General features: G+C 70.7%; 45 protein-coding genes, 1 pseudogene and 1 riboswitch (1 of these 47 running past the window's edge). Of the genes and pseudogenes, 25 read left to right on the top strand and 21 right to left on the bottom strand.

Translation table 11 applies throughout. The features are described from left to right. Window positions 1-263: 263 nt before the first annotated feature. The 5 genes from AOK01_RS22620 to AOK01_RS22640 all read left to right on the top strand — a co-directional run bounded on the left by AOK01_RS22620 (window position 264) and on the right by AOK01_RS22640 (window position 4,792). Window positions 264-788 (top strand): DUF1453 family protein, encoded by a 525-nt coding sequence (locus tag AOK01_RS22620; RefSeq protein ID WP_055514557.1) that lies wholly within the window; start codon window positions 264-266, stop codon window positions 786-788. Then, window positions 785-1,936: a sensor histidine kinase gene (locus tag AOK01_RS22625; protein WP_055514559.1), complete on the top strand. Its 1,152-nt coding sequence runs from the start codon at window positions 785-787 to the stop codon at window positions 1,934-1,936. Before AOK01_RS22620 ends, AOK01_RS22625 begins: the two co-directional genes overlap by 4 nt. After that, window positions 1,933-2,610 carry a response regulator gene (locus AOK01_RS22630; RefSeq protein ID WP_055514561.1) on the top strand — a complete coding sequence of 226 codons (678 nt, stop codon included), beginning with the start codon at window positions 1,933-1,935 and terminating at the stop codon, window positions 2,608-2,610. The genes AOK01_RS22625 and AOK01_RS22630 overlap by 4 nt, the downstream gene beginning before the upstream one ends. Window positions 2,611-2,714: 104 nt before the next feature. After that, entirely contained in the window at window positions 2,715-3,203 is a 489-nt protein-coding gene (locus AOK01_RS22635) for a DUF485 domain-containing protein (protein ID WP_055514563.1), read from the top strand. Beyond that, the gene (locus AOK01_RS22640) at window positions 3,200-4,792 is read left to right on the top strand and encodes a solute symporter family protein (RefSeq protein WP_055514564.1); all 1,593 of its coding nucleotides are present in this window, start codon (window positions 3,200-3,202) and stop codon (window positions 4,790-4,792) included. Before AOK01_RS22635 ends, AOK01_RS22640 begins: the two co-directional genes overlap by 4 nt. Window positions 4,793-4,820: 28 nt before the next feature. Here AOK01_RS22640 and AOK01_RS22645 read toward each other — a convergent pair whose 3' ends face one another. From AOK01_RS22645 to AOK01_RS22695, 11 genes are all read right to left on the bottom strand, one after another. After that, a complete protein-coding gene (locus tag AOK01_RS22645) occupies window positions 4,821-5,501 on the bottom strand; it encodes a response regulator (protein ID WP_055514567.1) in 681 nt (226 codons plus the stop codon). Beyond that, a complete protein-coding gene (locus AOK01_RS22650; protein ID WP_055514569.1) occupies window positions 5,498-7,195 on the bottom strand; it encodes a sensor histidine kinase in 1,698 nt (565 codons plus the stop codon). Before AOK01_RS22650 ends, AOK01_RS22645 begins: the two co-directional genes overlap by 4 nt. 72 nt (window positions 7,196-7,267) lie before the next feature. After that, complete coding sequence (locus AOK01_RS22655) at window positions 7,268-8,218, bottom strand: ferredoxin family protein (protein ID WP_055514571.1); 951 nt, start codon at window positions 8,216-8,218, stop codon at window positions 7,268-7,270. Between the two features lie 52 nt (window positions 8,219-8,270). After that, window positions 8,271-9,530, bottom strand: a complete 1,260-nt coding sequence (locus AOK01_RS22660; RefSeq protein WP_055514636.1) for a citrate synthase — start codon at window positions 9,528-9,530, stop codon at window positions 8,271-8,273. A gap of 246 nt (window positions 9,531-9,776) precedes the next feature. Continuing rightward, window positions 9,777-10,940 carry a citrate synthase/methylcitrate synthase gene (locus AOK01_RS22665; protein WP_055514573.1) on the bottom strand — a complete coding sequence of 388 codons (1,164 nt, stop codon included), beginning with the start codon at window positions 10,938-10,940 and terminating at the stop codon, window positions 9,777-9,779. A 133-nt stretch (window positions 10,941-11,073) separates the two neighbouring features. Next, window positions 11,074-12,321, bottom strand: coding sequence for an ABC transporter permease (locus tag AOK01_RS22670; RefSeq protein ID WP_055514638.1), 1,248 nt, complete (start codon window positions 12,319-12,321; stop codon window positions 11,074-11,076). Then, complete coding sequence (locus tag AOK01_RS22675) at window positions 12,321-13,007, bottom strand: ABC transporter ATP-binding protein (RefSeq protein WP_055514575.1); 687 nt, start codon at window positions 13,005-13,007, stop codon at window positions 12,321-12,323. Before AOK01_RS22675 ends, AOK01_RS22670 begins: the two co-directional genes overlap by 1 nt. After that, window positions 13,004-14,446 (bottom strand): peptidoglycan-binding protein, encoded by a 1,443-nt coding sequence (locus tag AOK01_RS22680; RefSeq protein ID WP_245702369.1) that lies wholly within the window; start codon window positions 14,444-14,446, stop codon window positions 13,004-13,006. The genes AOK01_RS22675 and AOK01_RS22680 overlap by 4 nt, the downstream gene beginning before the upstream one ends. A 42-nt stretch (window positions 14,447-14,488) precedes the next feature. Further along, window positions 14,489-15,349 carry a hypothetical protein gene (locus AOK01_RS22685; RefSeq protein ID WP_157871439.1) on the bottom strand — a complete coding sequence of 287 codons (861 nt, stop codon included), beginning with the start codon at window positions 15,347-15,349 and terminating at the stop codon, window positions 14,489-14,491. A 200-nt stretch (window positions 15,350-15,549) separates the two neighbouring features. Further along, complete coding sequence (locus AOK01_RS22690; protein ID WP_157871441.1) at window positions 15,550-15,906, bottom strand: hypothetical protein; 357 nt, start codon at window positions 15,904-15,906, stop codon at window positions 15,550-15,552. 97 nt (window positions 15,907-16,003) lie between these two features. Further along, window positions 16,004-16,615 (bottom strand): helix-turn-helix domain-containing protein, encoded by a 612-nt coding sequence (locus AOK01_RS22695; protein WP_055514581.1) that lies wholly within the window; start codon window positions 16,613-16,615, stop codon window positions 16,004-16,006. Between the two features lie 431 nt (window positions 16,616-17,046). On the opposite strand from AOK01_RS22695, the gene AOK01_RS22700 reads away from it, so the two are divergent. Continuing rightward, a complete protein-coding gene (locus AOK01_RS22700) occupies window positions 17,047-21,099 on the top strand; it encodes an nSTAND1 domain-containing NTPase (protein ID WP_055514583.1) in 4,053 nt (1,350 codons plus the stop codon). A 191-nt stretch (window positions 21,100-21,290) separates the two neighbouring features. Here the strand turns inward: AOK01_RS22700 and AOK01_RS22705 are convergent, their stop codons facing one another. Further along, a complete protein-coding gene (locus AOK01_RS22705; protein WP_055514585.1) occupies window positions 21,291-22,121 on the bottom strand; it encodes a 2OG-Fe(II)-dependent halogenase WelO5 family protein in 831 nt (276 codons plus the stop codon). 203 nt (window positions 22,122-22,324) lie between these two features. Between AOK01_RS22705 and AOK01_RS22710 the strand changes: the two genes are divergently transcribed. The 5 genes from AOK01_RS22710 (at window position 22,325) to AOK01_RS22730 (ending at window position 29,164) form a co-directional block, all read left to right on the top strand. Then, entirely contained in the window at window positions 22,325-23,491 is a 1,167-nt protein-coding gene (locus AOK01_RS22710) for a pyridoxal phosphate-dependent aminotransferase (RefSeq protein WP_055514641.1), read from the top strand. Between the two features lie 40 nt (window positions 23,492-23,531). Beyond that, window positions 23,532-24,245, top strand: coding sequence for an AzlC family ABC transporter permease (locus AOK01_RS22715; protein ID WP_055514587.1), 714 nt, complete (start codon window positions 23,532-23,534; stop codon window positions 24,243-24,245). After that, window positions 24,242-24,556 carry an AzlD domain-containing protein gene (locus AOK01_RS22720; RefSeq protein ID WP_055514589.1) on the top strand — a complete coding sequence of 105 codons (315 nt, stop codon included), beginning with the start codon at window positions 24,242-24,244 and terminating at the stop codon, window positions 24,554-24,556. Before AOK01_RS22715 ends, AOK01_RS22720 begins: the two co-directional genes overlap by 4 nt. Before the next feature lie 192 nt (window positions 24,557-24,748). Next, window positions 24,749-25,744, top strand: a complete 996-nt coding sequence (locus AOK01_RS22725; protein ID WP_055514591.1) for an alpha/beta fold hydrolase — start codon at window positions 24,749-24,751, stop codon at window positions 25,742-25,744. 273 nt (window positions 25,745-26,017) lie between these two features. Next, window positions 26,018-29,164 carry an ATP-binding protein gene (locus AOK01_RS22730; RefSeq protein ID WP_079103671.1) on the top strand — a complete coding sequence of 1,049 codons (3,147 nt, stop codon included), beginning with the start codon at window positions 26,018-26,020 and terminating at the stop codon, window positions 29,162-29,164. A gap of 25 nt (window positions 29,165-29,189) precedes the next feature. Here AOK01_RS22730 and argJ read toward each other — a convergent pair whose 3' ends face one another. The 5 genes and pseudogenes from argJ to AOK01_RS22750 all read right to left on the bottom strand — a co-directional run bounded on the left by argJ (window position 29,190) and on the right by AOK01_RS22750 (window position 35,672). Further along, window positions 29,190-30,347 carry a bifunctional glutamate N-acetyltransferase/amino-acid acetyltransferase ArgJ gene (gene argJ, locus AOK01_RS22735; RefSeq protein ID WP_055514595.1) on the bottom strand — a complete coding sequence of 386 codons (1,158 nt, stop codon included), beginning with the start codon at window positions 30,345-30,347 and terminating at the stop codon, window positions 29,190-29,192. Between the two features lie 97 nt (window positions 30,348-30,444). Next, window positions 30,445-31,422, bottom strand: a complete 978-nt coding sequence (gene cs1 / locus AOK01_RS41530) for a clavaminate synthase Cs1 (protein ID WP_079103673.1) — start codon at window positions 31,420-31,422, stop codon at window positions 30,445-30,447. Between the two features lie 81 nt (window positions 31,423-31,503). Then, window positions 31,504-32,466, bottom strand: a pseudogene (speB, locus tag AOK01_RS22740) (agmatinase); the annotation flags it as partial. Next, window positions 32,450-33,994, bottom strand: a complete 1,545-nt coding sequence (locus AOK01_RS22745) for an asparagine synthase-related protein (protein WP_055514597.1) — start codon at window positions 33,992-33,994, stop codon at window positions 32,450-32,452. The pseudogene speB and the gene AOK01_RS22745, both read right to left, overlap by 17 nt. A gap of 4 nt (window positions 33,995-33,998) precedes the next feature. Further along, window positions 33,999-35,672 (bottom strand): thiamine pyrophosphate-binding protein, encoded by a 1,674-nt coding sequence (locus tag AOK01_RS22750; RefSeq protein ID WP_055514600.1) that lies wholly within the window; start codon window positions 35,670-35,672, stop codon window positions 33,999-34,001. A 268-nt stretch (window positions 35,673-35,940) separates the two neighbouring features. Between AOK01_RS22750 and AOK01_RS22755 the strand changes: the two genes are divergently transcribed. Further along, on the top strand, window positions 35,941-36,921 hold the full coding sequence (locus tag AOK01_RS22755) for an aldo/keto reductase (protein ID WP_055514602.1): 981 nt from the start codon (window positions 35,941-35,943) through the stop codon (window positions 36,919-36,921). Window positions 36,922-37,079: 158 nt separating this feature from the next. On the opposite strand, the gene AOK01_RS22760 is transcribed toward AOK01_RS22755, so the two are convergent. Further along, window positions 37,080-38,450 carry an aminotransferase family protein gene (locus AOK01_RS22760; RefSeq protein ID WP_055514604.1) on the bottom strand — a complete coding sequence of 457 codons (1,371 nt, stop codon included), beginning with the start codon at window positions 38,448-38,450 and terminating at the stop codon, window positions 37,080-37,082. Between the two features lie 195 nt (window positions 38,451-38,645). Here AOK01_RS22760 and AOK01_RS22765 point away from each other — a divergent pair, with 195 nt between their 5' ends. From AOK01_RS22765 to AOK01_RS22780, 4 genes are read left to right on the top strand one after another with little or no spacing between them, the layout of a single operon-like run. Then, window positions 38,646-39,830 (top strand): LLM class flavin-dependent oxidoreductase, encoded by a 1,185-nt coding sequence (locus tag AOK01_RS22765; protein WP_055514607.1) that lies wholly within the window; start codon window positions 38,646-38,648, stop codon window positions 39,828-39,830. A 55-nt stretch (window positions 39,831-39,885) separates the two neighbouring features. Next, entirely contained in the window at window positions 39,886-40,356 is a 471-nt protein-coding gene (locus AOK01_RS22770) for a nuclear transport factor 2 family protein (protein ID WP_055514609.1), read from the top strand. 28 nt (window positions 40,357-40,384) lie between these two features. Further along, on the top strand, window positions 40,385-41,584 hold the full coding sequence (locus tag AOK01_RS22775) for a PLP-dependent aminotransferase family protein (RefSeq protein ID WP_055514611.1): 1,200 nt from the start codon (window positions 40,385-40,387) through the stop codon (window positions 41,582-41,584). Continuing rightward, complete coding sequence (locus AOK01_RS22780) at window positions 41,581-42,081, top strand: flavin reductase family protein (protein WP_107099891.1); 501 nt, start codon at window positions 41,581-41,583, stop codon at window positions 42,079-42,081. Before AOK01_RS22775 ends, AOK01_RS22780 begins: the two co-directional genes overlap by 4 nt. 100 nt (window positions 42,082-42,181) lie before the next feature. Here the strand turns inward: AOK01_RS22780 and AOK01_RS22785 are convergent, their stop codons facing one another. Further along, window positions 42,182-43,195: a threonine ammonia-lyase gene (locus AOK01_RS22785; protein ID WP_055514612.1), complete on the bottom strand. Its 1,014-nt coding sequence runs from the start codon at window positions 43,193-43,195 to the stop codon at window positions 42,182-42,184. A gap of 195 nt (window positions 43,196-43,390) precedes the next feature. Between AOK01_RS22785 and AOK01_RS22790 the strand changes: the two genes are divergently transcribed. Both AOK01_RS22790 and AOK01_RS22795 read left to right on the top strand, forming a co-directional pair. Then, on the top strand, window positions 43,391-43,771 hold the full coding sequence (locus AOK01_RS22790) for a RidA family protein (RefSeq protein ID WP_055514614.1): 381 nt from the start codon (window positions 43,391-43,393) through the stop codon (window positions 43,769-43,771). A 281-nt stretch (window positions 43,772-44,052) separates the two neighbouring features. After that, complete coding sequence (locus tag AOK01_RS22795) at window positions 44,053-45,165, top strand: CobW family GTP-binding protein (protein ID WP_055514616.1); 1,113 nt, start codon at window positions 44,053-44,055, stop codon at window positions 45,163-45,165. On the opposite strand, the gene AOK01_RS22800 is transcribed toward AOK01_RS22795, so the two are convergent. Continuing rightward, window positions 45,162-47,621 carry a DNA gyrase/topoisomerase IV subunit A gene (locus AOK01_RS22800; RefSeq protein ID WP_055514618.1) on the bottom strand — a complete coding sequence of 820 codons (2,460 nt, stop codon included), beginning with the start codon at window positions 47,619-47,621 and terminating at the stop codon, window positions 45,162-45,164. The two genes, AOK01_RS22795 and AOK01_RS22800, sit on opposite strands and share 4 nt — an antisense overlap. A 517-nt stretch (window positions 47,622-48,138) precedes the next feature. Between AOK01_RS22800 and AOK01_RS22805 the strand changes: the two genes are divergently transcribed. The 4 genes from AOK01_RS22805 (at window position 48,139) to AOK01_RS22820 (ending at window position 53,167) form a co-directional block, all read left to right on the top strand. After that, a complete protein-coding gene (locus AOK01_RS22805; RefSeq protein ID WP_055514620.1) occupies window positions 48,139-49,494 on the top strand; it encodes a M16 family metallopeptidase in 1,356 nt (451 codons plus the stop codon). Further along, window positions 49,491-50,879, top strand: a complete 1,389-nt coding sequence (locus AOK01_RS22810) for a M16 family metallopeptidase (RefSeq protein ID WP_055514622.1) — start codon at window positions 49,491-49,493, stop codon at window positions 50,877-50,879. Before AOK01_RS22805 ends, AOK01_RS22810 begins: the two co-directional genes overlap by 4 nt. 327 nt (window positions 50,880-51,206) lie before the next feature. Continuing rightward, window positions 51,207-51,367, top strand: a riboswitch (cyclic di-AMP (ydaO/yuaA leader). A gap of 12 nt (window positions 51,368-51,379) precedes the next feature. Continuing rightward, window positions 51,380-52,168 (top strand): M23 family metallopeptidase, encoded by a 789-nt coding sequence (locus AOK01_RS22815; RefSeq protein ID WP_055514625.1) that lies wholly within the window; start codon window positions 51,380-51,382, stop codon window positions 52,166-52,168. Window positions 52,169-52,474: 306 nt separating this feature from the next. Beyond that, on the top strand, window positions 52,475-53,167 hold the full coding sequence (locus tag AOK01_RS22820) for a GntR family transcriptional regulator (protein WP_055514627.1): 693 nt from the start codon (window positions 52,475-52,477) through the stop codon (window positions 53,165-53,167). Between the two features lie 248 nt (window positions 53,168-53,415). Here AOK01_RS22820 and AOK01_RS22825 read toward each other — a convergent pair whose 3' ends face one another. Then, window positions 53,416-53,697 carry an HPr family phosphocarrier protein gene (locus AOK01_RS22825; protein ID WP_055514629.1) on the bottom strand — a complete coding sequence of 94 codons (282 nt, stop codon included), beginning with the start codon at window positions 53,695-53,697 and terminating at the stop codon, window positions 53,416-53,418. A 206-nt stretch (window positions 53,698-53,903) separates the two neighbouring features. Here AOK01_RS22825 and AOK01_RS22830 point away from each other — a divergent pair, with 206 nt between their 5' ends. The 3 genes in view from AOK01_RS22830 to AOK01_RS22840 are tightly spaced (at most 41 nt apart) and all read left to right on the top strand, a layout consistent with a single transcriptional unit that may run on beyond the window. Further along, on the top strand, window positions 53,904-56,894 hold the full coding sequence (locus AOK01_RS22830) for a bifunctional acetate--CoA ligase family protein/GNAT family N-acetyltransferase (protein WP_055514631.1): 2,991 nt from the start codon (window positions 53,904-53,906) through the stop codon (window positions 56,892-56,894). Between the two features lie 41 nt (window positions 56,895-56,935). Continuing rightward, complete coding sequence (locus AOK01_RS22835) at window positions 56,936-57,523, top strand: DUF5998 family protein (RefSeq protein ID WP_055514645.1); 588 nt, start codon at window positions 56,936-56,938, stop codon at window positions 57,521-57,523. Further along, window positions 57,523-57,671, top strand: partial view of an alkaline phosphatase family protein gene (locus AOK01_RS22840; protein ID WP_055514633.1) — the 5' portion only. It continues 1,039 nt past the right edge of the window; only the first 149 of its 1,188 coding nucleotides appear in the window; the start codon lies at window positions 57,523-57,525; its stop codon lies beyond the right edge, outside the window. The genes AOK01_RS22835 and AOK01_RS22840 overlap by 1 nt, the downstream gene beginning before the upstream one ends.

Here is a 57,671-nt window from a genome sequence, read left to right on the forward strand (position 1 = left end):
GCAGCGGCCTCGCCCCATCGGGCAGCTGATCGTTCCTTGAGGGCGTATGTGCGGGGGTGAGGGCGTGCGTGCGGGCGGGAGGATGCGGGTCGTGAGGGATCACGCGGGGATCGTCTCCACCCGTGGGTGGAGAGCAGTCGTCTCCCGGATCCACCCATGATCCACCCTGGCTCCGATCTGCCGGCCGGTCCGTTTCCGTAGCGTCGAAGGTGTCGACAGCGCCCGCTGCCGACACCTTCCTTTCTTCGTTCACGGAGGCCGCGATGTCCGGGTTTGTCGATGCCCTGGCGATTCTCGCCGTTGTCATCCTGGTGGTCGCCCGCCAGTTCCGCACCCGGCGGATGGCGGAGGACAGGCGTTGGTGGGTCGTGCCCGTGGTGCTGTTCTTTCTCGCCGTGCGCGAGCCCGGTCTGATCGACCCCGGCCATCGGACGGCATCGGCCGTCCTGCTCGGCGCCGAACTTCTCATCGCCCTGGCCACCGGCCTCGGCTGGGCGTGGACCACACGCGTCTGGGCAACGCAGGACGGAGCGGTGTGGAGCAGGGGCAGCAAGGCCGGCGTGCTGGTCTGGATCACCGGCATAGCCCTGCGGGCGGCCCTGATCGGCCTCGGCGCCGCGTTCGGTCTCCACCAGGACACCTCCGCCCTGCTCCTCGGGCTCGCTCTGACACTGCTCGCCCGTTCCGGCATCCTGGCCTGGCGGGCGCAGGGACTGCATCCGGTGAGCGGACAGGGCGCGGCATACGGTGAAGACGTGCCCCAGCCCGCGTGGAAGGAGCGTGTGTGACGGAGAACGTCTGGCAGCGCTGGCCCTCCCGCGAGGCACTCTCCCGAGCGGGAGTGCCCAGGCCCCGGCGCGCACTGGACGCGGGCGCGCGGGTCCTCGTCGGCGGGGTCCTCCTGTGGACGACCTTCGCCGACAGTGACCTGCACGGCTGGAGCGTCGCGGCTGCCGTCCTGGGCGTCCTCGTGGGCGGATTCGGGATCTGGGGATTCAGGAGGACCACGCTCGATCACCGGCTCCTGCCCTCACTGGGGCTGCTCGTGCTGCCGTTCGCCGCCGCGATGGTGGCCCACAGCGCGGATCTGCGAGTGCTGGCCCTCGTCCTGTGGTGCGTGTGCGGCATCACCGCCATGGAGCGGTTGCCCCTCGTGGCCGCCCTGCCCGCCACCTCCGTGGCGCTCGGGGCGTACGCGGTCGTGGATCACGACGGCCGGCCGGCCACCGTGGCCACGACCGGAGGGATAGCCCTGCTCGGCTATGTGCTCCGGCTGGATGCCGAGGCCCGTGGCAACGCCCAGCGACTGCTCGCCCAGGAGCGTGCGGCGCGTGCGGCCGAAGCGGAGTCGGCTGCGCTGGCGGAGCGGGCCCGGATCGCGCGGGAGATCCACGACGTGCTGGCGCACAGCCTCTCGGCCCAGCTCGTGCATCTGGAGGCGGCCCGGCTGCTGATCGAGAGAGGTGCGGAGCGGGACCAGGTCCTCGACCGGGTCGTGGCCGCACGCGGGATGGCCCGGGAGGGACTCGCCGAGACCCGGCAGGCGCTCTCCGCGCTGCGCGGTGAGATGTCCCCGTTGGAGGAGTTCCTGAGCGAGCTCGTCGCCGAATCCGTCGGTGCCGAGGTCACTGTCACGGGTGAACGGCGGCCACTGCCGGCCGAGGTGTCCCAGGCGGCCCGCAGGGTCGCTCAGGAGGCCCTGACGAACGTCCGCAAGCACGCGCCGGGCGCCAAGGTCCGCATACGGATGGACTACGGCCCACACGAAGTGACGCTGAACGTACGGGATTCGGGGGCGCCGCCGGGGGAGTTCGCACACACCGGCGCCGGATACGGTCTGCTCGGGATGCGGGAGCGCGCCGAGCTGCTGGGCGGCTCGCTGGAAGCCGGACCGTACGAGGAGGGGTTCATGGTGACGCTGAAGGTGCCTGTATGACGGGGGACGACGGAGCACCGGCCCGTGTCGTGGTGGCGGACGACCAGACCGTGGTGCGCGAGGGCATCGTGATGCTGCTCGGCCTGCTGCCGGGAATCGAGGTCGTCGGCGCGGCCGCCGACGGCAACGAGGCCGTGCGACTGGTGGCCGAGCTCGACCCTGACGTGGTGCTGATGGACCTGCGCATGCCCCGCTGCGACGGAGCCGAGGCGACCAGACGCATCAGGTCCGCGTACCCGCGGACACAGGTCGTCGTGCTCACCACGTACGCGGACGACGAGTCGCTGTTTCCCGCGCTGAGGGCGGGCGCCCGCGGCTATCTCACCAAGGACGCGGGAGGCGAGGAGATCGTACGAGCCGTGCGGAGCGTGCTCTCCGGGGACGCCGGGCTCTCGCCGGCCATCCAGCGACGGCTGCTGGAGCGTCTGTCGGAGCCGGAGCCCACCGTGCCCGCGCAGGAGGCTTCGGACGGGCTCACCGCGCGGGAGGCGGAGGTGCTGGCGCTGATCGCCGACGGCCTGACCAACCAGGAGATCGCCCGCAAACTGCATGTGTCCACGGCCACGGTGAAGACCCACATCAACAACCTCTTCGCCAAGACGGGGCTCAAGGACCGTGCGCAGGCCGTCCGTTACGCCTTTACGAGGGGACTTGTGCGCCCACCAGGGGGGTGAGTCACCTGATGGGGTGAAGTGCGGGGAGAGAAGAGTCAGGGATCTTCCCGTTCTGTCCATCCTTGGGCGCGCGGCCGAAACGGGCCGCGGACAAGGAGAGTCCGGTGGAGAAGCACGACGGTCCCGACCCCGCAAGGGTCCGGATCGACGACCCCTGGTACGACGCGCTCGCCTCCGGGTGGGGCGAGTTGGACGGCACGGGCGCGCCCGCTCCTGTCGTGCCGCCCGCGCGCGGAAGGCAGGAGGACCGGGGCACCCGTGCCGCCGACATCTATCTGGAGGTGCAGCGCAGTGCTGCCTTCCAGGAGGTGCGCAGTCGGTATCGGAGGTTCGTGATCCCGGCCGCCGCCGTCTTCCTCACCTGGTACGTGGCCTATGTCGTGACGGCGACCACGGCGCCGGCCTTCATGGCGCGGCCCGTCGCCGGGGCGGTGAACGTGGCGATGGTCGCGGGGCTCGGACAGTTCCTCACGACGTTCCTCCTCACCTGGGCCTACGCGCGGCACGCACGGCTGCGCCGAGATCGCGCCGCGCTCGATCTGCGCTGGGACACACAGGAGCTGACGCGCGCTGTCGCCGGTGGTGAGAGGTGACCGGGAACCATCAGACGCTGGCCCTGCTGCTGTTCAGCGTGTTCGTGGCGATCACTCTGGGGATGACGACCTGGGTGAGCCGTCATCGGCATGGTTCGGCGGAGGAGTTCTATGCGGGCGGTCGGCTCTTCTCGCCGATGGAGAATGGTTTTGCCATCGCGGGCGACTACATGTCGGCCGCCTCCTTCCTCGGTATCTCGGGGCTGATCGCGCTCTTCGGCTACGACGGGCTGCTCTACTCGGTGGGCTTTCTCGTCGCCTGGCTCGTCGTGCTGTTCCTGGTCGCCGAACTGGTCCGCAACTGCGGGCGGTTCACGCTCGCCGACGTCGTCGCCTCCCGCATGCGCGAGCGGCCGGTGCGGATCGCCGCGGGAACCTCCTCGGTGACCGTGTCCGTCCTGTATCTGGTGGCGCAGATGGTGGGGGCGGGCAGCCTGGTCGCGCTGCTGCTGGGAGGCACGAGCGAGGCGGCGCGGACCTGGACGGTCATCGGGGTCGGCGCGCTCATGGTCGTCTATGTGTCGTTCGGAGGGATGCGGGCCACCACGTGGATCCAGATCGTCAAGGCGGTGCTGCTCATGGGCGGAGCGATCGCGTTGACCGTGCTCGTCCTGATGCGGTTCCACGGGGACTTCAACCAGTTGCTGCGTACGGCGGCGGAGCGGAGTGGGCACGGGAATGCGTTCCTCGCGCCGGGGCTGAAGTACGGCGGGGACTGGACGGCACGCCTCGACTTCATGAGTTTGGGCCTCGCACTGGTGCTCGGCACGGCCGGGCTGCCGCACATCCTGTCGCGCTTCTACACGGTGCCGACCGCGAGGGCCGCCCGTCGCTCGGTCGTCTGGTCGATCGGCCTGATCGGCGGGTTCTACCTGATGACGATCGTGCTGGGGTTCGGGGCGGCGGCGATCATCGGCCCGGATGCCGTACGGGGGTCGAACGCGGCCGGGAACACGGCGGTTCCGCTGCTGGCCCTTGATCTGGGCGGCGGCGCGGGTTCCACCGGAGGAACGGTTCTCTTCGCGGTCGTCGCCGCGATCGCCTTCGCCACGATCCTCGCGGTGGTCGCAGGCATCACGCTCGCCTCCTCGGCGTCCGTGGCCCACGACCTGTACGCGTCGCTGCGCGGACGGCATGCGAAACCGCGCAGCGAGGTGGCCGTGGCGCGGACCGCCGCGGTCGGCATCGGGGTCGTGGCCATCGCGCTGGGCCTGCTCGCGCGCGACCTCAATGTGGCGTTCCTCGTGGGGCTGGCCTTCGCGGTCGCCGCGTCGGCGAATCTGCCCGTCCTGCTGTACTCGCTGTTCTGGCGGAACTTCACGACGCGCGGCGCGGTGTGGTCCGTGTACGGGGGCCTGGTGCCGGCGTTGGTGCTCGTGGTGCTGTCGCCCGTGGTGTCGGGCAGTCCCGCCTCGCTGTTCCCGGGCGTGGACCTCCAGTACTTCCCGCTGGAGAACCCGGGCCTGGTGTCCATCCCGCTGGGTTTCCTCGCGGGCTGGCTCGGCACGGTCACCTCGCCCCAGCCGCCGGACCAGGCCAGGCACGCGGAGACCGAGGTGCGGGCGCTCACGGGAGCGGGGGCGGTCTGAGGCGGTCGGTCCCGGGCGGGTGGTGTTCTCAGGTTCGGGTCGCCCAGACATAGCGGTGTTCGGGGCGGCCCGCGTCGCCGTACTTCAGGCTCAGCGTGGCCCGTCCTGTGCGTTCCAGGAGCTTCAGGTAGCGTTGGGCGGTCTGCCGGCTGAGGCCGGTCCGGTCGGCGATCTCCTGGGCGGACAGGGGGCTTTCCGAGTTCACCAGAGCCCGGCGTACGGCCTCCGCGGTGGTGGGAGAGTGCCCTTTGGGCAGATCCGGTTCGGTGCCCGCCGACAGGGCCCCGAAGATCCGGTCGACCTCGGCCTGTTCGGCCTCGCCGCCGCCGTCGAGGGTGCGGCGCAGCTGGGCGTAGGCATCGAGTTTCGCGCGCAGCCCGGCGAAGGCGAACGGTTTCACCAGGTACTGGAGGGCGCCGTGCCGCATCGCGGCCTGGACCGTGGTGATGTCACGGGCCGCCGTCACCATGATCACGTCGGTCTGGTGGCCACGTCGCCGCATCTCCTGGACGACCGCGAGACCCGTCTCGTCGGGCAGGTAGTGGTCGAGCAGCACAAGATCCAGCTGGGGCAGTGCTTCCAGCTGCCGCAGTGCATCCGCCGCCGAGTGGGCCTCGCCCGCGACGTGGAAACCCGCGACCTTCTCCACATAGGCGGCGTTGATCCGGGCGACCCGGACGTCGTCGTCCACGACCAGTACCTCGATCATCGCGGCTCCTCCTCGGCGGTCGTGGTGGCTCTCTCCGGTGCCGGCACCGGAGCGGGTGCGGGCACCGGCTCGGCTGTGAGCCCCGGTTCCGCCAGCGCCTCCGGCAGTACGATCGTGAATTCCGCGCCCCCGCCCTGCGCCTCGGCGACCCGCGCGCTGCCACCCTGCCGTTCGGCGAGCCGACGTACCAGCGAGAGGCCGATACCGCGCTTGCGGTGGGCCGGCGGTTCCTTGGTGGACCAGCCCTCCGTGAAGATCAGCTCACGTTGCCCGACGGGAATCCCCGGCCCGGTGTCCCGCACCTTGAGTACAGCCGTACGCCCTTGCGCGCGCAATTCGACCTCCACGCGTGCGTGGAGGGTGCCCGCGACGGCGTCGAGCGCGTTGTCGACGAGGTTCCCGACGATCGTGACCAGTCCCCGGGCGTCGACCAGCCGGTCCGGGAGCAGCGTCCTGTCGGAGATCTTCATGGCCACGGCCCGTTCCGCCGCGACGGTGGCCTTGCCCACCAGGAGGGCGGCGAGCAGCGGGTCGTGGATCTTCTCGGTGACCTGTTCCGCGGTGGCCCTGTGGTCGCCGACCACCTCGCCGACGAACTCCACGGCATCGTCGAACATCTCCAGTTCCAGCAGGCCGAGCAGGGTGTGCATCCGGTTGGCGTGCTCGTGGTCCTGGGCGCGCAGGGCGTCGATAAGACCGCGGGTGGAGTCGAGTTCACGGCCCAGCTGCTCCAGTTCCGTGCGGTCCCGCAGCGTGGCGACGGCGCCCCCGTCGTCGGTCGGCATGCGGTTGGCGACCAGGACCCGCTGTCCGCGGACTGTGAGCAGATCGGTTCCGTCGACGGTTCCGGCCAGCACATCGGTCGTACGTCCCTCGCCGAGCGCCGTGCCGAGAGGCTGCCCCACGGCTTCGTCGCCGATGCCCAGCAGCCGGCGCGCCTCGTCGTTGAGCAGCCGGATCCTGCCTTCGTGGTCCAGCGCGACGACGCCCTCCCTGATGCCGTGCAGCATGGCCTCGCGTTCCGCCAGGAGCCCGGCGATGTCGGAGAAGGCCAGGTCACGGGTCTGGCGCTGCACCCGCCGTGAGATGAGATAGGCGGCCAGCGCGCCGACGGCCAGCGCCCCGCCCGCGTAGGCGAAGAGCCCGGGGATCGCGTGGATCAGGCGGGCCCGCACGCTGTCGTACTCGATGCCGACCGAGACCGCGCCGACGATGTCGCCGCCCGCGTCGCGCAGCGGCACCTTGCCGCGTGCCGAGCGGCCCAGCGTGCCGTTGTCGATCTCCATGACCTCCCGGCCGGCCAGTGCCTGCCGGGGGTCAGTGGAGACGCGCTCCCCGATCTCGGCGGGGTGGGTGTGCGACCAGCGCACGCCGCGCATGTCCATGATCACGACGTACTCGGCCCCGCTCGCCCTGCGGACCCGCTCCGCCTCCGCCTGGACCGGCCCGTCCGCCGAGGGGCGCGTCGACGTCAGCTCCTCGGCGAGCTGTGGCCGCGCCGCCGCGGTCTGCGCGATGGCGAGCGCGCGGCGCATCGCCTGGTCGTCCAGCTGGTCACTGAGCGGCGCGAGGAACAGACCCGTCGCGAGTACGGCGACCCCGGCGGCGATCGCCACCTGCATCAGCAGCACCTGCGAGAACATCCGCCTCGGCATACCGAGGCGGAGCCGGCGGGCAGGGGCAGTGGGGCTCATACCCATGACGGTACGGGGAGCGGCGCGCGGGGCTGTAGGGGGTGTGGCGTGGATCTCGTTCGGAAGGCCTGGTCAGCGGGTCGCCGGGCGCATGGCGGCGGTAGGTGACAGCTCGCGTACCGCCGTCACGTCCATCCGGGCCGGGGAACCGAGAGCGGAGCCGCAGCTCTCCGCCCGGGGCGGCGACGAGGCACCCTGGGCGACCGTGACGAGCCAGTGGCGGCCGTCCGTGTGGGCGATCGTCACCTCCCACCGAGGTGCCTCGCCCTCGGTGCGGACCACGCTCAGCGCGCCCGCCGCGTCGACGCACGCCGCCGTGCGCACCGCCAGCTCGGCGGCCTGGCCGGGGCGGTCCCAGGCGGAGCCGCCACGGCATCCCTCGGTGACGACACGCCCTTCCCGTACGCCCTGGAGGACCTCCTTGACGGCGTGGGCCTCGGCACGCCCGTACGCGTAGCCGAACGGCAGCACAAGAAGAGTGGGCGAGAAGCGGTGGCCCCCCAGGTGCGTGACCTCCCACGCGCCCCGCACTCCGGAGGCGGCGAGTTCGGCGGCGAGGGGGCGGCCGAGCAGGGCGCAGCACCGGTCGCGCTTGCCGTTGGTGCACACGAGGGCGAGCGGATCCCCGGTGTGGGGGCGGCCGTCGAGCGTGGTGTCGAAGGTGGCGGGCAGGCCCCTGCCCAGCTCGGCGAAATCAAGTGTGAGCAGTTGCTCGGGGTCTGACGTGGTGGCGTTGCGCAGCCATACGTTTCCCGGAGTGGTGTGGGCCGCGTACACCTGCCGCTCGGCGACCGTGTGGCAGTCCGCGTGGCGCCCCGGGCGGCGTATCAGAGCGATGCGGACGCCGGTGCCCTCGGCTGCCTGCTCCAGGGCGCGGCCCAGCATGGGATCCAGGTGGCTGGAGGTCAGCGCGTCGGCCCCCCAGGGACCGGGCTGTTCGACCAGCAGCCACGTCCTCGCCGTGGCGGCGGTCCCCGCGAGGGGCTCCGCCAGGTCTCGGGAGACCTTCGCGCACGTACTCACAGAGGTGAGCCTAACCTGACCTGATCCTTGGTGGCCTCTGGGACGGGTGGTGTCACTGCTCCGGAAGTGGCTGAGGTGGCCGTTCGCCGACGTAGTGCCCGCTCGGGCGCATCCGCAGGGGGGCCTCGCCGTACTCCTCCAGGATGTGGGCGATCCAGCCGGCCGTGCGGGCCACGGCGAAGATCGTCTCGCCCGCCGAGGCGTGCATGCCGGACGAGGCCGTGAGGACGGCGAGGGCCAGGTCGACGTTGGCGTGCAGTGGGACGTGGCGGGCCGTTGTGGCCACGACGTCGCGAGCCGCCGCCAGGGCGGGAGCGGCGTCGGGGATCTCCTCCAGGAGAGCGAACAGCGCCCGCGCGCGCGGGTCCTCACCGGGGTAGAGGCGGTGACCGAGGCCAGGGACGCGACGTCCGGCGCGGAGTTCGTCGGAGATCACCGGGGCCGCCGTGCCGCGGTCGAGGACGTCGAGGAGCATCCGGTGGGCCAGGCCGCTGGCCGCTCCGTGGAGGGGGCCTTCGAGGACGCCGAGGCCCGCCGAGACGGCGGCGTACGCGTGGGCGCGGGCCGAGGCGGCCACCCGGACCGCCAGCGTGGACGCGGCCAGGTCGTGGTCGACGAGCAGCCCGAGGGCCGTGTCCAGGGCGTGCAGGGCTGCCGTCGAGGCTTCGCGTCCGCTGAGCCGGGCCCACAGGCGGTGTGCCAGCGGACCGTCGTCGCGATGATCGTGGCGCTGGGGCGGCAGGGCGGCGACGAGCGTCGGGATCAGGGTGCGGGCCGTGCCGAGAACGGCCTCTTCGGAGAGGTCGAAGCGCAGCGGATCTGCGGTCGCCGCCGCGACGGCGGCCACCCGGAGCCGGTCGGTGGGGCCCGTGTGCTCGGGCAGCGAGTCGACGGCGCGGCGGGCCACCGCGACGGATGCCTCGGGTGCCGTGAAGGTGGCGCCGGGGCGCAGGACGCCGGTCCAGAGCCACTCCGCGACCTCTTCGTAGGAGTGGCGCGCGGCGAGCTCGGTGGCGTCGACGCCTCGGAAGTAGTAGCGGTCCCGGTCGATCAAGGTGATCCGGGTGCGGACGGAGAGCGTGCCGCCGGCCGGTGAACTCCCGGCCGGCTCACGCCTGTTGCGGCGCGCGAGGGCTTCCACCTCCTTGGGGTCGAAGGTGCTGCCCCGGCCACCCGGGTTGCTCCGGCTGCTGAGCCGGCCGCGGCTCACGTACGCGTACACCGTCTCCGGTTTCACGCCGAGCAGCTCGGCGGCCTCTCTGGTGCTGATCCGCCGTCCTTCTTGCGCGGGGGCCTCTTCTTGCTCCCTCATGGGCGTCACCGTGATCACCGTATCTGCGAGTTTCATATTGATTGGATCAATATTAACAAGAGTCGGAGTCAAGCATGGACAGTCCCCAAGCAAGTCCAGGGAAGCAAGCATGTCGATCAACCCGACGGCTCCGCGAACCGGTCCAGCGCCGCAACGTCCTCGCCCCGGTCACCGGTCGGCCTGCCGCCGACTGGCGTCTCGCCACCGACGGCCGACTGATCCTCGGTCCTCAACCGTCTGCGCGAATCAGGGCACGGGCACAGCGATCGGCGGTTCCGGCCCTACGTACCGCGCCACCGGGCGGATGATTTTCGGATCCTCCGCCTGTTCCAGGATGTTCGCGCTCCAGCCGACCACCCGTGCCGCAGCGAATGTCGGAGTGAACATCTCGCGGGGCAGACCGCACAGTTCCATGACCACGCCCGCATAGAATTCGACGTTCGTGTGAAGTTCACGGCCGGGCTTGAGCTCCGCCAGAATCGCTTCCACGTGCTGTTCGACCTCTGTCGCGAAGTCGACCTGCGGGCCGCCGAACCGCTCCGCGATGCCCCGGAGCATGCGTGAACGAGGATCCTCGGTGCGGTAGACGGGATGGCCGAAACCCATGATGCGGTCGCCTGCGAGAACGCGTTCGCGGATCCACGGGTCGATCCGGTCACGGGTGCCGATCGCGTCGAGCGTGTCCAGCGCACGGCTCGGAGCGCCACCGTGGAGGGGTCCCGAGAGTGCTCCCACCGCGCCGACCAAGGCGGCGGCCACGTCTGCTCCCGTCGACGTAATCACCCTCGCTGTGAACGTTGACGCATTGAACCCGTGGTCGATGGTCGAGATCAGGTACTGCTCGATCGCCCTCGCCCGGTCCGCGTCCGGCTCCGAGCCTGTCAGCATGTAGAGGTAGTTCGCGGCATACGGAAGATCCTCGCGGGGCTCGATCGGCTCCAGCCCTTGTCCCAGGCGGTGGAGAGCTGTCAGCAGTGTCGGCACGGCTGCCGCGGACACGATCGTGTCGTCGCGGCGCTGGTCGGCGTCAATGTCATACACCGGGCGGAACCCCTTCGCGGCCCCGAGCAGTGACAGCGCGGTCCGCAGACCTGCAAGTGGGCCGGAGCGGCCGCTCGCCGCAGCGACGGCGGGCAGCGCTTCCCGTACGCCGGCGGGCAGGCTGCGCAGTTTCGTGGTGTGGGCGGTGAAGGCGGACAGCTGTGCTGCGTCCGGCAGTTCACCGTGGATCATCAGGTGCCAGACGTCCTCGAAGCTGCGGGTGTGCGCGAGGTCCACGGCGGAGTACTGGCGATAGTGATAGAAGCCTTCCAGCCCCCTGACGTCCCCCAGTCGAGTGGCGGTGACGACGACGCCCGCGAGTCCTGGCGGTACGTCGAGGGTGGCGGACGCGGTCCGGTTGATCGGCATGTTCCCTCCTTGAACTTGATTCGACTGTCCATGCTTGACTGATCTCCTGTCAATATTGATTGGATCAATATATTTGAGGGTGCCATGGCGTCCGCGCGGGGCCGAGCTCTGGTTCTCGCGCACACCTCGTGTATCAGCGCTGCAGTGCTTCGGTGGGCTGGATGCGTGCCGCCCGCCATGCCGGGTACAGCCCCGCCAGCAGGCCGGTGGTCAGGCCGACGGCCGGGCCCGCCGCGACCGTGGCGGGGTGCACGACCGGGGTCCAGTCACGTACGACGGCGACGCCGACGACGGTCACCGTTCCGAGGCTGGTGCCGATCAGTCCGCCGAGGCTGCCGAGGGCACCGGACTCGGCGAGGAACTGGGCGGTGATGTCGCGGCTGCGGGCGCCCAGGGCGCGGCGGAGGCCGATCTCGCCGGTCCGTTCCAGGACGGCGACGAGGGTGGTGTTGGCGATGCCGACGGCGCCGATCACCAGGCAGATTCCGGAGAGGAGAAGGAAGAGCTGGTTGAGGTCGGAGGTGACGTCGGCGCGGAGTGTTCCGGGGTCCGGGGGTGGGATGGCCTTGAGGTACTCGGGGTGGTCGGGGCGTAGCGCGGTGGGGGCCTCGGCGGCGATCTGGACGGCGGCGCCGGTGTCGGTGGCGATGAGCATCTTCGCGCCCCGGGCGGGTGGTCCCCAGAGGGTCTCGGCGGTGGTGCGGGGGACGACGACGGAGAGCAGCAGATCGGCCTTGCGGCTGAGGTCGGAGAGGATGCCGACCACGGTGAAGGGCTTGCCGTCGATGAAGATCGCCGGGTGGGCTTCGAGCGTGGTGATGCCGAGGAGGGTGGCGGCACCGGAGCCGATGACGGCGACGGGCTGTTTCGTCCGGGACGGATAGCCGTCGTAGAGGCGTCCCTGGGCGAGGGTGGGGACCGCGGCGCGAAGGGCACCGGGGGACGCGGCGACGACGTCGATCGGCCGGCCCCCGGCGCCGGCGCCGACGGGAGCGGCGGTGACACGGAGCCCGCGGTCGGTGCCCGCGGTCCAGTAGACCCCGGCGTGCCGTACGCCGTTGAGCCTTTCGACGCGGGCGTCGGCATCGGCGGGGAACGCCCGCCCGGCGAACTCGTCCTGTTCGGCCGCGATGTCCTCGACGGTGACCTCGGTGGCGGTCAGGAGGTCGAAGCGTGCGTCGATCTGGGACGAGGCGGTAGCGGTCAGCCCGAGGACGGCGACGAACGCGCCCACGCCCAGGACCGTGCCGAGTGCGGTGAGGACCGAGCGGGCGGGGCGTTGCAGTATCCCGGCGGTGGCCTCGGCGAGCAGATCCCGCGGGCCGAGCCCCGTCGACTCCACTGCCTCCACGGCCCGTTCGCGGCGTCGGGACCTCGGGATCACGTGGTCACCACCCGTTCGGTCAGGACGCCGTCGCGGAGGGCGACGGTACGGGCGCCGCGGGCGGCGATGCCGGCGTCGTGGGTGATGACCAGCACGGTCATGCCATCGGAGTGCAGCCCGTCCAGCAGGCCGAGGACCGTGCTCGCGTTGACCGTGTCGAGGTTGCCCGTGGGTTCGTCGCACAGCAGCAGGGACGGCCGGGTGACCAGGGCACGGGCGATCGCCACCCGTTGGCGTTCTCCGCCGGACAACCGGGTGGGTGGCGCGGCGGTCCGGTGGCCCAGACCGACGCGGTCCAGGGCCTCGCGGGCGCGTGCGGCGCGCTCCTTGCGGGGGACGCCGTTGTAGACCATCGCGAGCAGGACGTTCTCCAGAGCCGAGCGGTGGGGGAGGAGATGGAAGGACTGGAAGACGAAGCCGATACGGCGACCGCGCAGGGCGGTGCGCGCGGCGTCCTTCAGGGCGCCCGTGTCGACGCCGTCCAGTAGGTACCTGCCGGTGGTGGGGGCGTCGAGAAGTCCCGCGATGTTGAGGAACGTCGACTTGCCGGCTCCGGACGGGCCGGTGACGGTCACGAACTCGCCGCGCTCGATGATCAGGTCGCACGGCCGGAACGCAGGGACCCGCGGCGGGCCGGGATAGGTGAGGCCGACCTGTCGGAACTCGATGACGGGGGCCGTCACTCGGCTGCCTCCCCGGTGGCTCTGATACCGGTGACGACGTGGTCACCCTCGCTGAGCCGGCCGCCGGCCACCGGCGTTATCTGGACGAAGCCGTCACCGGTGGTGCCGGGACGGACTTCCACGGCTCGCGGCGTCCTGTCCGTGCCGAGGACGGTGACCACCGTCTTTCCGTCGGCCCTGGAGGTGATGGCGGTGACGGGGACGACCAGGGCCTTGCCCTCGGTCGAGGCGGCCTCGACCGTCAGCCGTACTTCCTGCCCCGCGAGCTCGGCGTCCAGAGGCTTGTCGGGGGCGACGGTCATCAGGTAGCCCTGACCGCCAGGGGGTGTGTCCCCGTCCTTGCCGGCGGCGGTGTCGTCCTGCCGGACGCTGTCGAGAGTGTCGGCGACGGACCGTACGGTCGCGGTCGCGGTGATACCGGTCAGTTCGGAGAGGATCTCGACCTTCTGGCGCGGGTGCACCAGTTCCTTCTGGTGCTGCTGGAGATGGCTGTCGACGACCAGTGCTCCGGCCGAGACGGTCATCACCGGCCCCGTCACCTTCGTACCAGGCCGGGCCGTGACGGAGTCCACCCGGGCGGGAAAGCCGTCCAGGAAGACGACCTCGCCCGCGGGCAGCATCGGGCCGGACTCGGCCTGTATCGCCGCCAGATCCTCGCGGGCCTCCGCGAGATCTTCCTTTGCCCGCTTCACCGCCTTGTCGGGCTTGCCGCTGGGTGTTTCGGCGGAAGCACGGATCTCCTCGGCACCCTCGGCACCCTCGGCATCCTCGACCGCCCTCCCGGCGGCGGTCACCCGGTCCTCCGCGGTCTCCAGCGCGGCCTTGCCGCCGCGGAGGGCGGGCAGTGGGTCGTAACCGATGGAGGAGTAGAAGGAGTCGAGCGCGGTTTTCGTACCGGCCCCGAAGACGCCGGAGGTGTCCGTACCCGCACTGTGCCCCAGAGCCCGCAGCGCTCGCTGGAGCTGCTTGACGTCGTCGCCCTCGGAACCCGGCTTGAGGTCCCGGTACACCGGCAGCTTTCCCCGCAGGGCGAATACCGGGCGGCCGGAGATTTCGAGGAGAACCCTGCCCGCCTCGAACGTGTCAGCGGCTTTGAGGCCCAGCTTGGTCACCACGGCGGTCCCACCGTCGGGCCCGGCGACGGCAGGGGCTATCTCGACCGACTGCGTGGCGGTGACTGTCCCTCGGATGATCACCGAGTCCTTCAGTACCCGCCGTTCCACCGGAGCCGTGAGGACGTCGGAGGGCGGTGCTTCGGAGTCGGCCGCGGCCTGTGCGGGCGACTTGACGACGAGAGATGCCGCGAGGCCCGCCGCGGTGAACAGCAGAGCTCCGACAGCCACTGCGGCGACCCACCGGCGTCTGCGCGCCAACTTGGGGACCTCGCCCCGGTCGGACGGCGATTCCGGTGTCTGCGGGTGGGTGAACTCGTGGAACACGGAGGACTCCTCGTCGGCGGCGCTCGGAACAGATCCCCTCCCCTACTCGGAGCGGATGCCTCGGCCGGCTGCGGCGTTCTTGACCTCGGTGGTGAGGGCGCGCTTCACCAGATCGAGCGCCTGGGCGTTCTGCTCGATCAGACGCTTCTGATAGGCGATGTCGACCGTCGACCATATGCCGACCAGGTTCGTCTGCTTCTTGCAGGCGACATCGGCTACCGCGGTGGCCGTCTCCTGAGCAGTGGGTTCATCGGTGTTGAAGACGCGGTCGTTGTTCGCGTCCGAAGGCGTGCGGTAGTTGTAGCCCGACTTGGCCATACAAGCGCTCCATGCGCTGATCGCGGCCACGACCTTGCTGTGCCGCAGTGAGCGGTCGTAACTCTGGAGGGCCAGCTCATCGACAAGGTCCAGGCGTGGTGCCTGTCGCAGGCCCTGCAGCAGCGTCCGCCTGGCTTCTCCGTTGCAGCCACCGACCGGTACGGTCCGGCCATTGCGCTTGCTCTGTCCTTTTCCGCTGGCCACGGACTGGGCCGATGCGCTCATGGCGGGCTTGGCCGCCGCGGACCGCCGCTTCTCGACCACGGACGACGCGGGGTGGTAACCGCGCTGCGCCGCATGGGTGCTGTCGGTGATTCCGTATCGACGGGTGTTCCGCTGTTCGAGATAGCCGGTCGACCTGGAAGGCGAATAGTCGAAACCGTATCGTTTCATGCAGTCCACCATGAGCCGGGAATAGCCGTCATGGATGGTCTGCTGTTCGGCCTTTGTCGAACGATAGGCATCGAGCGGCAGGCTCAGAGTGCTCGGATCGACTGCCGGCGGATTCGCTGGAACAGGAGGCTCGACTTCCTTCCGGGAGTCGCCGGTCGGATTCGACGTGCCGCATGCACCGGCGAGCAGCATGATCAGGACCGTGCCTGTGACCGACTTTCCGACGCGTCGGGTTCTCACTGGGTTTTCCCACCTTCTCCTAGGGATCGGTGGCGTCCGCAGAAGTAAGCAGAGACAAACGGCCCACGGCTGCGGACACCACCGTTTGGTGCGAGGTCACAACGCCCGGCGGGAGTCGATGCCGGCGGGCCTCCTAGGCTGGTTCCTGACGCCTATGTGAAGTACAGCGACGAGATCCTGTTGTTGTAGCTTCCGAGACTGTTCCTGACCTCGTGGGAGCTGATGCCGAGCGCGTCGCCACCTCCCCAGGAGTCCGTGTAGAAGGTGATCGAGTCACCCCAGTTGCTGTCGACGGAGGATATGGCGTCGTTCTCGGAGGCGCCGGTGCTGAAGGTGTCGCCGGCCAGGTTGACGTCGTCCCAGTTCCAGTAGTCGACGCCACCGGTCAGGTTTTCGCCGTCGAAGACCCAGAGGTCCTCGGCGCTGCTGGCCGGCGTGGCGGTTGCGAAGCCCGCAACGGTGAGAGCCAGAGCGGCGGCTCCGACGGACAGGATTTTCTTTACGCGCATGTCGTCCCTTTCCATGGGTTCCATGGGTCTTCTTGTTCCTGCATAGAGAGTGGGCACCTCGGCCGGGACCTGTCATTACAGATGCGTGCACAGGTCTTCAGTCTGCGTGCACTCTCGCGCGTTGCCGGCGGAATTGGCTCGGGGAGATCCCGTAGGCGCTGCGAAAGGCATGGCTGAAATGTGAGGGGCTGGTAAACCCCCAGCGGGAGGCGATCGCGTGGACCGGGCGGGCGGCCAGCCGGGGGTCGCCGAGATCGCGCCGGCACTGTTCCAGGCGGTGTTCACGAATCCAGCCGGCGACGGTGTGCCCGTCCTCGTGGAACAGCTTGTGCAGGTAGCGCAGAGAGATGTGGTGTGCCGAGGCGATCGCGTACGGGGTCAGGTGCGCGTCGCCCAGGTTGTCCCGGATGAAAGTGTGGATCCGGGCCGCCAGCGCCCGCTGCCTGGTCCGGGGTGGCACCGTGTTTCGGGTGTCCGGCGCGTCGGCCGGTGCCTCGGTCGGCACGTCGAACGCCGAGAGGGACGCGCGGGCGGTTCCCTCCCCAGGCGACAAGGGCAACAGCGAGCACGGGAAGCGCAGAATCAGCAGCCGGCCCGCGGGAGTACGGGCACCGCACACGACCCCGCAGTCGTAGAGCACCCGGAACCTCGTGACCCCCTCGCCCCCGAAGGCCAACCGCTCCCCCTCCGTGACCTCGGTCGTGCTCATCCGGTCCATGACGCACCCATGTGCGGGGAAGTGGCCCCGGCAGCCGTCGGAGCAGCGGTTGACGCCCGTGCACGGGCGTCCCGGCAACCTGCGGACGGCGATGTCGCGACAGGCGGGGTGGTGGTCGGCCGAGGTGCCGGGAACGGCGCGTCCGACGCCGTCGCCGGACCCGTCGAAAGAGCGACGGCCACCGGCACCGCGAGCATCCCCCGTGGCGTTCTGCTTGCGGACTGTTCCATGCGTTCCCCCTGGTTACTGGTGCGGTCGTGTCCCCCCAGATGTAGCGGCTCGCGTGTTGTTCGCGTTCGAAGCCTGGTGCCGAACAAACAATTCCTGAAAAATGCGACGCCGGAACGCACGTCGTGGCACGGGGTATCGGGGAGCCGCAGGATCTCGCGGAGGGCTGCGGTGATCATCGGGGAGGTGCGGCGATGCCGCGCAGAGAGCGACCGCTGGACGCGGGGGACGGTCCGTTACGCGAATTCGCCGCAGGGCTGAGGAAGTTGCGGCACAAGGCGGGCAATCCGCCCTACCGGGAACTGGCGGAACAGGCGCACTTTTCCATTTCCACCCTGTCCTCCGCCGCCTCCGGGCAGCGGCTGCCGACACTCGTGGTGACCCTGGCGTACGTGCGGGCCTGCGACGGCGACACCGAGGAGTGGCGGGAGCGGTGGCAGGAGGCCGCGGCGCTCCTGGGGGACGTGGACGCGGAGGCCGAGGTCGGACAGGCCCCACCGTACGCGGGGCTGCGGTCCTTTCGAGAGCAGGACTCCGAGTGGTTCTTCGGGCGGGAACGGCTGCTGGAGGAGTTGGGCGGGCGGCTGGAGCGGCAGCGGTTCGTAGTGGTGATCGGGGCCTCCGGCTCGGGCAAGTCCTCGCTCCTGCGGGCCGGGTTGGTGCCCCGGCTGAAGCAGGCGGAGGGTACGACGGTGGTCGTACTGACGCCTGGCGTACGGCCGTTGGAGGAGTGCGCCGTGCGGCTGGGGGCGTTGGCCGGAGTCACGCCGGGTGTCCTGTACCGGGAGTTGCGGGAGGACCCCGAGAACCTCGGGCGGCTGGCCCGGCAGATCAGCGCACGGTCCGATGCGGTGGGTGCCGAACTCGTCCTGGTCGTGGATCAGTTCGAGGAAACCTTCACGCTCTGCCAGGACGCCGCCGAACGCAACGCCTTCATCGAGGCTCTCGTCTCCGCCTCCGCCTCCTCCTCCTCCGACGGCCGTTGTCGCGTCGCCCTGGGCACACGCGCCGACTTCTACGCGCACTGCACCCACCACGCCTCCCTGGTGGAGGCGATGCGCGACGCGCAGGTGCCCGTCGGGCCGATGAGCCTGGACGAGTTGCGTCGTGCCGTGGTGCGGCCCGCTCAGCGGGCCGGGCTGACCGTCGAGGGCGCTCTGCTGGCGACGCTCACCGCACAGGCGCACGGCCAGGCCGGCGTGCTGCCGCTCCTGTCGCACACCCTGCTGCAGACCTGGCGGCGCCGGCGGGGCAACGCGCTGACGCTGGACGGGTTCGAGGCGGCGGGCGGCCTGGAGGGTGGCCTCGCCCGTACCGCCGAGGAGTTCTACCAGCAGCTGGACGAGGGGCGGCAGCAGCTGGCCCGACAGGTGTTCGTACGGCTGACCGCACTCGGCGACGGCACGGAGGACACTCGGCGTCCGGCCCGCCTGGACGAGCTGGACGGGCTGTCAGGGGCCGGTGGAGCAGGAGACGGTGGAGCAGGAGACGGTGGTGGCAGGGCGGACCGGGGGTCCGACAGCGGAGGGGCCGGCGGTGGAGAGGCTGACGGCGGCAGGGGCGACCGCGGAGGGTACGGCGACGGCGCGACCCGTGGCGGAACCGGCGACGGTGAGATCCGTGCCGTACTCGACCTGGCCGCGAGCGCCCGACTGCTGACCCTGGACCGCGAACGCGTGGAGCTGGCCCACGAGGCGCTGATCAGATGCTGGCCCCGGCTGCACGGCTGGCTGACCGAGGACCGCGAGGCCACCCGGACCGCGCGCCGCCTCACCGACGCCGCCCAGACCTGGGAGTCGCTGGGGCGGGAGCCGGGCGCGCTGTACCGCGGCACCCGTCTCGCCATGGCCGCCGGGCTCGACCGTACGGCGCTGTCCGTACCGGAGCGGGAGTTTCTGGACGCCGGGCTGGCCGCGCAGGCGGCGGAGCACGCGACGGTGCGGCGCCGGACCCGGTTCCGGCGCCTGGGCGTCGGACTGCTGAGCGCCCTGCTCGTGCTGTCCACCACGACCGCGGTCCTCGCCGTGCGGGCGCAGCGGGCGGCGGACCGGCAGCGCGATGCGGCAGGTTCCCAGCGCGTCGCCGAACGGGCCGCGGCGCTGCGCACGGTCAACCCTGCTCTGGCCGCTCAACTGAGCCTGGCCGCGTACCGGTTGTCGCCCACGCCGGAGGCCGGCGGCAGCGTACTCAGCACCTTCGCCACGCCGTACGCCACCCAGCTGACCGGCCGGCAGGGCGCCGTCACCACGGTGGCGTTCAGCGCCGACGGCCGGGTCCTGGTCACCGGCGGCGCCGACCGGACCGTGCGCTTGCAAGGGGTGTCCGATCCGCACCGGCCGACCGAGCCGGTCACGCTGGGCCGTCTCGGCGACACCGTACGCACGGTCGCCGTCGGCCCCGACGGGCGGCTCCTCGCTGCCGGGGGCGAGGACGGCACGGTGTCGGTGTGGGACATCGGCGACGTACGGCGCCCCCGGCTCGCGGCGCGGCTGCCCGACGACGCCGGCCCGGTCGTCGGGGTGGAGTTCGACGCCGACGGACGTACCCTCACGACCGCCGCCCGCGACGGAATCCGGGTGTGGCAGCTGTCGGACCCCCGCCGTCCGCGAGACCTCGTCGCCCTGGACGCTGACGTCGACATCACCGCGGCGGCGTTCCGCCCCACCGACCGTACGGTGGCCACGGGCCACGTCGACGGAACGGTGCGGCTGTGGCAACCGACGACGTCGGACGGCCGCCCGCGGCCTCTGTCGACCCGCCCCACCCGGCTGGGCGCAGCCGACCGGAGCGACCGGAGCGACCGGACCGGCGAGGCCGCCCGACCCGGATCCGCCGCCCATACCGCCCACACCGGCCAGGTGAACGCGATGGCGTTCACCCCCGACGGACGTCGACTCGCCACCGGCGGCGCCGACTTCACCGCTCGGCTGTGGGACGTGAGTGGGTCGGGCCCGCCCCACCGGACGCAGACGCTCACCTCGCACACCGACGCCGTCAACGCCGTCGCCTTCGCACCCGACGGGCGTCAGCTGGCCACCGCGGGCACCGACGGCACCGTGCGGCGATGGGCCGTGAGCCGTGGCGGCTCCGCGACCGAGGCGGCCGTTCTCATGGGGCACACCGGCAGTGTCAGGGCGTTGGCTTTCGAGCCCAGGGGAGGGCGCACGCTGGCCAGCGGCAGCGAGGACCAGAGCGCCCGCCTCTGGGACCTGCCCGGCCCCGCTCTCACCGGCCACACCAGCTCGCTCTACTCCGTCGCCTTCCGCCCGGACGGACGCCTGCTCGCCACCGCCGGCTACGACAGCACGGTGCGCCTGTGGAACCTCGCCGACCGGGACCGCCCACGCGAACTCCCCCCGCTCACCGGCCACACGGGGCCTGTCAACTCCGTCGCCTTCCATCCCGACGGCCGCACCCTGGCCAGTGCCAGCGCCGACGGCACCGTGCGGTTATGGACCCTGCGAGCGGCACACGGCGTCCTTCCTCTCCGCACCGTGCCCGCCGGGATCGGCCACGTCAACGCGCTCGCGTTCAGCCCGGACGGGCGCACCCTCGTCACCGGTGGCGAGCAGGGCACCGTACGCCTCTGGAACACCGCGGACGTACGCAGTCCGCGCCCGCTGGCCGCCCTGCGGTTGACCGGGGCGGTGGACTCCGTGGCATTCGCCCCCGACGGCCGTACCCTCGCCGTGGCGAGCCGGAACCGGACGGCCACCCTCTGGGGCGTCACCAGCCGGCGCCACCCCGCCCGTCTGTCGGTCCTCACCGGCCACACCGGCGCGATGAAGTCGGTCGCCTTCGCACCCGACGGGCGCACGCTGGCCACCGGCAGCGAGGACCGCACCGTGCGCCTCTGGAATGTCACCGACCTGCGGCACCCGCTCACCCGCGACCGTCTCACCGGCTACGCCGACGGCGTCATGTCCGTCGCCTTCGCGCCGGGCGGACGGCAGTTGGCCACCGCGAGCTCCGACAAGAAGGTACGGCTGTACGGTCTGACAGCCGGCGGCGAGGCCGGGGAACCGGAGCTGCTGACCGCCCACGACAAGCCGGTGGACACCCTCGCCTTCAGCCCCGACGGCCGCACCCTGGCCACCGGGAGCGAGGACTGGACCGCCCTGCTCTGGGACCCCGACATCGAACGGGTCGCCGACCGGATCTGCGACACGGTCTTCCCCGCGATCACCCGCGCCGAATGGCGACAGTACTTCCCGCAGTGGAACTACCGCCCGCCTTGCGGAAGTTGACGGGCCGGCCACCTGGCCGAGGCTGTACGGAACAGGCCCGCGCCCGCTGCACCGACCGAACCGTTGACCACGTGGCTACTCGCGCATCCGGGCGTGGAGGCGAGCTGAGGCGAAGAGCACCTCCTGCTGCGTGCACTCGGCCGCATGGCGGAAGGCCGTGCCGAGTATGCCGACACGGCCTCCGGAGCGGGTCACGCCCAGATGATCAGGCGATTGTCCGCGGTCACACCGACGAAGAACGCCAGGGTCAGTCGGCGGCCCTTGGTGCTCGGGGTGATGAAGTGGTAGTTGCGGGTGTCGAAGAAGATGCCCTCGCCCAGTTCCGGGGTGAGAGTCAGGTGCGGTTCGCGGGCGACGATGGTCTGGGACCAGCCGAAGCCGATGCGGTCCTCGTCGTCCGTCGGGCGCCAGCGCCGGCGGAAGACGTTCAGTTCGCCGCCGTCCTCGGGCAGGCTGATGTAGCAGTTGAACCCGAGCTGGGCGATCGGGGTGTGGTCGAAGACACCGGGGAACTCGCGGACCACCTCGTCGAAGTGCATCCGCGGATCGCCCTTCAACTCGCGCACCATCCCCGCGAACAGGCTCCGCCCACCCACGGTCGCCCGGCTGACCGGCCCGTCCCAGGCCTCGGCGATCTGCGCGATCAGCGCCTCCATCGGGTCGTCGGCGCCGGTCGCCTTCGCCCACTGCTCCTCGGCCTTGCGGGCGTCCTGCCAGTATTCGGGGCGGAGCTGGCCGTCCAGGTAGTAGTCGTAGACCGCCGGCCCGAATTTGGCGATCGGCGGCCAGATGCGTCGCTCGTCGTAGGTGCTGAACTCGGTGCCGTCCAGTTGCGCGCAGAGTTGCACACAGCCCTCCGGCGTGAGCATGTCCGGTACCCGGATCGCGCCGAGGGTGCCCGCCGCGAGCCGCAGCAGAGCTTCGCGGTTCAACGGCGAGGTGGTCTCGGCGTCGAAAAGCGGATCGACCTGTTGGACGACTTCGGTGTTCCGGATGAGATGGTCGGCGTCGGTCGGCTTCAATGCACGTCTCCTCAACTCCGGCCGGTCTGGACCGGCTCCGGTGGCCTGACGGCCACCACGGGTCTCCATCCTCCGGAGGCTCTTCGACAGTCCGTTGGACGATCCCGCTGTCGTCCGCACTGTGTTCGGGGACAAGGGGAGGGCGAGGGAGTCAAACCGGTTGTCCCGCCGGTCTCAAGCCCCGGCTGAAACCGTGAATGTCCATGAGCCTCAACAAGACGCTGTTGTCACAACGGGCGGCCGGCCTCACACCGTTGTCCGTGGGCCGTCTGGCGGCGACCGCACGTGAGCGGGGCGCCGTGGACCTGGCCAGTGGAGTACCCCTGGGCAATCCTCCGGAGGCTGTCCTCGCGGCAGCCACGGCCGCGATGCGTGCGGGCCACAACCAGTACGCCCCCGGTGCCGGAAGCCCGCAGCTGCGCGCCGTGGTCGCCGAGCGTCTGCGCCGCGACAGAGCAGCGGTCGTGGATCCCGAACATGAGGTCACCATCACCAGCGGTGCCACCGAGGGGGTGCTGGCGGCGCTCCTGACCTGTGTCGACCCGGGCGACGAGGTCCTCGTACCGGAACCCTGGTTCGAGTCCTATCCGGGCGCTGTACGGCTCGTCGGCGCGGTGCCCCGCCCGGTGCCGCTGACCTCCGACGGCTGGCGGCTTGACATCGATGTCGTCCGCGCCGCGATCACCCCGCGTACCCGTGCGATCCTCCTCAACACGCCGCACAACCCCACCGGCCGCGTCTTCTCCGCCGCCGAGACCGCCGCGCTCATGGAGGTCTGCGTCCGACAGGACATCGTGTGCATCACCGACGAGGTGTACGACAACTTCGTCTTCGGCCGGTCCGAGATGACCTCGCCACTGGATCTGCCGTCGGCGCGCGAGCACGTGATCGCGGTGGGCAGTTTCTCCAAGTCCCTGCAGATGTCCGGTTGGCGGCTGGGGTACTGCGTGGCGTCGCCCGCCCTCACCGCGGGGCTGCGCCGGGTGGTGGAACGCACGACGGTGTGCGCCCCCACGCCGCTGCAGGAGGGCGCGGCGGCGGTGAGCACCGCGAGTTCGGGTGCGGAGAACTTCCGGTCGACCCGGGAGGCGATGGTCGAGCGGCTTGCCGAGGCCGGCATGGAGGTGTCCCCTCCGGAGGGTGGCTGGTTCGTGTTCGCGCGGATCGACCGGGTCACCCCGCTGCCCGCAGGCGAATTCGCCACCCGGCTGCTCGACGAGGCGGGGGTCCTGGTGGCGCCGGGCTCCGCCTTCTTCGCCGATCCCCGGGACGGCGATCGCTGGATCCGTACGTGCTTCGTCCGGGACTTCGAGATCATGGATCAAGGTATGAAGAGGCTGGAGAACTACCTGCGCCCGGCGGCGTGGTGACCGGCTTCCCGGATTCCTCCTGCTGCACTGGACGGGACACATGACCCAGAACGAGCAGGCCGTCGACCGGGAGATGTGGTCGGCACTCGGCGCGCTGAGTGCCGCCGCCGCCGTCATCGGGGTCTCCTTCGGCGCGATCGCGGTCGCCTCCGGTGTGCCGGGCTGGCTCGCGATCGCCATGTCGGTGTTCATCCACGCCGGTGGCGCCCAGTTCCTGTCCGCCGGGCTGCTGGCTGTGGGCAACCCGGTCGCGGCGGTGGTCGGCGGACTCCTGCTGAACGCCCGTCATCTGCCCTTCGGTCTCGCCCTTCGCGACACCCTGGGCGACACCTGGTGGGCCCGGGTCGCAGGGAGCCAGCTCATCAGCGACGAGTCGGTGGCGTTCGCGCTGAGCCGGCCGGAGGGGCCGGCGCGCCGCCGCGCCTTCTGGGCCTGCGGCATCGCGCTCACCTTCGCCTGGGACGGCGGCACGGTCGTCGGCGTACTCCTCGCGGGCAGCGTCGGTGACCCGAACGCCTTGGGCATGGACACCGCGTTTCCCGCCGGCCTGCTCGCCCTCGTCCTGCCCTCACTGCGCGACCGGACCACTCGTGACGCCGCCCTGCTCGGCTCCGCCCTGGCCCTGCTCACCACCCCGCTGCTGCCCGCCGGTATCCCCCTGATGCTCTCCCTGGCCGCGCTCGCCCTCCCCGCTCTGACCTCGCTGCGCCGCGACGACCCGGTGTCGAACACCGGTGAGGAGGGTCTCCGATGACGACGATGGTTCTCGCCGTGGCCGCACTGGCGATCGGCACGTACATCACGCGCCTGGCCGGCCCGTTGCTCTACCACCGGTTGACGCTGCCCGCGGCCGTCGTACGCCTGCTGCCCATCATGGCCGCCGTCCCCCTGACCGCGCTGTGCGTCACGGGCGCGCTGACCGAGGCAGGGTCCTTCGCCGGCTGGGCCCGGCCCGCCGGGGTCGCCGTCGCTCTGGTCCTCGCCCTTCGCCGTACTTCCTTCGCGGTCATCGTGATCGCGGCGGCGGGCACCACCGCCCTGCTACGGCTCTGTGGAGTCCCCTGACTTCCCGGTACAGGTCGACTTCCCGAGACAGGTCCGAGCAGCTTTCTGGTCAGCCGACGATCGAACCACCAAGGGAAGATGTTGTCGCAATACCGTACGCAAGGTGGAAATCTCACCTCTCCGGTCCGTGACGCCCCTGCCTGCCACCGTTCCGGCACACCCCATGTGCCCACCACTGCTCAGGAGGCCCTCATGTCTGTCGCCACTTACCGCCTGGGTGACCTGCCCCTGGAAAGCGGAGAGATCCTGCGCGACGCGCAGATCACCTACGCCATGCACGGGCAGTTGGCCCCCGACCGGCGCAACGTCGTTCTGTGCCCCACCTTCTTCGGCGGCGACCACACCGGTTACGACTGGCTCATCGGAAGCGGGCGACCGCTGGACACCGACCGCTACTGCGTCGTCGTACCGGGGCTGTTCGGCAACGGCTTCTCCAGCTCCCCGAGCAATCATCCGAGCGGCTCCCGGTTCCCCGCTATCTCGTCCCGGGACAATGTCGTGGCCCAGCACCGGCTGGTCACCGAGGAGTTGGGGGCTGCCGAGCTGGCGCTGGTGACCGGGTGGTCGATGGGGGCGATGCACGCCTACCAGTGGGCGGTGTCGTACCCGCAGCTGGTGGCCCGGCTCGCGCCGATCTGTGGCTCCGCCACGACCAGCGAGGCCACCCGGGTCTTCCTGTCCGCGCTGGGCTCCGCCCTGCGCGGCGACGGGCCCGCGAAGCGACGGCTGCGCGCGGCGGCCCGGGTGTTCGCCGGCTGGGCGGCCTCCCACGAGTTCTGGGCGGAGCGGCTTTACCGGGAGCTGGGGTTCGTGGACCGGGACGCCTATCTCACCGGCTTCTGGGACGCATTCTTCACCAGCCGTGACGTCGACGACCTGCTGGTGATGGTCAGTACCTGGGAGCGCAGTGACGTCGGTGCGACCCGCGGGTACGGCGGGAGCGTGCGGACGGCGCTTGAGGCCGTGCGAGCCGACACGGTGTTGCTGCCCGGTCTGCGCGACCAGTGTTTCGCGCCCCAGGACGAGGCCGCGACGGCCCGGATCGTCCCGAGCTCCACGCTGAGCGTCATCCCTGGCGTCTGGGGCCACCTCGCGGGCTCGGGGGCGACGGCGGCGGACCGTGACTTCGTCGCCGGCGCCCTCGGCCGGCTGTTGGAGCGCACCCGGGCGGTTGCCGAACGTCCGTGAATTTCCGGCCTCTTTCCGAAATGAGAAGTCGTCCAGAAATCGACTGTCGGAACTTTTCCTTTCGGGAATAGAAGACTCGAAAGCCCGCCCTGTGGTTTCGTGTCCCGGAAATCCGTCCCGGAAATCTATCCCGCAAATGAAGCCAGCATCCTGAATGTCCGAAAAAGCCTGCTCTGGAAGCCCGACGGGCATTCCCTGTCGCCGCACAGCACGCTGCCCTCCACGCACCCCCCAACCGGTGGCGCCCTGCACCGGAACTGTAGGAGAAACGGCATGTCAGTACGTATCGCGTCGGCCCCGATCTCTCTCCATCAGGATGACAAGACCACTTCGCCCCACCATGAGGCGGCCATCAATGTCTTCGGTAAGTTGACTATCCAGTTCACCGGGCAGCCCTTGGAGATAGGGCCGCCCCGCCGCCGCGCAGTTCTCGCTCTGCTGGTGATGAGGGCCCGTACGGTCGTCTCCATCCCGACCATCCTCGAAGGTCTGTGGGGGACGGACCTTCCCGGACACGCGGTCACCACACTCCAGTCGTACGTGTCCCGGTTGCGCAAACTCATCGTCCACCATCCACTCGCCGACGGTTCGAAACTGACTCTCCAGTACCGCAGCCACGGCTACGTCCTGGACATCGCGCCCGAGAACATCGACGCCGTACGCTTCGAACAGCTGGTGACAAAGGGGCTCGCGGCCGAGCGTCGGGGCGACTGGTCCCACGCCTTCGCGCTGCTGTCGTCCTCCCTGCGGGAGTGGACCGCGCCGCCGTTCGAGGACCTGTCCGAGTACGACTTCGCCCGCCAGGAAGCGCGACGTCTGAGTCAGCTGAGGCTGTCCGCCGTCGAAGGCCGGGCCGACGCCGCCCTGCGGCTCGGTCGGAGTGGAGAGATCCTGCACGATCTGGAGGCCGAGGCGGTGCACAACCCGGCGCGCGAGCGGCTCGTGGGTCTGCTGATGCAGGCCCAGTACCGCGACGGCTGCCAGGCGGATGCCTTACAGCTCTTCGACCGCACCCGCCGCCACCTTTCCGTGGAGCTCGGCGTCGACGTCGGCCCCGAGCTGCGGCGCACCCATGAGGAAATTCTGCGCCATGCACCCTCGCTGGCACCGGTCGAGGTGCCCGCCCCCGCGGCCCCCGCCAAGGCGGCAGAACCTGTCGCGAGTACCCCGACGCTCGGGCGACTGCCGTTCATCGGGCGGCAGAAGGAGCTGGAGGTCCTGTGGGCCGCGGCCGACCGAGCCTGTAACGGCCGGGGCGGGGTGGTGAGCCTGCTCGGGGAGGCCGGCAGCGGAAAGACGACACTGCTCCGCGAGTTCCGGCGCCACTGTGCCGAGCGCGAGATCGACGTCCTCACCGTCAACTGCCCGAGGGCGGACGCCCTGCCCGCGCACTGGCCGTGGAAGCAGGTGCTGCGGGCCGCCGCCGAGCGCTGGCCGCAGACCATCAACGCGCTGCCCCCCGAGGTCCGAGCCACGCTCGTCGCCATGCTGCCCGGCTGGCAGCAGGCGTCGGAGCACACCCGGTCCGCCCCGCATCCGGTCGGTGACTTCCCGGTGCAGGAGGCGGTGGCCCAAACGCTTCTGGCCCTCGGCGGCCGGCCGCTGGTGCTGGTCGTGGAAGACCTGCACTGGGCTGACGTCGCCTCCTTGCGGCTGCTGCTCTTCCTCGCCAGCCAGCTCGCCGACTCCCGGCTGTTGCTCGTGGCCACCTCCCGCACCTTCCGGGCCAACGCCGATCCGGACATGCGGGCCTTGCTGGCCGCGATCCGCGAGCTGCCCGTCTCCGACGAGATCATCCTCGGCGGTCTGGACGCCGGGGAAAGCCGCGAGCTGGCGCGGGCGATGGGACAGCACCTCACCGACGCGTCGGCCGACGCCCTCCACCGGCGGACGGTCGGCAACCCGTATTTCCTGATCGCCATGCTGAAACACATCACGCCCGACACCTCCGCGGCCGCTGTGGGGAGCCTGCTGCCGGAGGCCCTGGAGGAAGTTGCCCTCGAACGGATGGCCTTGCTCCCCGGGCTGGTGAACGACGTCCTGCGGGCGTGCACCGTGCTCGGCGACGACTGCACCGAGCCGGTGCTGAGCGGGGTGCTGGGCGATGGTGACGACGGCCCGGACGCGGCGATCCAGCAGGCGATCCGTGGCGGTCTGCTGACCCCGGTGTTCGGAGGGCCGAGGCTGGCGTTCGTCCACCCGTTACTGCGGGACACGGTACGCCGCAACCTGTCCCGCGGTGAGCTGGGGAAGCTGCACTGGAGGGCGGTGCCTGCCCTGTTGCACGGCGCACAGCTCTTCGACGTTCGTGACTCCGTCGGTGCCCATGTCCGCGCCGCCCTGAGGTCGGTACCTCCGGAGCAGGTCCTGCGGCCGCTTCTGGACGAGGCGGAGAAGGCTGTCAAGTTCGGCCTCTATGCGGTGGGTTCGGAATGGCTGGACCTGCTGGCGGACATATTCCGCTCCCCGGACGGGGACCAGTGGTACACGCAGGCGGAGCTGAACGTACAGCTGCGACGCCTGGACCTGCTGAACATTCTCCAGGAGACCGTCCCGGCGTCCCGGGACACGGTGCGGGCCCGGGTGGAGCAACTGGGATACCAATTGGGCTCCCTGCAGGCGGGGGCCGTCCTGCCCAGCCGCCTGATCGGCCAGCTGACGCGCGGAGACCTGCCCGACGCGGAGGCGACAGCCTCTCTCCTGCTGGGCCTGGCCCAGGAGGAGAACGACCCGTACCTGGAGTTCGTCGCCCACTACGGCCGGGGCAGGGTGCGCTACGCCCGGGGCGAGCTGACCGATGCCCGGGCCGCGATGGACGACGCGCTTGCCGTGGCCGGCCACCGGGCAGCGGACTGCGGCGCCGTAACGCCCTGCTGGCTGTATCTCTGCGCACGGCTGAGCAAGACGCTGATCCAGTGGTTGCAGGGGCGCGCGGACGAGGCCTGGCAGGATATGGCCGAGATCCGGCATGCGCAGTGTTACAGCGGCGCCGGACCGGTCGCCCCCAGCCTCGTGTACACCTGCCAGGCGGTTCTGCAGGTCTTCGAGGACGACCCTCAGAAGGCCGAACGGCAGGCGATCGCGGCCGCCGAGCCGACCCGGCGGAAGGGGACGTACCGCTGGCAGTGGCTGATCGACGCCGTGCTGCTCTGGGCGAAAGCCCGGCAGGGCTCGGCACGTCCGGTCGACTTCGCCGCCGCGCGCAGCTCCCTGGCAAGGGCGGAGCTGGGTGGCACCAGGCTCATCACGCTCGGCCTCGCGCTGGTGTCCGACGCCGAGCGGGTCGCCGGGCGCCCGCGCGAGGCCCACGCCTATCTGCGGCGACTGCGGAGGCTGGTGGCCCAGACAGGTGAAGTGGTGTATCTCAACGCTCTGCCGGCGCACCTGCTGCCGTGGCGCGCACTGCCGCACGCGGCCTGACGGCCTGTAGCGGCGACGGCTGCGGTCAGGTCGAGTAGTCGGCGTTCAGACGAACGTAACCCTCGGTCAGATCGCAGCCGTACACGCGGAAGGCGGAGTGGCCGGTACCGAGGCCCACCCTGATGACGACCTCGTCGCCCTTGAGATGCTTCGCCACCTGCGAGAGCCGCCCCTGGTCGGGCGGCTCGGGGTAGACGTCGACCTCACCGAAGCCGATGGTGACGTTCTCGGGGGCGATGTCCGTGTCCTCCTCGCACTTGCCGAGGGCCATCGCCACCCGCCCCCAGTTGGGGTCCGCGCCGTGCACGGCGGTCTTCACCAGCGGGGAGTTGACGATCGTCTTGCCGACCCGGCGGGCCTGTTCGGAGTCACGAGCGCCGGTGACGGCCACCTCGATCAGCTTGGTGGCGCCCTCGCCGTCGCGGGCGATGTCCTTGACCAGGCCGAGGGCGACTTCGAACAGCTCCCGCTCGAACTCCGCGACGTCCACGGGCCCGGCCAGGCCGTTGGCGAACACCGCGGCGGTATCGCTGGTGGAGGTGTCGGTGTCGATGCTGAGCGCGTTGAAGGTGCGGTCGATCACCCGGCGGAACACGGTGTCCAGGACACCGGGTTCGAGTTCGGCGTCGGTGAAGAAGAACGTCAGCAGAGTCGCCATGTTGGGCTCCATCATGCCGACGCCCTTGGCGATGCCGACCAGGGACGCCGTGCCGCAACGGGCGGAGCGGACCTTGTGCCGGGTGTCCGTGGTCATGAACGCCTTGGCGGCGGCCTCGAAATCCGCGCCGCCGAAGGGGTATTCCAGCGTCGCGAGGTGGTCGCGCACCGCGGGCATGGGGTAGCGCCGGCCGATGAGGCCCGTGGAGGTGATGAGCAGTTCGTCGTCCGCGACGCCGAGGGCCCTGGCCACGCCCGCCCGGACCTCGCGCGCGTCGCTGAGCCCGCCCTCGCCCGTGGCGACGTTGGCGTTGCCGGACAGCGCGATGACACCGCGGCCGGTCATCGACGCGGCCGCCGCACGGCTGAGGACGACGCTGGGGCCGGCGAAGCGGGAACGGGTGAACACCGCGCTGACAGCGGCCGGCACGTCGGAGGCCACGACGAGGAAGTCGTCACGATCGTCCCGGATCCCGGACCGTCCGGTGTGCGTGGAAAACCCCCGCGGCAGGAGCAGTGTGGTCATCTTGGGCCTGGTCCTCTCTGAAGTTCGCGGTGATCGCACTCCGACGAGGCCGCCCCGGTGGCCGGCCCCGTCGGAGTATGTCCAGGTCGGTGCTACCTCACCGGCCCACGAAGTCGACGACGTCGCCCATCTGGGCGGTGCTGTCGGTCATGCGCTCCGGAACCCGGACGTACATGCGGTGCAGCCACCGGTCCTTGCCGTCCCACCTCGGGGTGAACGGCGTACGGGCGTGCGTGGTGCGGTAGTTGTCGACGATGAAGAGGCTACCCGGCTTCAGGTGCACCGGCTCGGTCACCGCGTCGAGGGCGTCCGACAGCTCCGCCAGGGCCCGCTTGGCGGGCAGGTCGACCGGGTCGAGCAGTTCCCGGTCGTAGGCGAGCAGCGGGTCCTCGCGGTGGCCGTCGAGGACGGAGATCTGGTAGAGCGGGTCGGTGTCCTTGCCGGGGCGGAAGGCCATGTCGACATGGCAGCGCATGGGTTTGCGGTACAGCTCCGCACGGGTGGCCCTGTCCAGGCGGGGCAACGCCTTGCGTATGGAGCCGACCAGGGTGGCGGCCGTGCCCTCGTGGTCGGCGCGGGAGCAGGCCAGCATCACGTAGTGCGGCTGGTGCTTGTGGTAGGCCATCTCCGTATGGAACTCCAGCAGGGTCTCGGAGGTCTCGGAGGAGAGGTAGTGGGCGTTCGGCGAGGGATAGACGTCCTGGAGGATGGTGCCCGCGCGCAGCTCCCGGTAGCCGGTCGGCAGGCCCAGCTCCATGCCGATCAGGGTGAGCCACGCCTCCATGGAGAGCAGCGGCCGTTCCACCGGCGCCGGGGTGCTGGTAGGGGTCTCGGGCAGCTCCTCGTCACTGACCGGGAGGCCGGTCAGCATCAGGTACCCGGCCTCGTTGCCGGTGGCGCGGAAGTCGCGCAGGGCGGCGCGCAGGTGCTCCGGCAGTTCCTGTGACAGTGCGCCCGCGGTCGCGAAGAAGTCACTCATGTCGAGGCGGGGCGTTTGGGGCAGCCGTTCACGCAGTTCGAGGAGGCGAGCGGAGTCGTCCTCGCAGTGCACGATCTCGGGTCGTGTGGTGATCATGTCGGTTCCTTCCGACGTGGCTCGACGGGTGATGCGTGGCCGGGCCGGCGCGGGCGCCGTTGCCCGTGCCCGTCCCGTGCCGCGTGCGTACTGGTAGAGGAGCTCGGCGCCGACCTCGGCGGCGAGCAGAGCGGTGATACCGGCCGGGTCGTGGGTGGGCAGCACCTCGACGATGTCGAAGCCGACCGGTTTCAGGTCGCCGACGACCGACAGCAGCGCCAGCACCTCGCGGGAGGAGAGCCCGCCCGGCGCCGGGGTGCCGGTGCCCGGCGCGTAGGCGGGGTCGGCGACGTCGATGTCGACCGACACGTACAGGGGCAGGTCGCCGACCACGGACCGGATCTCCCGGACGACATCGTCCAGCGACCGTGTGAAGAACTCCTGTGCGGTGATGACGCGTACGCCGTGCCCGCGGGCGTAGTCGAGCGAGTCGGGCCGGGGGTTGTGGCCGCGGATGCCGAGCTGGACCACGTGATCCGGCGCGGCGAGGCCCTCCTCGATCGCCCAGCGGAACGGGGTTCCGTGGTGGTACGTGCCGCCGTACACGGGTGGGTTGGTGTCACTGTGAGCGTCCAGATGGAGCACGGCGAGCCGGCCGTGCCGGCCGTGCACGGCGCGCATCGCGGCCAGGGACAGCGAATGGTCCCCGCCGAGCATCAGGAACGCGTCGTTGTCCGAGAGCAGTCCCGTGAGCGCCTCGGTCGCCGTCTCCATGGCGATGTCCTGGGAGAACGGGCTGAGGTCGATGTCGCCGCCGTCGACGACGTCGATCAGGTCGAACACATTGGGGCCGCGGTCGATGCCGGTGCCATGGATGAGGCACGACTCGTGCCGGATGGCGCGCGGGGCGAAACGGGCGCCGGGCCGGTAGCTGGTGCCTCCGTCGTAGGGGGCACCGATCACGACGACGTCGTGGCCCACCGGGCTCGGATCGTGCTGGAGCCGCATGAAGGTGGCGAGTTGCGCGTATCGAGGCGAGGAACCGCTGCTGAGCTGGGTCTTCCCGGACGTCGCGAAGTCGCTGCCGTCATTGTTCGAGTGCATGGCGGGTCCGTCCTTTCTCAGTGGCCGCGAGGACCTCGTCGAAGGAGATCTCGTCGGGGTGCCGGGTGCGCAGGACGATCAGATCGTGCATGCGCCGGGCCATGGCCGCCTTGCACTGTTCGACGCGCCCGGGTGGCACGCCCTTCTCCAGGAGGAGGGCGGTCCAGGCGCTGGAGGTGCCGGACCCCTCGTGGATACCGAGCTTGGGCCGCGACAGGGTCTCGGCCGGGAGCATCCTGGCCAGGGCCTCGCGGAGCACCCACTTGTCGCGGCCGTAGCGGCGCTTGAGACCGGGGTCGAGCGAGATCAGGCAGTCGAGCAGGTCGCGGTCCCAGTACGGATGCGTGGACCAGATGCCGGCGACGCCCGAGATGACCGGGGACATCTCGTTCAGCCCGTCGAACGTGGCCATGTCGTGGGCGATGACGGAGTCCAGGAGGTCCAGCGGTTCGGTGTGCCGGTGCATGCCTCCCAGTGGGATGTCGGCGCCGTAGCCGGTCAGGACACGCCGTGGGCCGGGCGGCAGTCTGCGGTAGAGCGCGATCAACGGCAGCAGGTACTCCAGGATGGTGTGGTCGGCGATCTCCGCGGCCCACACGGCCCAGGGGAGCTCCCGCACCAGGTCGGAGCTGTGGATCGTCATCTCGGAGTGGTCGGTGCCCAGGTGGCCGGCCACCACCTTGGCGGGTCCGAACTCGTCGGAGGCCTCGGTCCCCATGGACACGGAGTGGACGAGGCCGCCGTGCGCGACCGCGTGCGCCGCGACGCCACTGGAGTCGATGCCTCCGGAGAGCACCACGGTCGGCTCCGGATCGTCCCGCAGCCGGGTCTGGACAGCCTGTGCGAGGAGCCTGCGCACCCGGCCGACGGCGATCTCCTCGCCGACGGCGGCCCGTGACACCGGGGGGGTCCAGGTGTACACCCGGTTCGCTGTCCGCACCTCGCCCTGCACGGTCTCCAGAATCAGCGCGGTACCCGCCTGGACGCGGTGCACCCCCGTAGCGCCGGGCAGCAACTGGGCGCCGGCCACGTCCAGGGGGGTACCGGGCAGCCCGGCGAGCGTCTTGGCCTCGGTGGAGACGTCGACACCGTGGGCGTCGGCGCGCAGCCAGAGCGGGACCGAGCCGGCGTGGTCGGTGGCCACGACGACCCGCCCGCCGCCGTCCAGGAGGAGGGCGGCGAAGCGGCCGTTGAGAATACGGAACGCGGTCATGCCCCAGTGGTGCCAGGCGGCCAGAACGAGCGTGGCGTCGCTGCCGTGGGCGGCGGAGGCGTTCCCGAGTGCCTTGGCGACCTCGTCGCGGTTGTAGATCTCGCCGGCGAGCAGCAGGTGGATGCCGCCGTCGGAGACCAGGGTGTCGGGGGCGCCGAAACTGACGGCGACCCCTTGGAGGTGGCGGCCCGCGCTCGCCGCCGAGACAGCGCTCGTATGGCCCTGAGTCGCGAAGCGGGGGGTTTCCGGCGCGGCGCGGCGTGGCGACCACGACACGCGCGCCCAGAAGCCCGCGACAAGATTGGGTCCCATCATGGCGTCAGATGTCCAGGGCCTCGAAGCCACCGGACTGGAAGTCGTAGGCCACGGGCACCTCTATCAGGAACGGCCGGCCCAGCTCGGCGCCCTTGCGCAGGGCCTGGACCAGTGACTCGCGGTCGGTGGCGCGGACGGCGTCGCAGCCGTTGGCCTCGGCGAGTTGGACGAAGTCGACGCTCCTGAAGGCGACGGCGGGGGCGTGCGAGCGCTGGTGGCCCTTGTTCTGGTAGAGCTCGATGAGCCCGTTGCGGTCGTTGTTGACGACGACCATCACCAGCGGCAGACCGAGGCGGACCGCGGTCTCCAGATCGGCACTGTTGGAGTGGAAGCCGCCGTCGCCCGCGATGAGGAAGACGGGCTCGTCGGGGCGGGCGATCTGGGCGGCCATGGCGGCCGGCAGCCCGTAGCCGAAGCTGCTGCATCCGGCGGAGGTGAGGAAACCGTAGGGCTGGTCGGCTTTGGCGAACAGGACGCCGTAGTGGCGGAAGAAGCCGATGTCGCTGACGAAGGTGCCGTTTTCCAGGACCGAGTTCATGCAGTCGATGACCTGGTGGACGCGCATGCCGTCGGAGTACTCCTCGTCGTCGGCGAGGAACTCGGCGACGCGGGCGCGCAGCGGCTCGATGTCGTGCGGGGTCTTCGCCATGAGGTGGGCGGTGGCCTTGTCCAGGGTCTCGATGACCTCACGCGGATCGGCGACGACGTCGACGGTGGGGCGGAAGAGGGCCGTGATGGGGTTGACCGTGGCGGCGACCCGGACGACCTCCTTCTCGGTGCCGCGGGTCCACATGGAGGGCCGGAGGTCCTCGGCGTAGTCGTAGCCGAGGGCGACGATGAGGTCGACGGGGCCGAAGATCTGGTCGAGGGCGGAGAAGGACAGGATGCCGTCCATGTAGCCGCTGATCGCACCGTAGTTGAGGGGGTGGTCGTGAGGCAGAACGCCCTTGGCGGTGTAGGTGGTGACGACCGGGATGCGCAACCGCTCGGCGAAGGAGCGCAGCGCGTCGACGCCGTCGGCACGGATCACGGCGCTGCCGACGACGAGGACGGGGTGCTTCGCGGCGGCGATCTTGTCGGCGATGCCGGGGACGAGCTCGGTCCAGGTCGGGTCGACGACGGCCTTCTTGCGGTAACCGACGACGGGGGCGGCCTGGGCGGCGTCCTCGGGCACGTCGGCGCCCAGCAGGTCGATGGGCAGGCTGAGGAAGCTCGGGCCGACCGGCTCCGTGGTGCTGTGCAGGACCGCGGTGTCCACCAGGGACGTGATGTCGGCGGGGCGCTCCAGCTGGGCGCTGAACTTGGTCAAGGGCGCCATCACGGCGACGCTGTCGACGCACTGGTGGGTGACGTTGGGGAAGCAGTCGTGCGACTCGGACTGGGCCGCCATCGCGATCACCGAGCTGCGGTCCAGCGCCGAGGTGGCGACACCCGTCGACAGGTTGGTCATGCCGGGGCCGAGCGTGGCGAAGCATGCCTGCGGGCGGTTGGTCAGGCGGGCAAGCACGTCGGCCATGACACCGGCGGTGAACTCGTGCCGGGTCAGGACGAACTCCAGCCCGTCCACCTCGTCGAAGAGGATGGCCTCCGCCTCCCGGCCGACGACACCGAAGACATGGTCCACGCCGTACTCGTGCAGCCGCCTCAGCAGGAGCTCCGCGGTCTTCTTGCTGGCCATGAGGAACCTCGTTTCATCCGGTCAGGGAGGGCACGCGTCGGGGGAGAGCCGCGTGCCGGGTACGAAGCCGCCTGCGCTGGGCGCCGCGGCGATCACCAACCACTGTCGGTACGGCCTCTTGCGTTCGGGTGGACCTCCGGCTTGCCCCCGCGTACGGTGCCGACCGTCCAGCGCTTCGCCACCACGGCACGCTGTCATCTCGGACGGGAACTCCCGTGGGCGGCACGGGACATCGAGGGCCGAGGAGATTCGAGTGCGATCACCGTCCATGCCTCCCCTGCGCAGACTGCGGCAGCTGGAGGTGAGTGCGCAGGGGTTCGGCTGTCTGCCCACCACGGTCTTCTACGGCAGTCCTACGCGGACCGAGGCCACAGCTGTGCTGCGTGCCGCCCTGGACGCCGGGGTGACACTGTTCGACACGGCCGACGTACAGGGACTCGGCGCGGGTGAGGAACTACTGGGCGAGGTGCTCGCCGGCCGTCGGGACGAGGTGCTGATCGCCACCAAATTCGGGATGCGGCGCGGCGGCGACGGCTCGTTCCTGGGGCTGTGCGGCCGGCCCGAGTACGTGCGCGAGGCATGCGACGCCTCGCTGCGGCGCCTGGGTACGGACCGGATCGACCTGTACTACCAGCACTGGATCGACCCCGAGGTACCGGTCGAGGAGACGGCCGGAGCGGTGGCCGAGTTGGTACGGGCGGGGAAGGTGCGCTCCTTCGGGCTGTCGGAGCCGTCCGCCGACAGTGTGCGGCGTGCCGACGCCGTCTTTCCGGTGACCGCGGTGCAGAGCGAGTGGAGCCTGTGGTCGCGGGATGTCGAGGACGAGGTGGTGGGCGTCTGCCGGGAGCGCGGGATCGGCCTGGTGGCCTACGCACCGCTCGGGCGAGGCTTCCTGACGGGGGCGATCCGCCACCACAGCCAGCTGACCGCGGACGATTTCCGGCAGAACCTGCCGCGGTTCCAGCCGGCGAACCTGGAGCGCAACCTGGCGATCGTGCGACGCCTCGACACACTCGCCCGCCGGCTCGGCGTGTCGGCCGCGTGTCTGGCCCTGGCCTGGCTGCATCACCAGGGCCCGGACGTGATCCCCATCCCGGGCACGACGTCCCCGGCCCACCTCGCCGACAACCTCGCCGCCACCCGGCTGGCCCTCGGCCCCAGCGAGTCGGCGGCCCTGCGGGAGGTGGCGGCCCTGCGCGTGCACGGTGAGCGCTACCGTCCCGAGATGCTGGCGATGACGGGCACCTGACCCCGGCGGTACGACAGCGGCCGCGCCGCTCCCCCTTGCTGACGGACGGGGAGCGGCGCGGCCATGTGCTTGTCGGTGGACTGTTCCCGGGGCGCCCGGCGCCTGAAGGAATGTGCCTGCGGGAGGTGTGCCCGCAGTCGGGTGCCGGCAGTCGGGTGTCAGCGGACGGAGCCGTCCGTTCCGAGCCGTTCGAGGACGAAGCGGAAGCCGTCGACGATCTTGTCGGCGGTACCCCGGTCGAGTACCAGTGGCGGGGAGACAATCAGCGCGTGCGCGTTGTTGCGGACCAGGATCCCCGCCTGTTCGCGCAGTGCGTCGGCGACCCGCAAGGTGCCACCGGGCAGGTCGGCGCCCGTCTCCTGGTCGGACACCAGCTGGACGGCGAGCATCAGCCCGATCTGCCGGACGTCGCCCACCGCGGGCAGGCCGAGCAGTCTGCTGCGCAGCCCGGCGGCGAGATACGCACCCGTCCCGGTGGCATTGGCGAGCAACCCCTCCTTCTCGATGATGTCGAGGTTGGCGAGGGCGACCGCGCAGGCGGTGGGGTGACCGGTGTAGGTGAAGCCGATCGGGAAGCCGCCCTCCGCCCCGACGACCTCGGAGACCTCCTCGCTCACCAGCACCGCGCCGTGCGGGATGTAGCCCGAGGTGATGCCCTTGGCGGTCACCAGGATGTCCGGTACGACGCCGAAGTGCTCGGCGCTGTACCACCGGCCGGTGCGCCCGAACGCCGTGACGACCTCGTCGAAGATCAGCAGGATGCCGTGCCGGCGCAGCACCTCGGCGACGCGCGGCCAGTAGTCGGCGGGCGGTACGACGGCACCGTACCCGCCCATGACGGGTTCGCCGATCATCGCGGCGATGTGCTCCGGGCCGATCTTCTCGATCGCCGCCTCCAGCTCGCGGACGCAGAAGTCCGTGGGGTCCTCACCGGCGTACCACTGCTTCTGGTAGGGGTGGGGCGGGGTCAGGAAGTGCACGTTCGGGACGACCGGGCCGAAGCCGTCCTGGTAGACGGGGGAGCCCGACAGACTGCCGCTGCCGTAGCCGATGCCGTGGTAGGCGGTGTGGCGGGAGAGGACCCAGTTCCGCCCGGACGCTCCCTTGCGGTGATGGTAGTAGCGGGCCAGGCGCAGGGCGATCTCGTTGCCCTCGGAGCCGCCGCTGGTGTAGAAGACCCGGTCCAGGCCCGGGGGTGCCAGGTCGGTCAGGCGCGTCGCCAGCTCGATGGCCCGGTCGTTGGTGATGGTGCCCCAGGTGTGGAAGTAGTCGAGCCTGCCCAGCTGTTCGGCCGCGGCCGCCGCCAACTCGCGACGGCCGTGTCCGACCTGCATCACCCCGAGCACGGCCGAGGCATCCAGGTACTCCCTGCCGTCCGCGTCCCACACGCGGCAGCCCTCTCCCTTGACGAGGACCGTGCGGTCCTCCCTGCCGTCGGGCAGGAGCGGGTGCAGTATCCGTTCCCGGTCCAGCCGCACCAACTCACCGGTGGCGTGCCTGGACCGGGAGATCCCGGTAGCTGCGGTCATGGAAAAGCACCTCCGAAGACTCATGGATGCGGGCACAGCGGCCGGCTGTCGCCCGCGCCCAGTGTCACGAACCCGGACTGCCCCCAGTTGGACGAGTCCTGCCAATGCCTGCGCATGCGGCGGATCCAGCTGTCCGCAAACCGGCCCTGGGAATGTCTGTCACGGACATCGACCAGCGAGAGAGGAGAACCAGCGGTGAAATCCATTTTGTTCTACCTGCCGAGTACGGGCAGCCATATGCAGATCACCCGGGGGATGGCGGGCACAAATCCTGCCAATTACCAGAACATGCTCAGGCAGCTCACCCACCAGGTGCGCGCGGCCGATGAAATGGGCTACTGGGGGGCTTCCTTCACCGAGCACCACTTTCACATCGAGGGTTTCGAGGTCTCGAACAACCCGATTCTGCTCGGCCTGTACCTGGGTCAGCAGACCAAGAACATCCGCATCGGGCAGATGGCGAACGTGCTGCCGCTGCACAATCCCATCCGGCTCGCCGAAGACCTGTCGATGCTGGATCACATGATGCGTGGCCGCACCTTCGTGGGCATCGCCCGCGGCTTCCAGCGCCGCTGGGCCGATGTCATGGGGCAGGTGTACGGCGTCGGCGGCACCCTCTCCGACCGCAGCGAGAGCGACCGGCGCAACCGGCGGCTGTTCGAGGAACACTGGGAGATCATCAAAAAGGCGTGGACCAACGAGACCTTCACGCACGAGGGCGAGCAGTGGACCATCCCGCCGAAGGACCTGGAGTTCCCCTACGACGCCGTGCGTCGCTTCGGCCGCGGCCAGGACGACGCCGGCCGCATCGTCGAGGTCGGGATCGCGCCGCGGCCCTACCAGAACCCGCATCCGCCGGTGTTCCAGCCGTTCAGCTTCAGCGAGGACACCTTCCGGTTCTGCGCCCGGGAGAACGTCGTCCCCATCGTCATGCACACCGACCCGGTGAGGGTGGGCGAGCTGCTCGACGTCTACGTCGAGGAGGCGGAGGCGGCCGGCCGGGGCCGACTGGCTCGCGGTGAGAGCGTCGGGGTGATGCGGGACGTGCTGGTGTCCCGGAACAAGGAGGAGGCACACCACTGGGCGCGCCATGGAGGCGGTTTCATCTTCGACAACTGGTTCGGTCCCATGGGCTTCACCGAGGCACTGCGCAACACCGGCGAGACCGGGCCCATCGGCTCCGACTACGACACGCTGGTCGAGCGGGGCCTGGAGTGGGTGGGCACGCCCGACGACATCAACCGCAAGATCGAGCGGCTCGTGGAGCACCACACCCCTGAGTATCTGCTGCAGTGCCAGTACTCCGGGCCGATCCCGCACGACGTGCAGATGCGCAGCCTGGAGCTGTGGGCCACCGAGATCGCGCCCAACTGGCTCTGACCTTCCCCTTCCCCAGCGGATCACGACTCCCGCAGGTACGACGACGAGGAGAACCATGCCGAGCAACCAGGCCGCGACGACGGACGAGCAGCGCAAGGCCGTCGTCATCGCGTACCTCAAGGCGTTCGACAACGGAGGCACCGGCACCGACGGCCGTTCCGTCCTCGACTTCTTCGCCCAGGACGCGCAGTTCTTCTTCCCCAAGTGGGGTCTGGCGAAGGGCAGGCCGGAGATCTCCCGGCTCTTCGACGACCTGGGCCCGACGATAAAGTCGATCACCCATCACTTCTGGTCCTTCAACTGGCTGACGACCGGCACCGACCTGCTCGCGGTGGAGGGCACCACCCACGGCGAGCATCACGACGGTCCCTGGCACGTCGGCCTGCCCGAGTGGGGAGCCGGCCGGTTCTGCGGAGTCTTCGAGGTCCGCGACGACCTGATCCAGCGCGCCTTCATCTACATGGATCCCGACTACGCCGGCCAGGACACCGCCCGCTACCCCTGGCTCGACGGCACCCGACACTGACAGATCACCGATGTTCGGAGGAACCGATATGGACGTCCTGGCCACGCTCCGCCGGCAACCCAGCCTGAACCTCTTCCCGATCGAGAACCGCCTTTCCCCCCGGGCCCTGGAGGCGCTGTCCTCCGATGCCAACAACCGCTATCCGTACTCGGAGACGGACGTCGCCGTGTACGGCGACGTCACCGGTCTGAACGACGTCTTCACCTACTGCACCGACCTGACGAAGCAGTTCTACGGAGCCCGGCACGCCTACGTGAACTTCCTCTCGGGCCTGCACACCATGCACACCGTCATCACCGCTGTCGCCACGGCGGGCGACCGGGTGATGGTGCTGGCGCCCGAGGACGGCGGCCACTACGCCACGGCGACGATCTGCCGGGGCTACGGTCACGAGGTCGACTTCCTGCCGTTCGACCGCGGCACTCTGGAGATCGACTACGCCAAGCTGGCCACCACGGTCGCCGAGCGCCCCGTCGACCTGATCTATCTCGACGCGTCCTCGATGCTGCGCTTCCCGGACGCCCGCGCTCTTCGGGCCGCCGCGCCCGACGCGCTGATCTGCCTCGATGCCTCGCATCTGCTGGGCCTGCTGCCGGTGGCTCCGCAGACGCTGGTCCTGGACGGGGGCTTCGACAGTATCTCCGGCAGCACCCACAAGACGATGCCGGGACCGCAGAAGGGTCTGCTCGTCACCAACAGTGACCGTATGGCGGAGCTGGTCGGTGCCCGCATCCCCTTCACGGCGTCGAGTTCGCACTCCGCGAGCGTCGGGTCCCTGGCGATCACGCTTGAGGAACTCATGCCGCACCGTACGGCCTATGCCCAGCAGGTCATCGACAACGCCCGGGCGCTGGGCAGCCAGCTGGCGTCGCGCGGCTTCGACGTGGCCGGGAAGGACTTCGGTTACTCCGAAACCCACCAGGTGTGGGTCCACCTGCCCGACGGGCACACCACGCACCAGTGGGGGAGGACCCTGACCGCGGCCGGTATCCGGTCCACGACCGTGCAGCTGCCCAGCACCGGCCGGCCCGGACTGCGGCTCGGCACCCAGGAACTGACCCGCTGGGGCATGCGGGAGAGCGACATGAGCGTGGTGGCCGACCTGCTCGCCCGGCTGCTGCTGCGTGGCGAGGCGGTCAAGGAGATCGCCGAGGACGTCTCCACCCTCGCCCTGTCCTACCCGGGGGTCGCCTTCGCGGGGCCGCTCGCGCCCCTCGCCTCTCGGTGATCCCCGGCACACTCGACGCCACGCTGTTCCGGTCGGTGCTCGGGCATTACCCCACCGGGGTGGCCCTCGTCACCAGCGCCGGCGAGCCGCCGGCGGGGATGATAGTGGGGACGTTCACCTCGGTCTCCCTCGATCCACCGCTGGTCGGGTTCCTGCCCTCGAAGGCGTCGACCTCCTGGCCGCGCATCCGCGCCGGGGGCAGCTTCTGCGTGAACGTTCTGGGAGCGGACCAACGCGAGGTCTGCCTGGCCTTCACCTCCCGGGACACCACGCGCTGGGAGGTGCCCCACCACCAGGCGCCGTCCGGGGCGCCGGCGCTCTCCGGGGCGATCGCCTGGATCGACTGCGATCTGGCGGACGAGACCGAGGCCGGTGACCACTGGTTCGTGACCGGTCATGTCCGCCGGTTCCAGGTGCAGCACGAGGGGGAACCGCTGCTCTTCCTGCGGGGAGAGTTCGGGGCGTTCGCACCCTGCCCGGCCCCGGTCCTCGACTGATCCGGTACCGGTCCTGCTCGGAGCACGAGGCCGTTTCCCCACTCCCGGGGAAACGGCCTCGTGCTCTGCGGTCTGCCGCGAGGGAGCCGGGACCGGGCTGTCAGACCGCCCGGCTCGCCGCGCCGAGGGACGCGAGGTCGGTGTTGCCGCCGGACAGGACCAGGACCACGACCCCGCCCGCGGGCACGGCGACCTCTCCGGTGCGCAGCGCGGCCAGGCCCACCGCGGCCGACGGTTCGAGGATCAGACGGGTCGCCCGCATCAGATCGATCCAGGCCAGGCGGATCTCCTCCTCGGACACCTGGACGAGTTGATGGGTGTGGTGCAGGACGTGGTGGTAGGTGTGAGTCCCGGCGAACGGCGCGTTCAGGCCGTCGGCCATCGACGTCGGCGCGGTCGGCAGGGACACGGGTCCCCCGGACTCGACGGCGTGTGCGAGGGCACGGGCCGCAGCGGGTTCCACGCCGACGACCCGCGTGCTCGGCGAGAGCGCGGCGAACGCGGCACCGATCCCGCTCAGCAGACCGCCCCCGCCGACCGGGGCCAACAGGACGTCCACCCATGGCAGGGCCTGCCAGACCTCCAGGCCCACCGTGCCCTGCCCCCCGATCACGTCGAGATCGTCGAAGGGGTGCAGCAGCAGCGCGCCGTTGCGCTCGGCGAACCGCTGTGCCGCGGCGACGAAGTCCTCGCCCTCGATGACGGTGGCACCGTGCCGTCGTATCGCGTCGATCTTGGTGGCGACCGCGCCCGGCGGGACGAAGACGGTGGCGGGGACACCGAGCCGACGGCTCGCGTAGGCGAGCGCGGCGCCGTGGTTGCCGGCCGAGAACGTCACCGCGTGGGAAGGCCGCTCGCCTCTCTCCCCGCGGGCGAGCAACGCGTTGGTCGCTCCCCGGACTTTGAAGCTACCGGTGTGCTGCAGGTTCTCGGCCTTGAGCAGCACCTGGCAGCCGAACGCGAGAGAGAGCTCCTCACAGGGCAGGAGCGGGGTCTCCAGCACCCGGCCGGTCAGCCGGGCTGCGGCCGACTTGAGGTCCTGTTCCGTCAGGAGGGGGGAGGGTGTAGCTCGGTTCCCGGTGTCGATGTCCACCGGAGTGGCGTCCGTATGCATCGCCTGCACCTCGTTTCAGGGCAAGGGCGGGCCCGGAGGGGCGCCGCTGACGGGCGCCGACTCTGCCAGCGATCGCTTGCGGACCGCTGACCGTGGACGTCCGGCGGACCGACGGGGGTGTCAGCAAAAGCCCAGGGAATCGCAAGGACCCGGTGGCACTGTCGATGGCGACCACATTCCGTCACAGGAGGTTCCATGAAGACGCAGGTGTTCACTACCGAGAACGCGCCCACTCCGGTGGGCCCCTACTCCCAGGCGGTCCGCCGCGGCAACATTGTCTCCGTGTCCGGTCAGGTCGGTCTCGATCCGGCGAACAACAAGCTGGTGGAAGGCGGAATCGCTGAGCAGACCCGCCAGACGCTCACCAATCTGGAAAGCATCCTCAAAAATTCCGGTGCCTCCTTCGCCGACGTCGTCACCGTGCGGATCTACATCACCCAGGCCGCCGACTTCGCACCGATGAACGAGGTGTACGCGAAGTTCCTCAGCGAGCCCTTCCCGTGCCGCACGACCGTCTTCGTCGGCCTGCCGCCCGGCATGCTGGTGGAGATCGACGTCCTGGCCGTGGTCGACTGATCCACACCCCGCTTCTCCGCAGGTCCGGATGCGCCCGACCGGCACGGATCTCCTTTCCGTTCGGGCGCAGCCACAATCGGCAGTACGCGGCCGTGGAACTCGCGGGAATGCGGACCGGGTTGTCGCTGCCAAGAGCTGTCCCGTAATCCCCGACGGGACAGCCCTCAGGGCGTTTGTCGACGGGCTCGTATCCTTGGCGGACATTCGTTCCTGTCGTGGGAGCCCCGTCGTGGGAGCCGGTCCGTGAGCCGGTGTCGCATTGGTGTGAGAGAGGTCGCGCGTTGAGTCAGGCGAGCCCCCCGCAGATCCCGGTCCTGATCCTCGCCGGCTTCCTGGGCTCAGGAAAGACCACCCTGCTCAACCACCTCCTGCACCGCGGCGGAGGCAGCCGGATCGGCGCGATCGTCAATGATTTCGGCGCCATCGAGATCGACGCCATGGCCGTGGCCGGCGCGCTCGGCGACTCCACCGTCTCACTCGGGAACGGCTGCCTGTGCTGCGCCGTGGACGCAAGCGAACTCGACCTCTACCTGGACCGCCTCGCCCGGCCCGCCGCCCGGATCGACGTGATCGTCATCGAGGCGAGCGGTCTCGCGGAGCCGCAGGAGCTGGTGAAGATGCTCCTCGCAAGCGAGAACCCGCACATCGTCTACGGCGGCCTGGTGGAGGTCGTCGACGCCGCCGAGTTCGACGCCACCCGCGAGAAGCACCCCGAGATCGACCGGCACCTCGCCATCGCCGACCTGGTCGTCGTCAACAAGGCGGACCGCGCGGCGGACCCCGACCGTGTGATCCGGCTCGTACGGACCCTCGCCGACGGCGCCGCCGTCGTACCCGCCTCGTACGGGCGGATCGACCCCGAGTTCCTCTTCGACTGCCGGCCGACCGAGGAACGTATCGGGCAGCTGTCCTTCGACGACCTGCACCGGCACGAGGACAGTGACCACGAGGACAGCGACCACGGTGGTCCTCACGAGCCCCGCGGTCATCTGCACTCCGCCTACGAGTCCGTCTCCTTCACCTCCGAAGTGCCCCTCGGGCCCCGGCGGTTGATGGCCTTCCTCGACGGCAGGCCCGATGGCCTCTACCGCATCAAGGGGTACGTCGACCTCGGCGCCGCGGATCCCCGCAACCGGTACGCCGTGCACGCCGTGGGCCGGTTCCTGCGGTTCTATCCGGAGCCCTGGCCTCCGGGCGAGCGCCTCACCCAGCTCGTACTCATCGGGTCCGGCATCGACGCCGTCGCGCTCCGCAAGGAACTGGAGGCGTGCAAGGACGACGCCCCACACGCCGACGAGCGCGGCATGTGGGGCGTCCTGAGATACGTACAGGAGCAGGAGCAGGAGCAGGAGCAGGAGGCGGAGCAGGAGGCGGAGCAGGAGGTCGAGGGTTAGACCGGGCCCGCCACCACCGAGACCGTCTTCGCCAGCGAGACCCCCGAGCCGTCGCGCCGCGGGTCCATCTCCGGCAACTCCGCAGGCGTACCGTCCTTCTGCGCGGCGCGTGCCGGAGCGGGACCTGCCCACGCCAGGCTCAGGCAGTCCTCGCCCTTCAGGAACCGCTGGCAGCGCACGCCACCCGTGGCCCGGCCCTTGCGCGGGTACTGGTCGAAGGGGGTCAGCTTCGCTGTCGTCTGGACCGAGTCGTCCAGCGTGCCGCGCGAACCCGCCACGGTGAACACCACCGCGTCCACGGCCGGGTCGACCGCCGTGAACGAGATCACCTTGGCCCCCTCCGTCAGCTTGACGCCCGTCATACCGCCCGCGGCCCGGCCCTGCGGGCGGACCTGGGACGACTGATAGCGCAGCAGCTGCGCGTCGTCGGTGATGAAGATCAGGTCCTCCTCGCCCGTGCGCAACTCGGCCCCGCCGACGACCCGGTCACCGTCCTTGAGGGAGATGACCTCCAGCTCCTCCTTGTTGGACGGATAGTCCGGGACCACCCGCTTGACCACACCCTGCTGTGTGCCGAGCGCCAGGCCCGGTGACGACTCGTCGAGCGTCGTCAGGCAGACCACCTGCTCGTCACCCTCCAGGGTCAGGAACTCCGAGACCGGCGCGCCCCCCGAGAGGTTGGGCGCCGCAGCGGTCTCGGGCAGCCGCGGGAGGTCGATGACGTTGATCCGCAGGAGCCGTCCGGTGGACGTGACCGCGCCGATCTCGCCCTGTGCCGTCGCCGGGACGGCGGAGACGATCAGGTCGTGCTTGACGCGTCTGGCCTCGTCCTCCCCGAAGGGGTCGCCGTTGGCCGTACGGGCGAGCAGCGCCGTCGACGACAGGAGTACCCGGCACGGGTCGTCCGCCACCTGCAGCGGAACGGCCGTGGCGGCGGAACCGGCGGACTCCAGCAGCACCGTACGCCGGTCGGTGCCGAACTTCTTGGCCACCGCGGCCAGTTCGCCCGACACCAGCTTGCGCAGCTCGGTGTCCGACTCCAGGATGCCGGTCAGCTCGTCGATCTCGCCGTTGAGCCGGTCGCGCTCGGTCTCCAGCTCGATGCGGTCGAACTTGGTGAGCCGGCGCAGCGGCGTGTCCAGGATGTACTGCGTCTGGATCTCGCTCAGCGAGAAGTGCTCGATCAGGCGCTGCTTGGCCTGAGCGGAGTTCTCGCTGGAGCGGATGAGGCGGATGACCTCGTCGATGTCCAGCAGGGCGACGAGCAGGCCCGCGACCAGGTGCAGCCGGTCGCGCTTCTTGGTGCGGCGGAACTCGCTGCGGCGGCGCACGACCTCGAAGCGGTGGTCGAGGTACACCTCCAGCAGTTCCTTGAGACCGAGCGTGAGCGGCTGGCCGTCGACCAGCGCGACGTTGTTGATGCCGAAGGTCTCCTCCATCGGCGTCAGTTTGTAGAGCTGCTCCAGGACGGCCTCGGGCACGAAGCCGTTCTTGATCTCGATGACCAGGCGCAGGCCGTGCGCGCGGTCGGTGAGGTCCTTGACGTCGGCGATGCCCTGCAGCTTCTTCGAGCCGACCAGGTCCTTGATCTTCGCGATCACCTTCTCCGGGCCGACGGTGAAGGGCAGTTCGGTGACGACGACGCCCTTGCGGCGCGCCGTCACGTTCTCCACCGACACCGTCGCGCGGATCTTGAAGGTACCGCGCCCCTTCTCGTACGCGTCCCTGATCCCGGACAGGCCGACGATCCGGCCGCCCGTGGGCAGGTCGGGGCCCGGCACGTACTTCATGAGCGTGTCGAGATCGGCGCCGGGGTGGCGGATCAGGTGGCGGGCGGCGGTGATGACCTCGCCGAGGTTGTGCGGCGCCATGTTCGTCGCCATGCCGACCGCGATGCCCGACGCGCCGTTGACCAGGAGGTTCGGATACGCGGCCGGGAGGACCACCGGCTCCTGCTCCTGGCCGTCGTAGTTCGGGCTGAAGTCGACCGTGTTCTCTTCGATCGACTCCGTCATGAGGGAGGTCGCGTCGGCCATCCTCGCCTCGGTGTACCGCATGGCGGCCGGCGGGTCGTCGTTGCCCAGCGAACCGAAGTTGCCGTGGCCGTCGACCAGGGGCAGCCGCATGGAGAAGGGCTGGGCCAGGCGGACCAGGGCGTCGTAGATCGACGCGTCGCCGTGGGGGTGGAGCTTACCCATGACCTCGCCGACGACGCGGGCGCACTTCACATAACCGCGGTCGGGGCGGAGCCCCATCTCGTTCATCTGGTAGACGATGCGGCGGTGCACGGGCTTGAGGCCGTCGCGGGCGTCCGGCAGGGCTCGGGAGTAGATGACCGAGTACGCGTACTCGAGGAAGGAGCCCTGCATCTCGTCGACGACGTCGATGTCGAGGATGCGCTCCTCGAAGTCGGCGTCGTCATCGGGTCGCGGGGTCTTCGTGCTGCGGCGGGCCATCGCTGCTGCGACTCCTTCACAGTCTCTGCCGGGGCATGAACGGGTTCTGACGCGGTCCATTGTGGACCGGAGTACTGACAACGCGGACCACGACCCGTCCGTACGGGCCTCGCGGGCGGGGTGCGCGACCGCCTCGACAGGCCGCGCCGACCGTGATTCCAGCGACCTCCGCAGACCTCGGAACCCCGGTTCCGACTGCCTGCGCAGACCCCGGACGCTATCGCGTCCCCGTCGGCGCGAAGATCGCGAGGCCGTCGGCACCGAGCCCGCGGGGCCATCGACCCGGAGCCCGCGAGGCCGTCGGCCCGACTCCCGGTCCCGACTCCCGGTCCCGCCCCCGGCCCCGGCCTCGACCCCGGGTGTCCTCGGATCTCGTACGACCGTACGAGATTCAAGGGCGCCCGCGTGCTCGCTCTCGGCGTACCCGACACGGGAACTTCGCCAGCTGTCCGCGCGCTTGCATACAGTGGCACGACTAGCAGGAATTCAGCAGTTTTCCGCGATCGAAGGGACGTACATGCCCATGGGTCACACGGCCACAGCCGAGGCCGGTTCCGGCGGCCTGACAGCGACCGAGCACCGCCTGGCCAACGGCCTGCGTGTGGTGCTCTCCGAGGACCATCTGACCCCGGTCGCGGCGGTGTGCCTCTGGTACGACGTCGGCTCGCGCCATGAGGTCAAGGGCCGCACCGGGCTCGCCCACCTCTTCGAGCACCTGATGTTCCAGGGCTCAGGACAGGTGAAGGGCAACGGCCACTTCGAGCTGGTGCAGGGAGCGGGCGGTTCGCTCAACGGGACGACGAGTTTCGAGCGGACCAACTACTTCGAGACCATGCCGACGCACCAGCTGGAGCTCGCCCTCTGGCTGGAGGCCGACCGCATGGGCTCGCTGCTCGCCGCGCTCGACGACGAGTCGATGGACAACCAGCGGGACGTCGTCAAGAACGAGCGCAGGCAGCGCTACGACAACGTCCCCTACGGCACCGCTTTCGAGAAGCTGACCGCCCTCGCGTACCCGGAGGGCCACCCTTACCACCACACGCCGATCGGGTCGATGGCCGACCTGGACGCGGCCACCCTGGAGGACGCGCGCGCCTTTTTCCGCACCTACTACGCGCCCAACAACGCCGTGCTGTCGATCGTCGGCGACATCGACCCGGAGCAGACGTTGGCCTGGGTCGAGAGGTACTTCGGTTCCATCGCGGGCCACGACGGCAAGCCCGCCCCGCGTGACGGCTCGCTCCCGGAGACCATCGGTGAGCAGCTGCGCGAGGTCGTCGAGGAGGAGGTCCCGGCCCGCGCGCTGATGGCCGCCTACCGGCTGCCGGAGGACGGCACGCGCGCGGCCGACGCCGCCGACCTGGCCCTGACCGTCCTCGGTGGCGGCGAGTCGTCCCGGCTCTACAACCGGCTCGTACGCCGGGACCGTACCGCCGTGGCCGCCGGGTTCGGCCTGCTGCGCCTCTCCGGAGCACCCTCCCTGGGGTGGCTCGACGTGAAGACGTCGGGCGACGTCGAGGTTCCGGTGATCGAGGCCGCCGTCGACGAGGAGCTCACCCGGTTCGCCGAGGAGGGCCCCACGGTCGAGGAGATGGAGCGCGCGCAGGCGCAGTTGGAGCGCGAGTGGCTGGACCGGCTCGGTACGGTCGCGGGCCGCGCCGACGAACTCTGCCGGTACGCGGTGCTGTTCGGTGACCCCCAGCTCGCCCTGACCGCCGTCCAGCGTGTCCTCGACATCACCGCGGCGGAGGTGCAGGAGGTCGCCAAGGCCCGCCTGCGCCCCGACAACCGCGCGGTGCTGGTCTACGAGCCGGTCGCCCCCGAAGAGACCGACACCGCCGCTGCAGACACCGACGAGGAGGCGGCCAAGTGACCGAGCTCGCCACGATGGAGTTCCACCCGCAGCCCCAGGCCGGCGAGGCCAGGCCCTGGGCCTTCCCGGCGCCCGAGCGCGGCGCGCTCGGCAACGGCCTGACGCTGTTGCGCTGCCATCGCCCCGGCCAGCAGATCGTCGCCGTGGAGGTCCTGCTGGCCGCGCCGCTTGAGGCCGAGCCGAAGGGCCTGGACGGTATCGCCACGATCATGGCGCGGGCCTTCTCGGAGGGCACCGACAAGCACTCCGCCGAGGAGTTCGCCGCCGAGCTGGAGCGCTGCGGCGCCACGCTGGACTCCTACGCCGACCACCCCGGCGTACGGCTCAGCCTCGAAGTCCCCGTCTCCCGGCTGCCCAAGGCGCTCGGGCTGCTCGCCGACGCCCTCAGGGCGCCCGCGTTCGAGGACGGCGAGATCGAGCGGCTGGTGCGCAACCGGCTCGACGAGATCCCGCACGAGAGTGCCAACCCGGCCCGCCGGGCCGCCAAGGAGCTGTCCCGGCAGCTCTTCCCGGCGACCTCGCGCATGTCGCGCCCGCGCCAGGGCACCGAGGAGACGGTCACCGCGATCGACTCCGCGGCCGTACGCGCCTTCTACGAGAAGCACGTACGCCCCGCCACGGCCACCGCGGTCGTCGTCGGAGACCTCATCGATCTCGACCTCGACACGCTGCTCGGGGACACGCTCGGCGCCTGGACCGGATCGCAGGCCGAGGCACGCCCCGTGCCGTCGGTGACCGCCGACGACACCGGCCGGGTGATCATCGTCGACCGTCCCGGGGCCGTCCAGACGCAGTTGCTCATCGGCCGCGTCGGCGCGGACCGGCACGACCGCGTGTGGCCGGCCCAGGTGCTCGGCACGTACTGCCTCGGCGGCACCCTCACCTCCCGTCTGGACCGCGTCCTGCGCGAGGAGAAGGGATACACCTACGGCGTGCGGGCGTTCGGCCAGGTGCTGCGTTCCGCTCCGGACGGGACGGGCCTCTCGATGCTCGCCATCAGCGGCTCCGTGGACACCCCGAACACCGGCCCGGCGCTCGACGACCTCTGGAAGGTGCTGCGCACCCTCGCCGCCGAGGGCCTGACGGACGCCGAGCGCGACGTCGCCGTGCAGAACCTGGTGGGCGTGGCGCCCCTGAAGTACGAGACCGCGGCCGCCGTCGCGGGCACGCTCGCCGACCAGGTCGAGCAGCACCTGCCGGACGACTTCCAGGCGACGCTGTACCAGCAACTCGCCGCGACCGGCACCGTGGAGGCCACCGCGGCCGCCGTGAACGCCTTCCCGGTGGACCGTCTGGTGACCGTCCTCGTCGGGGACGCCGCGCAGATCGAGGAGCCCGTCAGGGCCCTCGGAATCGGCGAAGTCAGCGTCGTGGCACCCGAGTAGGGACCGAAGCAGGGACCTGAGCAGAGACCTGAGCAGAGACCGAAGCAGGACCTGGGCAGGGACCGGCAGCGGAACGAGCGGAAGACCGGCGGCCGGTGGGACAGAGGCCGGCGGCCGGGTGAGGCCCGGGTGACCGATGAGTCGCCCGGGCCTCTTCGCGTACTGCCGCGCACTGCTGCCTCCATGGTTTGTCCGTATTGGTATGGAGGTTGCTTGTCTGCCCTGTGGCATGCGCAACAAAAGTCGTGATCCGTTTGTCTGGGGAAAGTGGCCGCGCTTAGCGTCGGTCCGGCTGTTCGTCAGGCAGTGCGCCGCGTCCGCGGCACCGGACAGTCATCGCCGAGTCCCCGTACGGCGCGAGCCAGGGGAGCCGGGGACCCATGCGCAGTCCCTGGGGTGAATCGGACGCCCTTCCCGAAGGGTGTCCGTAGGAGACCTTCCTGCTCCGAACCCGTCAGCTAACCCGGTAGGCGAGAAGGAAGGAAAGGACCAGCCACTTCATGGCGTTCACCCGCGCCGCGGGGAAGCACCGTCTTCCCAGCCGTACGAAGCGCACGACCCGCAGGACGGTGGGGGTCGCCGCACTCGCCACCACCGGTGTCGTAGGCACCCTGGCAGCCCCGGCCCTCGCGGCCGAGGAGAGCCCGGTCGAGCAGACCGGCCTCACCCAGGCCGTCACCCTCGGCGACTCGGTCGCCCAGGAGATCGACGCACAGGCCGCCGCCCAGCAGCAGGCCGCCGCCCAGGCAGCCGCCCGCGAGAAGGCCGAGGCCGCCGCGAAGGTGCGCGCCGAGGAAGCCGCGGCGAAGGCGAAGGCGAGGGCCGAGAAGGAGCGCGAGGCCAAGGCCCGTGCCGCCCGCGAGGCCGAGCGCAAGCGCCTCAACGCGTACACCGCGCCGATCACCGGCTCGTACGTCTCCACCGGCTACCAGGCCGGCGGCGGCATCTGGTCCTCCGGCAGCCACACCGGCATCGACTTCCACGCCGCGAGCGGCACCGCCGTGCACGCGGTGGGCTCCGGCACCGTCGTGGAGGCCGGCTGGGGCGGCTCCTACGGCAACCAGGTCGTCATCAAGATGAACGACGGCACGTACACCCAGTACGGGCACCTCTCGTCCATCGGCGTCTCGGTCGGCCAGACGGTCACTCCGGGACAGCGGATAGCCCTCTCCGGGGCGACCGGCAACGTCACCGGGGCGCATCTGCACTTCGAGGCGCGTACGACCGCGGAGTACGGCTCCGACATGGACCCGGTCGCGTACCTCCGCTCGCACGGCGTGAACGTCTGACCGCACGGCACGGCACGGCGCGACACCGCACGGCACCGCACCTCCGTCGAAGGCCCCGGCTCACCGAGCCGGGGCCTTCGCGTGCCCGACCGCTCCGCCGTCCCCCGTGCGACCGTACGACCATGCGCCTGTACGACCGCTTACGGTCGCTTTCGCACCGGACGACTGCCTGTTCAGAGACGTGATGTGTCCAAAAAATATCCATGGATTCCCGGCTGCCTTCGGAATTTCCCGCTCTCTGCAATAGAGTCACCGAACAAGCGTCAATCGACCGCGTTTCGCGGGGATTAAGGCGGAGGTCCGGTCATGCGTATTCCCGCGCGCTCGGTATGCACGGCGATCCGTGACGACATCGTCGCGGGTGTCTACGAACGCGGCAGCCGGCTCACCGAAGAACTGCTCGCGCGCCGCTACGGCGTCTCGCGGGTCCCCGTGCGCGAGGCGCTGCGCACCCTGGAGGCGGAGGGCTTCGTGGTCACGCGCAGGCACGCGGGCGCGTGCGTCGCGGAGCCCACGGAACAGGAGGCCGCCGACCTCCTGGAGATGCGCGTGCTGCTGGAACCGCTGGGCGCCGCCCGTGCCGCGCAGCGTCGCACCGAGGCCCATCTGAAGGTGCTGCGCGGCCTGGTCAGGCTCGGCCAGGAGCGCGCCAGGCGGGGCAACAGCGAGGATCTGCGCTCCCTCGGCGGCTGGTTCCACGAGACGCTCACGCAGGCCTCGGGCAGCCCGGCGCTGACCTCGACGCTCGGCCAGCTGCGGCACAAGATCGCCTGGATGTACTCGGTCGAGGCGCCCGCGCACCCCGCCGAGTCCTGGACCGAGCACGGGGCCATCGTGGACGCCGTCGCCCGCGGTGACAGCGACCGGGCCCGGACGATCACGGCCCTGCACACGGAGCGGGCGACGACCGCGCACCGGCTGCGCTTTCCGGGCGGGGACCGCGTGGAGCGTGTGAGGACTTCGCAACATGCCGTAAACACAGCGGGCCTGCGGCATTAACAGAAGCGCCGTATACAAAGAGAGTTATTCGGCAGGGGCCCATTTCTGGTGCCCCCTTTTTCCGTGTGCCCGGAATTGTCGAGCATGTGATTTCCGGTGTGCGCGGAAATCGATGCACCGGCTCCGAGTGATTAACCCGAACGGTACCGACGGTCCCGACCGCGCAGACGGCGGAGCCGCGTCGCCCGGGGTGTGGGGACGCGGCTCAGCCGAATGCGATCCGTGAGGTTCCGTCGGGTTCCGTGAGGTCAGACCGTCTCGGGAAGTTCCTGGAGGCCCTCGGCGACCAGCTTCGCCAGACGGTCGAGCGCGGCGTCCGCGCCCTCGGCGTCGGAGGCCAGCACGACCTCCTCGCCGCCCTGGGCGCCCAGGCCGAGGACCGCGAGCATGGAGGCGGCGTTGACGGGGTTGCCGTCCGCCTTGGCGATCGTCACGGGGACCCCGGAGGCCGTGGCCGCCCGGACGAAGATGGAGGCGGGACGGGCGTGAAGGCCCTCCGCCCAGCCGACGTTGACGCGGCGCTCAGCCATGTGATGCTGCCCTTCGGATGTCTCGGTGTCTCACTGACTTCAGGTTGTCTAGACCAGTGTTCCATACGGTGAAACGTGTCCGGGCCGGTGCCCGCCCCGGAGCGGCCCGGGTCCCCCAAGACTGCCCCGCACCCTTGCGGGACGCGAGCCCGCCCGTGCAGGAAGCGGCCCGGTCATTGTCGGACCCGGGTCGTACTCTGGGCCCCATGCAGACCTCGTCGGACCGGCACGAGTACCCCGCTCACTGGGAGGCCGACGTCGTCCTGCGCGACGGCGGCACCGCGCGCGTCCGGCCCATCACGGCCGACGACGCCGACCGCCTCGTCAGCTTCTACGAGCAGGTGTCCGCCGAGTCGAAGTACTACCGCTTCTTCGCTCCGTACCCACGCCTGTCCGCCAAGGACGTGCATCGCTTCACGCACCACGACTTCGTGGACCGGGTGGGACTCGCGGCCACCGTCGGCGGCGAATTCATCGCCACCGTACGGTACGACCGCATCAACGCGGACGGCCTGCCCGCCACGTCCCCCGCGGACGAGGCGGAGGTCGCCTTCCTCGTCCAGGACGCCCATCAGGGCCGTGGCGTGGCGTCCGCGCTGCTCGAACACATCGCGGCCGTCGCCCGCGAGCGGGACATCCGCCGGTTCGCCGCCGAGGTACTGCCCGCCAACAACAAGATGATCAAGGTGTTCACGGACGCGGGGTACCAGCAGAAGCGCAGCTTCGAGGACGGCGTCGTACGCCTGGAGTTCGACCTGGAGCCCACCGACCGCTCGCTCGCCGTGCAGCGCGCGCGGGAGCAGCGGGCGGAGGGGCGCTCCGTGGCACGGCTCCTGGCGCCCGGTTCGGTCGCGGTCGTCGGAGCGGGCCGCACGCCCGGGGGAGTGGGGCGCAGCATTCTGGAGAACCTGCGCGCCGCGGGCTTCACCGGCCGCCTGTACGCGGTGAACGGAGGGCTCCAGGACAACGAGGCGCTCCAGGACGACGGAGCGCCGCAGGAATCCGGGGCGCTCCAGGTCAAGGAGCTGGCCGGAGTTCCGGCCCATCGCTCCGTGCGTGACATCGCCGAGCCCGTCGACCTCGCCGTGATCGCCGTCCCGGCCGAGCGGGTCCCCGAAGTCGTCGCGGAGTGCGGTGAGCACGGGGTGCAGGGGCTCGTGGTGATCTCCGCCGGGTACGCCGAGAGCGGCCCCGAGGGCAGAGAGCGCCAGCGCGAGCTCGTGCGCCAGGCGCGTACGTACGGAATGCGCCTCATCGGGCCGAACGCCTTCGGAGTCATCAATACCTCCCCGCGGACCCGGCTCAACGCCTCGCTCGCGCCGGAGATGCCGCGCACCGGGCGCATCGGCCTGTTCGCCCAGTCCGGTGCCATCGGGATCGCGCTGCTGTCCCGGCTGCACCGGCGCGGCGGTGGGGTCACGGGTGTGACGGGAGTGTCGACCTTCGTCTCCTCGGGCAACCGCGCGGACGTGTCCGGCAACGACGTCCTTCAGTACTGGTACGACGACCCGGACACCGATGTCGCGCTCATGTACCTCGAATCGATCGGGAACCCGCGGAAGTTCACCCGCCTCGCCCGGCGCACGGCGGCGGCCAAGCCGCTGGTCGTCGTCCAGGGCGCGCGGCACGGCGGAGCCGCGCCCCAGGGGCACGCCGTACGGGCCACGCGGCTGCCCCACGCCACGGTGTCCGCCCTGCTGCGGCAGGCCGGGGTCATCCGGGTGGACACGATCACGGAACTGGTCGACGCGGGGCTGCTGCTGGCCCGCCAGCCCCTGCCCGCCGGCCCGCGGGTGGCGATCCTCGGGAACTCCGAGTCGCTCGGGCTGCTGACGTACGACGCCTGTCTCGCCCAGGATCTGCGGCCGCTGCCGCCCCGCGACCTGACGACCGGCGCCTCGGCCGAGGACTTCCGCGCCGCACTGGCGCACGCGCTGGCCGACGACGCCTGTGACGCCGTCGTGGTCACCGCCATTCCGGCGGTGGGGGAGAGGTCCGCGGCGGACGCCGCGCTGGCCGAGGCACTCCGGTCGGCCTCGGCCGCCGCGCCCGCCAAGCCGGTTCTCGTGGTGCACGTGGAGCTGGGAGGGCTCGCGGAAGCGCTGTCCGCGGCTGCGGGCACCGCGCCCCAGGCCGTTCCCGATCCCCACGCGGGCGTGGCCGTCGACAGCGCCCCCCACCCGATCCGCCCCGCCGAGCGGGCGGGCACCGTGGCGGAGAGCACCGAGAGGGGGAGCACGGATGTGGGGTCCCGGCTCATTCCGGCGTACCCCGCCGCCGAGCGGGCCGTGCGCGCGCTCGCGGAAGCCGTGAAGTACGGCCAGTGGCGGCGCGGGGCCGCCGATCCCGGGCGGGTGCCCGAGTACGAGGACATCGAGGAGAAGAGCGCGGCCGAACAGATCGACCGCCTCCTGTCCGACGCCGACGCCGACGCCGACGCCGTGGACGACGGCGACGCCGTGGACGAGACCGACGCCGTGGACGAGACCGGCTCCGGGGACGAGGCCGGCGGGCTCACGCTCGGCCCCGACGACACCGCCGCCCTGCTCGGCCGCTACGGCATCGACGTCCGCCGTGCCCTGCCCGCGCCCACGCCCGGGGAAGCCGTGGCGGCGGCGGAGCGCATCGGCTACCCCGTGGCCCTCAAGACCACCGCCCCGCACCTGCGGCACCGCGCCGACCTGGGCGGCGTCCGCCTCGACTTGGCGGACGAGGAGCAACTGCGGCGGGCATGCGCGGAGTTGACCAGCCTTTTCGGCAAGCCCGAGGAGCTGCGCCCGGTGGTGCAGGGGATGGCGCCCCGCGGTGTCGACACGGTCGTGCGCGCGGTCATCGACCCGGCGGCCGGAGCCGTGCTCTCCTTCGGGCTCGCGGGAGCGGCGTCGGAGCTGCTCGGGGACACCGCGCACCGGCTGATTCCGGTCACCGACCGCGACGCCGCCTCACTGATCCGATCCATCAGGACCGCACCGCTCCTCTTCGGCTGGCGGGGCTCGGCCCCGGCGGACGTCGCGGCACTGGAGGAACTGCTGCTGCGCCTGTCCCGCCTTGTCGACGACCACCCGGAGGTCGTCTCCGTCTCCCTGGAGCCCGTAGTCGTCGCCCCGCACGGGCTGAGCGTGCTCGGCGCCTCCGTGCGGCTCGCCCCGCCGCCCGCCCGCGACGACCTCGGGCCACGCACACTTCCTGTGTACTGAGCGGTACCTCGCAGTCAGCGCGCCCCCGTAGGATGGACATCATGGCCAAGACCAGTACGACGACCCAGGGGCTGCGAGCGGCGATCGAGCGCAGCGGCTACTACCCGGCCCTCGTGGCCGAGGCGGTGGAGGCCGCTGTGGGAGGCGAGCCCATCCGGTCATATCTGGTCCACCAGGAGACGACGTTCGACGCCAACGAGGTGCGTCGGCACGTCACGGTGCTCGTCCTCACGGGTAACCGTTTCATCGTGAGCCACACGGACGAACAGGCCGCGGACAGTACCTCGCCCACGCCGTACGCGACCACGTCCACCGAGTCCGTGAAGATCGGCCGGATCTCGTCGGTCGTGCTCAGCCGGGTCGTGGCGAACCCGGAGAAGTACGTCGTGGGGACGCTGCCGCGCGAGGTCGTGCTCACCATCGGCTGGGGCGCGGTCGCCCGCATCGACCTGGAGCCGGCGGCCTGCGGCGACCCCAACTGCGAGGCGGACCACGGCTACACCGGCAGCTCGACCGCGGACGACCTGAGCCTGCGCGTCAGCGAGGCCGGTGACGGACCGGACGCCGTGCGCCAGACGCTCGCCTTCGCGCAGTCGCTCTCCGAGGCGACCACGGACGTCCCCCGCTGATGTCCCAGCACGTCTGGGACCACCCGGAACCACTCACCGTCGCCTCCGCGCCCGTGCCCGAGTACGGCAGCGGTTCGCTCGCCGACCTGCTGCCCACGCTGGCCGCGGGCATGGACGTACCGGACCTGACCGCCTCGCTCGGCGAACT

Source organism: Streptomyces aurantiacus (genome assembly GCF_001418335.1).
Lineage (GTDB): Bacteria > Actinomycetota > Actinomycetes > Streptomycetales > Streptomycetaceae > Streptomyces > Streptomyces aurantiacus.

Excerpts from the sequence above, each read along its gene's own strand:
- AOK01_RS22815 (WP_055514625.1), top strand. The coding sequence starts at position 51,380 with ATGGCGTTCACCCGCGCCGCGGGGAAGCACCGTCTTCCCAGCCGTACG.
- AOK01_RS22695 (WP_055514581.1), bottom strand. The coding sequence starts at position 16,615 with ATGAGCACGACCGAGGTCACGGAGGGGGAGCGGTTGGCCTTCGGGGGC.
- AOK01_RS22835 (WP_055514645.1), top strand. The coding sequence starts at position 56,936 with ATGGCCAAGACCAGTACGACGACCCAGGGGCTGCGAGCGGCGATCGAG.
- AOK01_RS22720 (WP_055514589.1), top strand. The coding sequence starts at position 24,242 with ATGACGACGATGGTTCTCGCCGTGGCCGCACTGGCGATCGGCACGTAC.
- AOK01_RS22665 (WP_055514573.1), bottom strand. The coding sequence starts at position 10,940 with ATGCCGATCAACCGGACCGCGTCCGCCACCCTCGACGTACCGCCAGGA.
- argJ (WP_055514595.1), bottom strand. The coding sequence starts at position 30,347 with ATGACCACACTGCTCCTGCCGCGGGGGTTTTCCACGCACACCGGACGG.
- AOK01_RS22775 (WP_055514611.1), top strand. The coding sequence starts at position 40,385 with ATGGACGTCCTGGCCACGCTCCGCCGGCAACCCAGCCTGAACCTCTTC.
- AOK01_RS22690 (WP_157871441.1), bottom strand. The coding sequence starts at position 15,906 with ATGCGCGTAAAGAAAATCCTGTCCGTCGGAGCCGCCGCTCTGGCTCTC.
- AOK01_RS22800 (WP_055514618.1), bottom strand. The coding sequence starts at position 47,621 with ATGGCCCGCCGCAGCACGAAGACCCCGCGACCCGATGACGACGCCGAC.
- AOK01_RS22710 (WP_055514641.1), top strand. The coding sequence starts at position 22,325 with ATGAGCCTCAACAAGACGCTGTTGTCACAACGGGCGGCCGGCCTCACA.
- cs1 (WP_079103673.1), bottom strand. The coding sequence starts at position 31,422 with ATGATCACCACACGACCCGAGATCGTGCACTGCGAGGACGACTCCGCT.
- AOK01_RS22790 (WP_055514614.1), top strand. The coding sequence starts at position 43,391 with ATGAAGACGCAGGTGTTCACTACCGAGAACGCGCCCACTCCGGTGGGC.
- AOK01_RS22645 (WP_055514567.1), bottom strand. The coding sequence starts at position 5,501 with ATGATCGAGGTACTGGTCGTGGACGACGACGTCCGGGTCGCCCGGATC.
- AOK01_RS22620 (WP_055514557.1), top strand. The coding sequence starts at position 264 with ATGTCCGGGTTTGTCGATGCCCTGGCGATTCTCGCCGTTGTCATCCTG.
- AOK01_RS22745 (WP_055514597.1), bottom strand. The coding sequence starts at position 33,994 with ATGATGGGACCCAATCTTGTCGCGGGCTTCTGGGCGCGCGTGTCGTGG.
- AOK01_RS22660 (WP_055514636.1), bottom strand. The coding sequence starts at position 9,530 with ATGAGGGAGCAAGAAGAGGCCCCCGCGCAAGAAGGACGGCGGATCAGC.
- AOK01_RS22725 (WP_055514591.1), top strand. The coding sequence starts at position 24,749 with ATGTCTGTCGCCACTTACCGCCTGGGTGACCTGCCCCTGGAAAGCGGA.
- AOK01_RS22685 (WP_157871439.1), bottom strand. The coding sequence starts at position 15,349 with ATGCTGCTCGCCGGTGCATGCGGCACGTCGAATCCGACCGGCGACTCC.
- AOK01_RS22750 (WP_055514600.1), bottom strand. The coding sequence starts at position 35,672 with ATGGCCAGCAAGAAGACCGCGGAGCTCCTGCTGAGGCGGCTGCACGAG.
- AOK01_RS22700 (WP_055514583.1), top strand. The coding sequence starts at position 17,047 with ATGCCGCGCAGAGAGCGACCGCTGGACGCGGGGGACGGTCCGTTACGC.
- AOK01_RS22730 (WP_079103671.1), top strand. The coding sequence starts at position 26,018 with ATGTCAGTACGTATCGCGTCGGCCCCGATCTCTCTCCATCAGGATGAC.
- AOK01_RS22785 (WP_055514612.1), bottom strand. The coding sequence starts at position 43,195 with ATGCATACGGACGCCACTCCGGTGGACATCGACACCGGGAACCGAGCT.
- AOK01_RS22820 (WP_055514627.1), top strand. The coding sequence starts at position 52,475 with ATGCGTATTCCCGCGCGCTCGGTATGCACGGCGATCCGTGACGACATC.
- AOK01_RS22755 (WP_055514602.1), top strand. The coding sequence starts at position 35,941 with ATGCCTCCCCTGCGCAGACTGCGGCAGCTGGAGGTGAGTGCGCAGGGG.
- AOK01_RS22830 (WP_055514631.1), top strand. The coding sequence starts at position 53,904 with ATGCAGACCTCGTCGGACCGGCACGAGTACCCCGCTCACTGGGAGGCC.
- AOK01_RS22715 (WP_055514587.1), top strand. The coding sequence starts at position 23,532 with ATGACCCAGAACGAGCAGGCCGTCGACCGGGAGATGTGGTCGGCACTC.
- AOK01_RS22760 (WP_055514604.1), bottom strand. The coding sequence starts at position 38,450 with ATGACCGCAGCTACCGGGATCTCCCGGTCCAGGCACGCCACCGGTGAG.
- AOK01_RS22805 (WP_055514620.1), top strand. The coding sequence starts at position 48,139 with ATGCCCATGGGTCACACGGCCACAGCCGAGGCCGGTTCCGGCGGCCTG.
- AOK01_RS22630 (WP_055514561.1), top strand. The coding sequence starts at position 1,933 with ATGACGGGGGACGACGGAGCACCGGCCCGTGTCGTGGTGGCGGACGAC.
- AOK01_RS22770 (WP_055514609.1), top strand. The coding sequence starts at position 39,886 with ATGCCGAGCAACCAGGCCGCGACGACGGACGAGCAGCGCAAGGCCGTC.
- AOK01_RS22825 (WP_055514629.1), bottom strand. The coding sequence starts at position 53,697 with ATGGCTGAGCGCCGCGTCAACGTCGGCTGGGCGGAGGGCCTTCACGCC.
- AOK01_RS22650 (WP_055514569.1), bottom strand. The coding sequence starts at position 7,195 with ATGAGCCCCACTGCCCCTGCCCGCCGGCTCCGCCTCGGTATGCCGAGG.